Below are 57,671 nucleotides of genomic sequence, written 5' to 3'. Positions count from 1 at the left end.
TCGTGCCGAAGCGCTCGTACTTCGAGGAGATCCTGCCACGGGTGGACGCCGCCGAGATGTACGGCCGGTACTTCCCGCGCGCCAACGCCGCGCTCAAGGTGAACCACATCGACCAGGGCTGGTTCGAGGAGACTCAGTGGTACAAGTTCGCGCGGGTCTCGCGCGAACAGGCGGGCAAGGCGGGCCTGGGCACCACCTTCGTCCCCAACGTCTACGACTTCGGCCACATGCGGCGTGAGGCGGCCGGCGAAGCGCCCAAGTCCGCGCTGGCCGGCGAGGTCATCTACGGCAACAACCACGGCAAGCAGAGCCTGGACAAGACCTACTTGGCAGCCGCCCTCGGCACCGGCAAGGTCACCATCGAGACGCTGCACCAGGTCAAGGCGGTCCGGCAGCAGCAGGACGGCAGCTATGTGCTGTCCGTGCACCGGATCGACACCAACGGCAAGGTCATCGCCCGGAAGGAGATCGGCTGCCGCCACCTGTTCCTCGGTGCGGGCAGCCTCGGCTCCACCGAACTGCTGGTGCGCGCCCGCGACACCGGCACGCTGCCCGACCTGAACGCCGAGGTCGGCGCGGGCTGGGGCCCCAACGGCAACATCATGACCGGCCGGGCCAACCATGTCTGGAACCCCACCGGGGCCCACCAGTCGTCGATCCCCGCCCTGGGCATCGACGACTGGGACAACCCCGCCGCTCCGGTCTTCGCGGAGATCGCGCCGATGCCGGCCGGACTGGAGACCTGGGTCAGTCTCTACCTGGCGATCACCAAGAACCCGGAGCGCGGCACCTTCGTCTACGACCAGGCCACCGACCGGGCCGCCCTGCGCTGGACCCGGGACCAGAACGCCCCCGCGGTCGCCGCCGCGAAGTCGCTCTTCGACCGCGTCAACAAGGCCAACACGACGATGTACCGCTACGACCTGTTCGGGCCGGAGCCGAAGGCCTTCTCCGACGACTTCAGCTACCACCCGCTCGGCGGCTGTGTGCTGGGCAAGGCCACCGACCTCTACGGCCGTGTGGCCGGCTACCGGAACCTCTACGTCACCGACGGCGCGCTCATCCCGGGTTCCATCGGCGTCAACCCCTTCGTCACCATCACGGCGCTGGCCGAACGCAACGTCGAGCGGATCATCGCGGAGGACGTCAAGGCCGCGCGCTAGAAACCCCGTACACCCCACCGCCCCCACCCGCAATGACGGACTCTAATGATTTTCCGGCGGGTGGCATGAGATCAAAGGGGGAGCGGCCAGTCGTTCCGCACGGGGCGAGTGCCCGGCCCCCGCCTGTCATCGCTGAAAGGGAATCCATGGACTCCGCCCGACGGCCGATCCTCTTCGTCAGTCTTCCGGAGAGCGGACTGCTCAACCCGCTGCTCGTCCTCGCCGAGGAACTCTCCCGCAAGAATGTGCCGGACCTCTGGTTCGCCACCGACGAGCCGCGGCGCGACGACGTGAAGAGGATCTCGGTGGGGTCCGCGGTGGAGTTCGCCTCGCTGGGGGAGGTCGTCTCCGAGCTGTCGGCGGTGACGTGGAACGACGAGGTCTATCGGGAGATCACCCAGTCGTCGCGGTTCAAGGCGCATCGCGCGGTGATCAGGCAGTCGTTCGTGCCCGCCGCGCAGAAGAAGAAATTCGAGGAACTCGCGGCCATCGTCGACGAGGTCCGGCCGGCGCTGATGGTCATCGACTGCATCAGCGGGTTCGCGATCGAGCTGGCCATTTCGCGGAAGATTCCGTTCGTGCTGAGCGTGCCGTTCGCGCCGAGCAATGTGCTGACGGCGTTCACGCCGTTCGGCAAGCGGTACGTGCCGTGGGACTTTCCCGTGCCGCACACCGGACTGCCGCGTCGCATGACACCGGTGCAGCAGCTCCGTAACCAATGGTTCAAGTGGCGGACCCTGGCGCTGTTCCTCTCGCCGAAGATGAGCAAGGTGGTGGCGGAGGACACCCGGCGGCGCAAGGCGCTCGGGCTGGGGCCGATGAGCCAGATGGCGCGGATCGAGCAGGCCGAACTGGTGCTGTGCAATTCGATCGCCGAGCTGGACTATCCCGTCGAGCTGCCGGAGCGGATGCGGCTGGTCGGCGCGATGGTGCCGCCACTGCCGGAGGCACCGGACGACGAGGAACTCTCGTCCTGGCTGGATGCCCAGACGTCGGTGGTGTACGCGGGATTCGGGACGATCACCCGGCTCACGCGGGAACAGGTCGCGTCGATGGTGGAGGTGGCCCGGCGGCTCGAAGGACGGCACCAGGTGCTGTGGAAACTGCCTTCGGAGCAACAGCATCTGCTGCCGCCCGCGGAGACGCTGCCGGGCAATCTGCGGATCGAGAGCTGGGTTCCTTCCCAGCTCGATGTGCTCGCGCACCCGAAGGTGAAGGTGTTCTTCACGCACGCCGGCGGCAATGGCTACAACGAGGGCGTGTATTTCGGCAAGCCGCTGGTGGTGCGGCCGCTGTGGGTGGACTGCTACGACCAGGCCGTACGCGGCCGGGATTTCGGCATCAGCCTGACGCTCGACCGGCCGCGGGCCATGGACGTCGACGACGTGCTCGACAAGCTGACCCGGGTGCTGGAAACCCCCTCCTTCCGGGAGAACGCGGAGCGGCTCAGCGCGCTGCAGCGGACGGCGGGCGGCCGGGCGGCCGCCGCCGATCTGATTCTCGGCCTGCCGGCCCTGGCGGAAACACCGGCACACACCGGCGCGTGACACGCGGACGGGGCATGTGGACATGCGGACGTACCCGGTATGTGGGCGCGTACGCGGCATGCGGACGGACCAGGCGTGTGAACGTGCGAGGTGGATGCAGCGATGAGACGTGTGTACGTATGAGGAGGATGACGTAACCGATGGCGTTCACTTATCCCGTGTCCCGGCCCGCGCTGGGCGGAAAAGAGCTGGAATACCTGACCGCTACGGTCGAGGACGGCTGGATATCGTCGCAGGGCCCGATGGTCCAGCGATTCGAGCGGGCCTTCGCGGACTACAACGGGGTCGCGCACGGTGTGGCCTGTTCGTCCGGGACGGCCGCGCTGACGCTCGCGCTGAGGGCGCTGGGAATCGGGCCGGGGGACGAGGTGATCGTCCCCGAATTCACGATGGTGGCGTCCGCGTGGGCGGTCACGTACACGGGCGCGACGCCGGTGTTCGTCGACTGCGGGGACGACCTCAACATCGACGTCTCCCGTATCGAAGAGAAAATCACGGCCCGGACGAAAGCCGTCATGCCCGTGCACATCTACGGGCGGCGCTGCGACATGGACGCGATCATGGATATGGCGTTCCAGTACAACCTGAAGGTCGTCGAGGACAGTGCCGAGGCCCATGGCGTCCGGCCGGTGGGGGACATCGCCTGCTATTCGCTGTTCGCCAACAAAATCATCACGGCGGGCGAGGGCGGCATCTGCCTGACCGACGACCACAAACTGGCCGGGCAGATCGCGCATCTGCGGGCCATGGCCTTCACCAAGGACCACAGCTTCCTGCACAAGAAGGTGGCGTACAACTACCGTATGACGGCCATGCAGGCCGCCGTCGCGCTCGCGCAGGCCGAGCGGCTCGACGAGATCCTCGAAGTGCGCCGCGGGATAGAGAAGCGCTACGACGAGGGACTGGCCGACATTCCCGGTATCACGCTGATGCCGCCGCGGGACGTGCTGTGGATGTACGACCTCCGGACCGAGCGCCGGGCGGAACTCCAGGCCTTCCTGGCCGGGCATTCCATCGAGACCCGGCTGTTCTTCAAGCCGATGAGCCGGCAGCCCATGTATTTCCACCCCGACTGGCCCTCGCTCAAGGCCACCGCGTTCGCCGAGGACGGGCTGTACCTGCCCACGCACACCGACCTGACCGCCGCCGACCAGGACTTCATTGTCGGCAAGATCCGCGCTTTCCACGGCGTCGGCTGACCGTTCCCGTCCGAGAGAGGAATCGTGCCCATGACGCAGTCGGACCCGATGGTGGTCGACTTCCCCGTGCGCAAACCCGGCGTGCCCTTCCCGCCGCCCGACTATGCCGACTACCGCGATCACGAGGGCCTGGTCCTGTCCCGTCTGCCCAACGGCGCCCGGGCGTGGCTGGTCACCCGGCACGAGGACGTACGCACCGTACTGACCGACCCGAGAATCAGCTCCAACCCGGCGCACAAGGGATTTCCCAACGTCGGCACGGTGGGCGTGCCCACGCAGGAACAGATACCGGGCTGGTTCGTGGGCCTCGATTCCCCCGAACACGACCGGTTCCGCAAGGCCCTGATACCCGAATTCACCGTCCGCCGCATCCGGGGACTGCGCCCGGCGATCGAGCGCACGGTGGAGGAGCGCCTCGACGCCATGCTCGCCGCGGGCAACACCGCCGATCTCGTCGCCGACTACGCGCTGCCCGTCCCTTCCCTGGTGATCTCGACGCTGCTCGGCGTCCCGCCCTCGGACCGCGACTTCTTCGAGTCCCGGACCCGCACCCTGGTCTCGCTGCGCGCCTCGACCGACGAGCAGCGCGAGACCGCCGTCAAGGAGCTGCTGCGTTACATCAAGCGGCTGGTCGACATCAAGGCGAAGTGGCCCGGTGACGACCTCATCAGCAGGCTGCTGGCCGCCGGCACGATCGCTCCGCACGAGCTGTCCGGTGTGCTGATGCTCCTGCTCATCGCCGGGCACGAGACGACGGCCAACAACATCTCGCTCGGCGTGGTCACGCTGCTGATGAACCCGCAGTGGATCGGTGACGACCGGGCCGTGGAGGAGACGCTGCGCTTCCATTCGGTCGCCGACATCGTGTCCCTGCGGGTGGCCGTCGAGGACGTGGAGATCGCCGGGCAGCTCATCAAGGCGGGCGAGGGCATCGTGCCCCTGGTCGCCGCGGCCAACCACGACACGAGCGCGTTCGAGTGTCCGCACATGTTCGACCCCGCCAGGAGCGCCCGTCACCACGTGGCCTTCGGCTACGGCATCCACCAGTGCCTGGGGCAGAACCTGGTGCGCGTCGAGATGGAGATCGCCTACCGCAAGCTCTTCGAGCGCATCCCCGACATACAGCTCGCCGTTCCCGTCGACGGCCTGAGCATCAAGTACGACGGCGTGCTCTACGGCCTGGAGCAACTGCCCGTCCGCTGGTAGGCGCCCTTCCGCAGGCGCAGCGCCCCGACCCGTCCGCCCGGCGTGCCACCGGCCGCCCGGCGGGCCCCGACCCACCGCAGGAGAGACATCGGCATGCGTATCACCATCGATCCGGACCGCTGCGTGGGCGCGGGCCAGTGCGTGCTGTCCGCGCCACAGGTCTTCGACCAGGACGAGGACGGAATCGTCACGCTGCTCGCCGAGCCCGGCACGGACGAGGAACCCAGGGCCCGGATCGCCGGAGCCCTGTGCCCGTCCCGGGCGATCACCGTGCACGAGGGCTGACGCCCCCCGGGCGATCCGCCGGCGGGTCCCCGCAACCGAAGAACGCGCTCGACATCCGGGAGTGATGGTGTCCGTCCACACCGATGACTACATGATCGACCCGCCCGCCGACGCGGCCGGTGCGCCGGGAGGCCGTACGCTCCCCGAGGTGTTCGCGTCCGCTGTCGCTTCCGCCCCCGACGCGGTGGCCCTCGTCGACGGCGACCGGAGGTGGACGTGGGCGCTGTGGCAGGCGGACGTCGACGCGCTGGCGCGTGGCCTGCAGGAGTCGGGGGTCGCTCCCGGCGACGTGGTCGCGGCGCGGCTTCCCAACTGCTGGGAGTTCGTGACCCTGCATCTGGCCGTCGCGGCCGTCGGGGCGGTCCTGATGCCCGTCCACCAGGACACCACGGACAGCGACGTCCGCGCGCTGCTGACCCGCGCCGAACCCGTCCTCCTGGTCCTGCCGGCAGCCGTCGGCGAGGATCCGGCGGCGGCCCGTTCGCTGCTGGAGGCCGTGCCGTCACTGCGCGGCGTGCTGCTGGCCGGGGCGCCGGAGGCGGAGCACCAGGAGCCCGGGATCGGGTCGCTGGACGGGCTGCTGACGGCCTGGGCGGGCAGCGGGCCCCGGCCGGCCGACGTCACCCCCGACATGCCGCTGGTCCTGATCCCCACGTCCGGGACGACCTCGGCGCGGCCCAAACTGTGTGTGCACAGCCACGACGGCCTGCTGGCGAACACCGCGGCCGTCACCGCCGACGCCGCCTTCGAGGGTACGGTCCTCACGGCCTGCCCGATGACCCACCTGTTCGGCCTCCAAGCCGTGCACGCGGCGCTGACCGCAGCCTGCGGGCAGGTCCTGCTCACCGGCTGGGACGTGGACCGCTTCCTGGAACTGGCGCGGGAACACGACCCCCGTACCGTCTTCGCCGTACCCGCCCAACTGCGGGATGTCGTCGGGCGGCTCGCCGGAACGGACGAGCCGGCGGGCTTCGCGCCGCACCAGGTGCGCACCGCGGGCGCCGCCATCGCGCCCGCGCTCGCCGCACGGGTACGCGCCGCCCTCGCCTGCGAACTGGTCGTGGTGTGGGGCATGTCCGAGATCGGCACCGGAACCCGCACCCGGCCCCACCACCCCGACGGCACCGCGGGGGAGCCGGTCGGCGGCGTGCGCGTACGGATCGTCGACGAGGACGGCGAGGTGCGCCCGGCGGGGGAAACCGGCGAACTCCAGTACCGGGGGCCGGCGATGTTCCGCGGCTACTTCCGCGAGCCGGAGCTGACGCGCGCGGCCCTCACCGAGGACGGCTGGCTGCGCACCGGCGATGTCGCGGCCATCGGCGCGGACGGCGTGGTGGCGCTGCACGGCCGGGCGGCCGAACAGATCAACACCGGGGGCCGGACGTTCTTCGCGGCGGAGGTCGAGGGGCTGCTCGCGGGCCTGGCCAACCTGGGCCCGCTGGCCGTGGCCGGCGCACCGGACGACCGGCTCGGGGAGTACCCGTGCCTGGTCGTCACCGACCACGCGGACCGCACGATCGGCCTGACCGAGGTGACCGCGTTCCTGCGCCGGCTGGGGCTCGCCGACCACAAGATCCCCCTTGAACTGGTGACCGTGCCCGAGCTTCCGCTCTCGCCCGCCGGCAAGCCCGACCGCCGGGCACTCAAGCGGCTGCTCGCAGGCACGGAAGCGGTGCCGGTCGCGGCCCGTCTCGGCGCGGTCCCGCCGTACACGGCCGAGGACGCCCTGGAACTCGTCCGCGACTGCGTCGGCCAGATCCTCGGGGACGCCGGCCCGACCGTCCCCTTCACCCCTGACACCGACTTCCGCCGGCTGGGGCTCGACTCCATCCAGGCGGTGCGGCTGCGGAATCTGCTGCGCGAGGAGACCGGGCTGCCGCTCCCGGCCACCCTGGCCTTCGACTTCCCCACTCCGGTGGCCGTCGCGCGCGTACTGGCCGAGCAGGACGACCCGGTTCGGGAGGAACGCCGGGAGTTCCCGGCGGACGGTGCCGACCCGGTGGCCATCGTCGGCATGGCCTGCCGGCTGCCGGGCGGAGCCGCCTCCCCGGGCGCCCTGTGGGACCTGCTCACCGACGGGACCGACGCGATGTCCGGCTTCCCGGACGACCGCGGCTGGGACCTGGACCGGCTCTTCGACGAGGACCCCGACCGGCCCGGTACCTCCTACGCGCGCGAAGGCGGCTTCCTGCACGACGCGGGCGACTTCGACGCCGGCTTCTTCGGCCTGTCCGACCAGGAAGCGACGGCGACCGACCCCCAGCAGCGCCTGCTGCTGGAGGCGGCGTGGGAGACCTTCGAACGGGCGGGCATCGACCCGACGTCCCTGAAGGGAACCCGTACGGGCGTGTTCACGGGCGCGATGGACCGCGGCTACGCCGCCAATGCCTCCGCCGCGCCCACCGCGTGGGAGAGCATGCTGATCACCGGGACCTCCGGCAGCGCCGTCTCGGGGCGCGTCGCGTACACCTACGGGCTCGAAGGACCCGCGCTGACGGTCGACACCGCCTCCTCGTCCTCCCTCGTCGCCCTGCACCTGGCCTGCCGGTCCCTGCGGTCGGGCGAGACCGACCTGGCGCTGGCCGGCGGCGTCACCGTCATGGCGACCCCGGCGCCCTTCGCACACTTCTCCCGGCTGCGCGCCCTGTCCGCCGACTCCCGCGCCAAGGCCTACGCGGACGCCGCGAACGGCTCCGCGTGGTCGGAGGGCGCGGGACTGCTGCTGCTGGAGCGGCTGAGCGACGCCCGGCGCAACGGACACCGCGTCCTGGCCCTCGTACGGGGCTCCGCCGTGAACCAGGACGGCGCCTCCAACGGGCTCACCGCGCCGAGCGGACCCGCCCAGCAGCGCGTCATCCGCCAGGCCCTGGCCGACGCCGGACTGACACCACAGGACGTGGACGCCGTGGAAGGGCACGGCACCGGCACCCCGCTCGGCGACCCCGTCGAGGCCCAGGCCCTGATGGCCACGTACGGCCAGGAGCGGCCCGAAGGGCGGCCGCTGTGGCTGGGATCGGTGAAGTCGAACATCGGCCACACGCAGGCCGCGGCCGGAGTCGTCGGCGTCATCAAGACGGTGCTCGCGCTGCACCACGGCACGCTGCCCAGAACCCTGCACGTGGACGCTCCCTCGGCCGAGGTGGACTGGTCCGCCGGATCGGTACGGCTGCTCACCGAGGCCCGGCCCTGGCCACGGGAAGACGGGCGCACACGCCGGGCAGGGGTCTCTTCCTTCGGACTCACCGGCACCAACGCCCACGTCATCCTTGAGGAGGCACCGGACGGTGCGGCGGAAGGAGCACCGGCCGGGAACCCGGAAGACGCGCGGCGCGCGACCGGGACGGCTCGGGCCCCGGAGCCGTCCGACGACACGGCCGCGCCCTGGGTGCTGTCCGCCCGGAGCCGGGCGGCGCTGCGCGCACAGGCACGGCGCCTGGCCGAGCACGTCGCCGCCGATCCCGCCCTGCGGGCCCCGGACATCGCCCACGCCCTGGCCACCACCCGCGCGCTGCACCAGCACCGGGTCGTCATCAGCGCCCCCGGCCGTGCTCAACTCGCTTCAGCCGCCGAGGAGTTCGGGCGTGGCGAGCGAGCCGCCGCCGTCACCTCGCACGACTGCGCACCGGGCGGCGTGGCCTTCGTCTTCTCCGGCCAGGGCAGCCAGCGCAACGGCATGGGACGCGAGGCAGCCGAGGCGTTCCCCGCCTTCGGGCGGGCGCTGCGCGAGGTGTGCGCCGCGCTGGACCCCCTGCTGCCGCGCCCGCTGACCTCGGTGATGTGGGCGGCCCCCGACTCCGAGGAGGCGGCTCTCCTCGACGACACCACCTACACGCAACCCGCGCTGTTCGCCGTCCAGGTCGCCCTGTACCGGCTGTTCGAGACCTGGGGTGTGCTCCCCGGCCACCTGGTGGCGCACTCGGTCGGCGAGATCTCCGCCGCCCATGTCACGGGCGTGCTCGGCCTTGAGGACGCGTGCACCCTGGTGACGGCCCGCAGCAGGCTGATGGGCGCGCTGCCGCCCGGCGGCGCGATGATGGCGGTGCGCATCACGGAGACGGAAGTGACCCCGTACCTGGCGGACCTGCCGGACACGGTGTCGATCGCGGCCGTCAACAGCCCGCATTCCCTGGTGCTCTCGGGCGCCGAGGCCCCGCTGGTCGCGCTCACGGACCGGCTCGCCGCCGCCGGCCACAAGACGCGGCGGCTCATGGTGAGCATCGCGTCCCACTCGCCGCTGATGGACCCCTTGCTGGAAGAGTTCCGCGAGGTCGCCCGTACGCTGTCCTACGCCACGCCCGCCATTCCCCTCGTCTCCACCGTCACCGGCCGCTTGTTGACCGGCGAGGAGGCGCGCGACCCGGAGCACTGGGTACGCCACATCCGGCAGTCCGTACGCTTCAGGGACGCGATCGACCGGCTGCGGGACGAGCGCGTCACCGGGTTCCTGGAACTGGGCGCCGAACCGGTGCTCACGCCGATGATCGACGAGTGCCTGGAGCCGGCCGGCCCGGAATACGGGGCCGCCGTGCTGCCGAGCCTGCGCACCGGCACCTCGGAGCGGCACGCCCTGCTCACCGCGGCCGCCCGGCTGCACGCCCACGGCGCGTCCGTCGACTGGGACGCGGTGCTCCCCGGGGCCCGGCCCGTCGCCCTGCCGACGTACGCCTTTCAGCGGCGGCGGTTCTGGCTGCCGTCGGTGGTCGACGGGGTGCCTGTGAGTGCCACGGGCGCCGCGGGCGAGGCCGGTGCCACGGGCGTGCCGGCGGCCGAGGCGGAGTCGCCAGGACTGGTCACCCGCCTGTCCGGCCTCGACGACGCCGAACAGGACACGTACGTCCGGAACCTGATCCTCGCCGAGACCGCGGCCGTGCTCGGCGGCCAGGACCAGCTCGACGAGGAGGGCAACCGCACGTTCAAGGAGATGGGCGTCAACTCGGTGAACGCCGTCGAACTGCGCAACCGCCTCATCGCCGCCACGGACCTGCGGCTTCCCTCCACACTCGTGTACGACCACCCCACACCGAACGCCGTGGTCCGCCTCGTACGCGAACGACTCGCCCGGCAGGCCACCTCCGCACGCGACACGGACTCGGTCGTGGCCGAGCTGGAAGCCCTGCTCACCGCCGGCGCGGACGTCTCGGAGCAGACGATGGCACGGCTGAAGGCCCTGACGACAGGACGGAACGGCGGCACGGACGCCGGTCCCGGCCCGGACCCCGACGGCTCCGTGGACCTGGCGTCGGCCAGTGACGAGGAGCTGTTCCGGTTGATGGACGCGGGGAGCTGAGCGACTGCGGAACGGTGATGGGTGGGGCCGGGTGCCGGCGGGTGCGGGGGAGGCTGTGGGCATGGCGCGGGGCTGATGCGGGGGAGGGCTGGAGGGCGGCCGCATCCGTCCACCGGGCCAGGGCACGACGTCGGCGGAGGCCTCTGGTGCCCGGACCGGCGGAAGCTTTGAGAACATCGGGGTCAGCCTTGGACAACCAGTCGCCCTACCGAGGACCTGAGATGGACGAAGCACCCCGCCCCGCCGTGTCGGCACTGACGTCGATGAGGGCGACGCGGTGGTTCACCACCACACCGGTCGCCGAGGAGCAACTGCGGCAGGTGTTGGAGGCGGGGCGCTGGACCGGCTCGGCCCGTAACCGGCAGCCCTGGCGGTTCGTGGTGGTCCGCAGCCGCGCGGTCCGTCAGCAGCTCGCGACCCTGGGCGCCTACGCCGGGCACCTCGCCACCGCGCCCGTGGTGATCGCACTGGGCGTCGAGGAGCACGCCGGGGGAGAGGACGCCCAGTTCGACGCGGGCCGTGCGGCACAGAACATGATGCTCGCCGCCCACCTCCAGGGCCTGGGCAACTGCCCGGCCTCCTTCTTCCCCGCCGAGAACGCCGACCGGGCGGGCCTCCTGTGCGGCCTGACGCCGCCCTGGAGGGTACGGACCGCGATCTCCATCGGACACCCGGCCCCGACACCGGCCGGCACCTCCGCGATTCCGGCAGGGCGCCTGCCCCTGACCGACCTCGTCACCGAAATCCCCGACCAGCACCATTGAACCCGCGCCGCCGACAGGCGGGGGGACGGCCCCGGACGGAGCCGTCCCCCCGCTGCCGGTCAGGCGTCGGTGTCGGTCACACGCCGGCGTCGGACGGCGGGTCGATGATCTTCCAGGTCTGCGAGAGGGACGGCGGCGCGTCGTACATGCGGGTCGGTACGACGTACACATTGTTCTGGGCAGCGTGCCCCAGCAATCCCAGCGCGTAGTCCGCGTACGCCTTCGAAACGATCGCGTAACTGTCCTCGTGGCCGGGGAAGTCCAGCACCTTGCGGAACTCCCACTTCTGCCGGATGCCCTTGTCGGGAGTCTCCAGCACGGGAAGCCCACCGGCCCGCGCGGCCGATGCCGCCAGACACCGGCTGTTCTCGTAGCTCTTGATCAGGTGGGTGCCGTCACCGACGGGCTCGATGTACCAGAGGTGCCCAAGCTGTCCCTTGTTGGTCAGCAGCGGGTCGAGATTCCAGGTCTGGACGCCCTGGCCGAGGGCGTCGTGGTAGTTGTCCGTCTCCAGATACGTACCGGTGATCTCGTGGATCAGCATGAACGGGCCGTTGGCCCCCTGTGCCGAGATGTCGGGCATAACCTCTCGCTTTCTTCGTTCAGGCGGATGCGAAGAGTTCCGAGGGGGTGAGGCTTCGCGCGCATGACCGGAGGACCCGGGGTCCCCGTGAGCGGGACCCTAGTCGGGCGGGACGGCCGGGCTGAGACACGTTCCCGCCAATCCGCCCGCGGAAGGAAAGCGTGGCCGCCGCATGCCGGTGTTTCCGCGAGTTCTGGTGGTGACCCTGTTTGTGTTTGCCATGACCGGATCGCCGGGGCCCCGTCGGCGATCTCGGCCGAAGCGCCCCGATGCTGCCGACTCCGCGCACCGACAGGACCGCGCCGTACCCCTTGCGATGTCGCCTGGGGCCACTGGCGCCTGGTGGTACCCCTTGGTGCCGCTCGGTGTCGTCCGGCGCGCCATCTTCTGTCGTCGAAGGCGGGTGAGCGTGCCTGGCGCCACGCTGGCGCAGGCCGCCCCTTCCCCGTCCCCGCAGCTCAGAGCGTCCATCTTGCGGTCATCTAGTGCAGGGTGCCGCTCGGACTTGCATGCGGCGTCATTGTGGTGCCACCATGGCGTCATGGACCTCACCCCGTATGTCGACACCCTCCGCCGCGAACTCGCGGTGGCCGCCGAAGCCGGCGGGGAGGATGCCCGCGAGCTGGCCGACCGGCTCACCGCTCCTCTGGAGTCGGCGACCCGGCTGACCCTGCTCGGTGTGCTCTCCGCCGCGATGGACGAGATCACCCGCGAGCTGGCCCCCGGCTCGGTCGACGTACGGCTGCGCGGACTCGACCCCGACTTCGTGGTGACACCGCCGCCCGCTGACGGCGGCCCCGCCGAAGCGGTCGCCGCGCCCGTCGAACCGCTCAGGGCGCCGGCGCCCGCCGACAGCGACGAGGGCGGCACCGCCCGCGTCAACCTGCGCCTGCCGGCCCACCTCAAGGCGCGCGCCGAGGAGGCCGCGGGCCGCGAGGGGCTGTCGGTCAACGCATGGCTGGTACGGGCCGTGTCGGCCGCGGTCGACGGCGGCGCGCGGCCCCGTACGACGGATCAGACCCACACCGTCGGAAACAGCTTCACGGGCTGGGTGCGCTGACCGCGCCGCGCCCGCCCCACCTCACCCACACCACGTCCCACCAGCGGGGACGACCTGAAGCCCCAAGAGGACGGGACAGCCATGCCTTCGTTCGACACTCCCGAACCGATCTCGGCCACGGCGCACGTGGAGGCCGGCTCCGTCCGGTTCACCGCGGGCGACCGCACCGACACCGTCGTCGAGGTGCGACCCCGCGACCCGAAGCGGGACGCGGACGTACGGGCAGCCGACCAGACCGAAGTCAGGTACGGGAGCGGCGACCTGACCATCAGGACACCCAAGTCCCATCTGTTCGGCCGCACCGGCATCGTCGACGTGACGGTCGAACTGCCCACGAACTCACGCGTCGACATGACCGGCGCCTGGACCCAGGTGCTCGGCGAGGGACGGCTCGGCGAAGTCCGCGTGAAGACCTCGTCCGGCGACGTCCGCCTCGACACGACCGGCCCGCTGAAGCTGACCGCCTCCCACGGCTCGATCACCGTGGACCGGGTCGAGGGCACGGCCGAGATCACCACCAGCTCCGGCAGCCTGCGCCTCGGCCTCCTCGACGGCCCCGCCGTCCTGAAGAACTCGCACGGCACCACCACCGTCGGCGCCGCGACCGGCACCCTGCGGGTGAGCGGCGCCCACGGCGACATCGACATCGCACGCGCCGAAAGCTCGGTCGTCGCCACCACCGCCCACGGCACCCTGCGCGTCGCCGACGTCGTCCGCGGCACCGTGCAGTTGGAGACCTCCTACGGCGCCATCGAGGTCGGCATCCGCGAGGGCACCGCCGCCTGGCTCGACGTCAGCTCCGGCTCCGGACAGGTACGCAACACGCTCACCACCTCCGAGACGCCGCAGAAGACCGAGGACACCGTCGAGGTCCGCGCCCGTACCCGCAACGGCAACATCGACGTACTCCGCGCCCGCCCCTGAACACCGGCCCTCGCCCAGGCGAGGGCAGCGCTGACCGGAGGGCGACAAACCGACCGCGCGCCGGGAGGGCGGCCGTTCCGGCACCTTGAGACCGAGCTGTCGGGGACCCGCGGGTACCGGTTCGAGGTGATGGCCTGGCCGTCCGTACCTGTCGGGGGCTTGTCGGGCCAACGTCGGCGGTTCGTCGGTGTTTCGTCGGCGGTGCCCCGGCGGTCGGTCTGCGGCACATCGGCGGCGTGTCGGTGGCGAATCAGTGCGGCCTGGCACCTTCGCACTGATCTGCCGGGTGCCGCCCGGTGGGCGTAGGTCCGGCAGGAGCCGCCATGCCCACCCCTGTCACGATCGTCGGCGCCGGCCTCGGCGGCCCGACACTCGCCGCCCGGCTCCCCGCACGTCCACGGCATCCCGGCGACCGCCTACGCGGCGGAGCCCGCACCGATCGGCCCTCCACCGGCAGCTCCCAGCCGCCCGCGTGGCCGCACCTCATCGCCGAAGAGGCGGCCGAGCGATGGGCGCGTGGTGCGCAGTCCGTACGCGTGGTCCGCGGCGAGCGGTCCGTAGCCTCACCGTAGTGACTTGTCGAGGTCGGAACCCCCGCTCAACCGCAGCGTGACGTGGACCGCCACTCCCGCGATGGCGCCGAAGGTGAGGGCAGCCGGGACGCCGGCACCGAGCTCCGAGAACAGGTGCACAGGCCCCCATATGGTGAGCGTGCCGTCCATCGCCGTGTGCAGCACATGACCCGCCATCAGCCCCAGCACGGTCGCACAGACCGCGCCTGTCGTCATCGCCGGCACCGTGGCCCGGGTGAGCAGCCCGGGCAGCAGCCGCAGCGCCCACCACACCACAGCCAACGTGAGCACGTCGGCGGCCCGGTAAAGCAGCCAGTCGCCGAGCGGCGTGGTCCCCGGCCCCGTCCAGCCACCGAGCAGCAGCCACTGGCGCAACAGGTCGCCGGGCTCGGACAGCAGCCCCGCACCGCCGAACGAGGTCTGCATCCAGGCCGCCACCGATTCGTACGAAAGGACCACCAGCGAGAGTGCTATCACCGCGGTCCCCGTACTCGCGGCCAGGCGGGCGGCGCGCGGCGGCACGCTGCGCCGGGGCAGCGGGGCTGCGCCCTTCGCGGTGACACGCGCCACGAGCACCGTGAGCGCAGCGGTCAACAGCGCCGCGAACACCACGACCGGCCCGCTGGAGGCGGCCACACCCGCCAGTTGCGGCAGGAACCGGTAGCTGCCGTGGCCCCCGGAGGCGATCAGCCACGGCGCGGAGACCGTCACGGCCAGCGTTCCGGCCACCGGGCCCCAGGCCCACAGCGCGAGCAGTGTGGCCGGCGTACGGCCCTGCGTCGGCGGCAGCCTGCGGATCAGGAGCAGCGCGCCGGCCAGGAAGAACACGAAGACCGCCGCGAACCTGATCTGCATCGCGGTGCGGTACAGGTCGGCGTACCGGGTGCCTGTGCCCAAGTCCGCGTCCCCGCCCGTGCCGGGCTCGCCGGAGGGCAGTCCCGCCGAGGGATCGTACGACCAGGGCACGAGCCAGCGCCGGAGTTCGGTCACGGACCGAGCGTCCAACACGCCCGTGGTGCCGGGCAGTCGCAGTGCCTGCGCGCTCGCCCCCGCCCACCACAGCAGCAGCGTGATCAGCAGCCCTGCGACCAGTGCCGGTATCGCCGCACGCCGATATGTCATGTGCCTTCCCCCACTTTGCCCTGCATTTGTCGATTGTTCTGGATCATCCGGAGAGTACGGGGTGATGATCGCACGCGGTATGTGTCCGGCCGGCGCCGGTTCCCTGTGCCACGTGAACCCTGCCTGCTCGTTCGGATCCCCTCCCGGCCGCCCGGGGCAGACCGGGTGCGGCTGCCTCGCCCCGTGCTCCGCGGTGTCTGCGGCCTCAGAGCATGAGCAGCAGCCGCGTGTGCGGTATCAGCTTCCGGTTCACGCTGGTGCTCTGCACGAAGATCGTGAAGTCGTCGTTGCGGTCCGGATTGACGCGGACTTCCGCGTCCGGCAGGCCCAGCAGGGCCCGGGCCTGCGGACCCGTGTACACCCGGTCCGTCTTCTTCTCCAGCACCGCGATCTGCTTGCGTGCCTGGATCTTCTCCGACTTGCTCAACTGGTAGAACGCACAACCGGTACGGTAGGTGTGGCCGCACTCGACGACCCGGTCCCGTATCGCCGCTGCGCGGGCCACCGGAACGAGCTGATACTCCGAGGGATGCACCGGCTTGAGGCCGGCTGCCTCGATGGTGTCCTTGTTGACCGTCTCCGCACCCGTGGAGAACACCGCCCGCGAGCCCCGGATGCCCTGGGCCCGGCCCACCATGAAGTTCTCGGTGGCCTGCTGGATGACCTGCCCGGCCTCCTCCAGACCCCGGGTGCTCGTGGCGTCCCAGATGGCGATGTTGTCCTTCGGGAAACCGCACTGCACGGCCTCGCGCTTGCCCATCTGGTCCGGCACCAGCACGGCCAGGGTCCAGTTGTCGGCCTGCGTCGCGATCAACGTGGCCACGGCCTGCACCAGTTCCCCCGGATTCCGGCTGGGGGCGTCCGGGCAGCGATGACTGGCGTTCTCCTGCCCGTCGGTCAGCACGAACGTCAGGAAGCTGTGGTCGCCGTACAGTTGAGCGGTCTGTGCCAGCTCTCGCTGTGATTTCAGCGTGGCCGCCAGCAGAGCCGTCATCCCGCCGACTCGGTAAAGCTGCTCCAGGGACGGCATCCGCAGCACGTCCTTGTCGTAGATGACGCACTCCACCGTGTCCGCGAAGGCGTACACCGTCACGCGGGTCTCCTGGCCCAGCTCCTTCGACCGGCGGGCCAGATAGGCGATCTGCTGATCAGCGACCTCGACGACCTTGCGACTCAGGTGCGACATGGACGAACTGGCATCCAACACCAGGGCAACGTGATTGATGTAGTTCTGGGTTCCGGACATGATTGCTCCCCCTCTTCCGCTCTTCCTGCTCGGTGCTCTCACCTTCTCACCCACCACTGACAATCGATCTTGAACGCCAGGCGCCTCGACCGCTGGGTCGAGGCAGGGAGCAGGCGTCCCGTGAGGGAGCCGCTCGAAATCGAGTTGTCCGTCCGCCGCGGGCGTGATGAGGATGATCGAAATAGCTCCGCACCCTTGTGAGGCCCCATGCACGTCACCATCCCCACCACCGCAGGCCGGATCCGCGGACGGCGGAACGGCGAGGTCACGGCGTTCATGGGCGTTCCCTACGCGGCACCGCCGTTCGGCCCGCGGCGCCTGCGGCCCCCCGAGCCACCGCAGCCGTGGACCGAGGTACGCGACGCCTTCCTCCCCGGCCCCAGCGCGCCCCAGCCCGGTTACCTGCCCGCGATGGCCGGTCTGCTGGAAGAAGCCGCGAACCCGGGCGAGGACTGCCTGAACCTCAACGTGTGGACACCGGCCCCGGGCCGCGGCGCCGGACGGCTTCCGGTCATGGTCTGGATCCACGGAGGCGCGTTCCGCAACGGAGCCGGCACCCTGCCCTCCTACGACGGCGCGCGGCTCGCCGCCGACGGCGTCGTGTGCGTCACCCTCAACTACCGGCTCGGCGCGGAGGGCTTCCTCCTGCTGCCCGACGGCACGGCCAACCTCGGCCTCCTGGACCAGATCGCCGCACTGGAATGGGTCCGCGACAACATCGCCGAATTCGGCGGCGACCCGGACAACGTCACCGTCTTTGGCCAGTCCGCCGGCGCCATCAGCATCACCGCGCTCATGACCATGCCGCGAGCCCGAGGACTGTTTCGCCGTGCGATCACGCAGAGCGGCGCCGGCCACCACAGCCACCCCGAAGACATCGGCCGGCGGATCACCGAGCGGCTGGCCGCCCTCGCCGGCGCGGAGCCGACCCGCGAGGGCCTGGCCGCCCTGCCGCCCGAGCGGCTCATCGCCGCCAACGACGCTCTGGGCCGGGAGATCGCGCAGGCGAGCGATCCAGGACCATGGGGCGAGTCGGCAGGCGGCGGAACGACCGTGCTGCCCGTCGTGGACGGGGCCACCCTGCCCCGGCGCCCGATCGACGCACTCGCCGACGGGGTGAGCCGGGACCTCGATCTGCTCACCGGCACGACCAGCGACGAGTTCCGTCTCTTCCTCATCCCGCTGGGGATCGGGCCGCGGATCACCGACGACGTACTCCACGGCTTCCTCGCCGGACTCGGCCTCGACCCCGCCGAGGCCCGCCGTGTGTACGCGGCCGCACACCCTGGCGCGACCCCCGGCGACCTGCTGTCCGCGGCCATGACCGACCACGCCTACCGGATTCCGGCCCTCCGCTTGGCCGAGGCCCGCGCCGCCCACGGAGCGGAAACCTTCCTGTACGAGTTCGCGCGCCGCTCGCCCGCCCTCGACGGTGTCCTCGGCGCCTGCCACATGGGGGAGATCGGCTTCGTGTTCGGCAACCTTCCCGGCCCGCTCACCGGCCCCGACGCCCCACAGGAGCCCTCCGAACAACTCTCCGAACAGGCAATCACCGAACGGGAGCTCTCCGATCGCATGCGTGAGGCATGGATCTCCTTCGCCCGGACCGGCCACCCCACCGGCGCCGGCACCTCCGGTGGCGCGCTGCCGCACTGGCCCGCCTATGGGAGCCGGCGGTCCGTCATGCGCCTGGGCGACGCCGCACCCGTCGTGCTGGAGGATCCCGCGGCGGACGAACGGCGGCTCTGGGAGGGCTTGCGAAACGGCGCGACCGGCAGCCCCTGACCGATCTCCGACAGGCACGCCGACGGCCCAGTATCAGGATCATCGGCACAGGTGTTGCGGCCGGTCACCCGAAGGCACGCCGTTGCCGCGCACAGCCCTGCCGGCGTGCTCAGTGTCCTCAGAGCCAGTCGCGCCGTGCCGCCTGGACCCCCGCCTGGAAACGGGTGGTGGCGCCCAGTCTGTCCAGGAGGGCGGAGACGCGGCGTACGACGGTGCGGCGGCCCACACCCAGGTGTCTGGCGATCGCGTCGTCCGTGGCGCCGCTGGCCATGAGAGTGAGGATCTGGCGGTCCCGGGCGTCGATCTGCGTACCGATGCCCGCCGCCGACACCGGAACGGCGAGTTTCCACAGTGACTCGAAGACGTTGGACAACGCCTGGAACAGGCTGGACGGACGTATCAGGAGGGAGACGACCCCGCTGTGGTCGTCGGCGGCGAGGGTGACCACCGCCAGATCGCTGTCGCCGATGGCCAGCTTCATGGGCGGATCGTCCAGGGTCCGCGCCTGTTCCCCGGCCTCGATCATGCGGGCCATGTTGGGCCACGCGATGGGGTCGTCGAACGCGGAGCCGTGGTAGATGGCGCGGTAGGCGACCCCGGCGGCCATGCGTTCGCGCTGCAACGCTTCCTGCGCGAGGTAGTGCTCGGACGTGCCGGAGTACGGGGGCACGTCGATGACCCGGATCTGGTGGTGCGCCGACTGCTGGAGCTGCCGGCTGACCGCCAGGACGCGTGCGGGGTCCTCGACGACTTCCAGCGCGCCGTAGTGACCGGCGTCCCTCCTGGCGAAGCGGTAGAGCCGTTCCAGCTCCGTACCGGTCCGGCGCAGCGCCGTTCGCACGGCGTCGTCGCGCCGCAACAGCGCCTCGACGACCTGCGTGGGCGGCGCGGCTTCCCAAGCGGCCTCCGCGGCCCCGGGGGCCGTCGGCACGACGATGTCCTCGGCGGCGAGTTCCTTCAGCACTGCCTGTACGGCGGCCTCACTCAGTCCGACCCGGGCCGCCAACCGCCCGGCGGACTCGTGCGGGTGACCGACCAGGGAGCGATAGACCCGTCCGCGGTCGGAGTCCGGGTCCAACACGTCGTGCACGACTTCCCCCTCGCCGTACCGGAGCCGGTCTGTCCGGGCCTCCGGAGCCTACTGCGCGGTCAGCGCACTCGCGCCAGTGGCCCAACTGCGCCACCCGTACCGTATGGCGTCACACGCAGTGATGCGATGTGATTCCGTGACCGGCTGAACACGGTCCATGAACCCATGGCCCCAAGGCATCCAGCCCACCCTGAGGACAACTGATGAGATCAGCTCTGCCCGCCCGGTTCCTGCGTGCGAGAGCGGCAGCCGTCGCCCTGGTGGCCACGCTCCTTCTGCTGGGCACACCGTCCGCGCACGCCGAGGCCTCGGGACCGCGTCCGCCGGAGATGACCGACGGCTTCGGCCTGACCCAAATCGGCAGCACCACCGGATCCGCCACCAATTTCGTGGTCACCGTGACCACGCCCGAGGTCGACGGCGAGCACCGCATCCGGATCCTGCTGCCCACCGACTACGCCGACCACCCCGAAAAGCGTTACCCGGTGCTGTACTTCCTGCACGGCGCGTCCGACGACCCCGGCAACCCGAACGTGGCCTACCCCGCCCTCACCGCGGCACAGTCGATGATCACAGTCATTCCGGACGGGGGCCGCAGGGGCTGGTACACCAACTGGCTCGACCAGGGGACCGTCGCCGGCGCGCAGAACTGGGAGAACTTCCACATCTCTCAGGTGATCCCGTTCATCGACGCCAATCTCCGCACCAACGCCACCAAGAAGGCGCGGGCCGTCGCCGGCCTCTCGATGGGCGGCTTCGGCTCCCTGCACTACGCCCAGAGGCACCCCGACCTGTTCAGTCAGGTCGCCACGCTTTCCGGCGCCAACGAGCTGTCGATGCGTCACGCCGTCATGCGCGCCGCCGTCGTCGCCACGCTCACCAACATCGGGGCCCCGCTCTGTGGCAGTTCCAACCCCACGTGCAGCCTCGACTTCGGGCCTCCGGTGTCCAGCGACGCGATCTTCGGCACGCCGTACCCGATCTTGGGCGCCGACTGGCGCTGGAACGAGGCGGACCCGGTCTCGCACATGGACGTCCTGGCCCGGGCCGGCATGGGCGTCACGATCTACACCGGGAACGGGAAAGGCAACTCCACCGAGCCGGAATTCTGGGTCCAGTCGGCGTCCCAGCACGCCAAGGAACGCCTGGACGGACTCGGGTACCCCTCGCACTACGTGGACTACGGTGACGGGTCCGGCTGGGGCGACAAGTGCGACGGCGGCCACACCAGCGGCTGTTGGGCACAGGACCTCGTGGACTTCGTCCCGCGCCTTGAGGCGGCATTCGCCTCCGCCTGACCTCTCGCTTCCTGACACCCAGGATTCCCGACAGACAGGGTTTCGCTCATGATCAGACGACTGTGCCTTCTGCTGCTGAGCCTCACGGTCATCTGGACCGTGGGAGTCGGCACCGCCCGGGCCGAGGCGGCCAAGCGCGTCCACAACGGGATGCAGATCCTCTTCAGCCCGTCGATGCCGTTCGCCTTCTGCACGATCGGCGCGGTGGGCAACGACAAGTACGGGCACCGGATCGCCATTTCGGCCGGGCACTGCCTCAGCGACCCCGACGGCAGCTACGCGGACCGCGAGATCCACGACAACGTCGCGCCCGTCTACGACCGGGCGGACACCGGATTCGGTCCGATCGGGCACGTGCGCTACTTCAAGGACCCCGAGGGCTCGCAGACGGGGCACATGACCAAGGACTACATGATCATCGAGCTGGTCCCGCAGGTGACGCTCTCCTCGCAGGGGCCCTACCTGAAGCAGACCGGCGAGGTGACGGTCCCCGGCGGCACCGCCAGCCCGAACGCCCCGCACCCCGCGCTCGACACCGAGCGGCTGCTCGCCACCGGTGACAACGAACTCATCGTGTCGGGCCAGACGGGTGTGTGGTACGGAACCATCATGGACAACACCGGCGGCATCTACCGGTCGGCAGCCGCGAACCTGACGGGTGACTCGGGCGGGCCGGCCATCCGGCACGTACCGGGCACCGAGCTTCCCTCCCAGGAGAACGGCTTCCAGGCATCGGGTCCCTGGGCCGGAATCACCAAGGCGATCACTTTGTCCTTGCCGCCGTTCGAGTACACCAGCTCGGCCAACATCCTCGCCGACCTGCGCACCCGGGACACCGCCGTCCCCGCCGGCGTCTTCGGCGCGGGCTTCCAGGTGACCACCAACCCGTGAGACCGGCCGCCGGCGCGGACGCACACCACCACAACGGGAAGCAGCCGACGTTGGCCGTCCCGCCGGAACCGTCTCCACGGACCACCCCCGAGGAGGGGAAAGCATTGCTCATCGGAATGCCGTCAAGACGTGCGATCACCACCGTACTCGGCCTGCTCGCGCTGGTGGCCGCGCTGCTCACCGCGGCGCCCCCGGCACGAGCCGATGTCCCCGCGTTCGAGCTGAGCCCGCTGGTCCCGGCCGGCGCCGACCACCAGCAGCGGCTCCGGGCCGAGGTGGAGTACTGGACCCTGGGGAAGATGGCCGACGCCGGCCTCAACAACGAGGACCGGGACGCGACCCCGCCCCCCGGAGGCTGGGACGACCTCAGCAAGCCGTGGCCGCGCAAGCACGGGCTGGTCTCGCGCACCGCCGGCAAGATCTTCATGGAGTACACGGACGTGGAGACCGGCGCCGTCTCGACGTCCTCCTGCTCCGGCAACGTGGTGAACAGCGCCAACCGCAGCGTCGTACTGACCGCCGCCCACTGCCTGCGCATCCACACCCCGCTCAATGTGGGCTTCGGGAACGTCGTCGCCACCAACATGGTCTTCGTACCGGGGTTCAACGGAGCGAACCTGCCCCGCGACCCCTCCAGCACCAAGCTTCCCGGCAAGGACATCGCCCCGTACGGGGTATGGGGAGTGACCCGCCAGTGGATCACCAACACCTGGAGCCAGAGCGCCGACTGGCTGCTGGGACGTGACATGGCCGCGGTCCTGGTGGCCAACCCCGACGACCCGCGTCCGATCGGCGAGGTCACCGGAGGCCAGGAGGTCGGCTTCAGCCAGCCGCAGAACCAGACCAACCACGTCTTCGGCTACCCGACCATCAACGAACGCAACCACTACCGTCCCGGCAACGTGCCCGCCGCACTCCAGCGGACCTTCGACGGCCGCAGCCTCATGGTCACCCAGGGCACCACCCGGAACGACCCCGTCTACTACAACGACGTGATGGCCGGCGCCCAGTCACCCGGTTGCAGCGGCGGCGCCCTGCTGCAGAACTTCGACCCCACCACCGGCGCGGGCCTCCAGGTCGGGGTCTTCTCCCGCTACGACGACCCCGCCCAGATCATCGGCATCCTCGGCTGGGTACAGGGCCCCAACATGAGTTCCACCCACTTCGGCGCCGAGGAACAGGCCGTCTACAACGCCGCCCAGACGGCGAGCCTGGCGTAGGTCTTTCGGCGCCTTGTCCGTAGCGGAGCTACTAGTAGCGCTTCGTTACGGTGAGTGACCCCGGTTGGTTGTGGGCAGCTTCCCAGGGTGAAGCTGGGGGAAGTGGAACGGCCCCGGGGTGAGTTGGCGGATTTCGTCGCCGATGTCTTCGGGTCGCTGCCGCGGTGGGATCAGCGGCGGTGGGGCGAGTGTCGAGGGGCGAACCGCCAGGTCACGGTCAGCGTCCATGCCGCCACCGACAGCGCGTCAGCCCAGGAGGCGGGCGGCGGCCGCACCCGGTGGGACGGCGTACTGCCCACGTCGTCCCTCCTGGTGGAGTGGCCCGACGGCCGGTCGGCTCCGACGGACCACTGGATATCGAACCTGCCCGCCACGATCCCGGCCGCCGCCCCGGTGCGGTGGGCGAAGATGCGCCCTCCAGGGCCCGCTGAGGGGCTGGACCGGCGCCTGCACCACCTGCGGCCGCCCCTCATCACACGCAGAACCAGCCCCAGAATCCAACGAAGCACTATCAAGGCGTGTCCGATGAGTCGTCTGTCTGGTCCACAGGCGGAGCGTTCACATGCCTCCGAACGTGCGCGCTGGACGCGTTGGCCGGAGGTCAGCCGCCGGCCCTGAGGGTATCCAGGTGCCGTTGCAGTACCTGCCAGAGCAGCTTCGGCGGATAGCGGTCGGGCAGCAGTGTTGCCTGAAGGGTGAGTCCGTCGAGGAGGGCGGCCAGTCGCGTGCTTTCGAGTTCGATGTCCATGTCGCCCGGTAGCCCGCCGGCGCACCGCGCTTCGTGCAGCACGCGCGAGATCAGGATGTGCAGGTTGGCCTGCATCTCGGCGGCGCAGGGCTGCAGTTCGGGGCGGGTGTGTGCGGCGGTGGTGAAGGCGAGCCAGAGTGCGGACTCCCGGCGGCGGGCCTCGTCCAAGGGGAGGAGCTCGGCCAGGAGCTCTTGTGTTGCGGCCCGGCGGTCGGTGTGGCCGTCCGGAGCCAGGAGCCGTTCGGCGTGGGTTCGGATGCGGTCGCCGATGCGCTGACCCAGCTCCCTCATCGTGAAGGTCATCAACTCGTCGTGGTCGGCGAAGTAGTGGCGGACCGAGCCGACGGCGAGTCCGGCTTCGTCGGCAACGTTGCGCAGCGACGCATGCTCCAGCCCATGCCGGGCGGCGACGTCCAGGACTGCCTGCGCTACCACTTTGCGGCGGGCCGCAGGATCGACGATCTTTGGCATGTTGCCTTTATAGCACGGGTGGGCTAATATTTATTTAGCTCAGACGCGCTATATAGATGGGTGGTACCTGCGTGAACCCCTGGCTGCTCACCGCGATCATCGCGGCGGTCGTGATCGCGGTTGTGATCAAACGTATGATCGGCGAACCGGTCGAGGCACGGGGGCTCTTCGCGGCCCCGGCGGTCCTGACCGGGATCGGCCTCCTGTCCCTCATCAAGAAGACGGACCTGACCGCCACCGACATCACCTGGGTCATCACGGGTGCCGTCCTCGGTGCTGCACTCGGCGCACTCCGCGGCACCACTGTTCAGCTCGTCGAGAAAAAGGGCGCCCTGTGGCAGCGGTACACCGGCCGTACCTTCCTCGCCGTGCTCGGTACTCTGGCAGTCTCGGCAGGCTTCAACATCCTGGCAGTGAAGATGGGCATGCACGAGGATGCACGCCCCCTCCAGCTCGCTATCGGCGTGAGCTTCCTCGGCGAGGCCCTCGTGATCGGCCGCCGCGGCATGTCTTCGGGGATCCCCTTCGCCCCGGCGCGAACGCGCTGACCCGTGGTCATGTCCCGTGCCCGCACAACTCGGAGCCGCTCGGCTGGCACCTTCCGCCAGACCACGAGCGGAGCCAGAGGCGAAGAGCAGCGACGGTCGCCGTGCCAACGATCGGAGTGCTGACCTGGTCACACGACCCATCGGACGCGGCCTAGGACATCTCGGCAACGCAGCGAGCGTGCGTGCCGGGGGCCCCTGGCGGTGGCTGGGGGAGGCGGCCGTCTTCAGCGCCGATGGTTGCGCCCTGGCCACCAGCCGCGCCGACAACGCCGTACGGAAGTGGCCCCGTTGCGGAGAAGCGCCCGCGTGTGGCTCCCCCGGCCGGGCGCCGGTCACCGTACCTCGTCGAAGGCCATTCCGCGGAGCTGGGCGCGGGAGCCCACCCCGAGTTTGGGGAACGCCTTGTAGAGGTGGTAGCCCACCGTGCGGGGGCTCAGGAAGAGGCGCGCGCCGATTTCGCCGTTGCTCAGCCCTTGTGCCGCGAGGTGCACGACCTGGTGTTCGCGCACGGTGAGGGAGGGGTCGTCGTCGGCCCTGGCGGGCGTGGCGGCCTGGGCGGACCGGTCGCCCGCCGCCGCCAGCTCCATACGGGCCAGCCGGGCCCACGGCAGGGCGCCGATCCTGCGCAGTTGGGTCTCGGCCAGCCGTAGCTGACTGCGGGCGGACTTTATCCGGCGCTCGCGGCGCAACCACTCGCCGTACAGCAACAGGGTCCGGCCCGTTTCGAAGGGGGAGATGTCGTCCTCGTCCAGGGCGGCGGTGAACAATTTCTCGGCACGGTCGCCCTGGGCGAGCAGGGCTTGACAGCGCAGCCGGGCCGCGAGCAGGTGCGGGTGGAGCCCGCCGATACGCCGCAGTGCCTCCTCGGCGCGGTGGGGTTCGCCGGCCCGGACGCTGGCCTCCACGTAGTCGGGGAGGACGAGGCGGCGCAGCATGAAGTGGCCGGCCGCGCCGTCCGCCGCGCAGACCTCGCCCAGCACCTGTGCGGCATGCGCGGGCCGGCGTTCGGCCAGGCTGTTCAGGCCCAGCGCCCAGTGGCCGAGCGTCACCGCGCTGGCGATGCGGCGTGGTACGGCGACATCCAGGGACTCCCGCGCCAGGAGCAGGCAGCGGGCGCTGTCGCCCTGGGCCGCGGCCATCCAGGCGAGCATGGCGCGCAGGTGGCTCGCGGCGCCGAGCTGTCCGGTTTCCAGGGCCAGGGAGAGGGCTTCGTCGGCATGGGCGGTGGCCTCCGACCACGGGCCGGTGACCGCCTGGAGGGCGACCAACGGCGCCAGGGACATGGGCAGTGTGCCGATCGCGCCGTTGCGGCGCAGGGTGTCCACGGCCCGCTGGAGGTTGTCGCGCAGGGGCCGGGTGACGTTCAGAAGGTGGGGCAGGAACGTCGGTGGCCACACCCAGGGGTGGGGGTCGTCGCGGCAGATCCAGGCGTCGGGGATGCGCGCGCCGCGCATGTCGGCGTCGGCGGGGCTCGTGGGGGCCGCGGTGCGGTCGGCAGCGAAGCCGCTCAGATACCGCAGGTGTCGGGCGAACGCGTCGGGGGACTCACCTTGCGATATGCCGGGACGGCCGCCGTCGGCCGTGGCCAGCCGTTCCAGCATTCCGGCTATGTGCGTCAGACGTCCGGGATCGTCGGCGACCCACGCGGAGCGGGCGGCCATGGCCAGGGACTCCTGGGCCAGGTGCGGGTCGGAATCGCCCACCAGTTCGGCGCCTTCCAGGAGCGTCGCGCAAGCCACGGACGGGTCGCTGGAGGCGTGGGTGATGGCGCCGCGCACCCGCATCAGCCGGGCCCGTAGAGCCGGCCGGTCCACCAGCGGCTCCGCCTCCTTGAGGAGCGCCTCGGCCTGGACGGTCTCGGCCGCGGTCCAGGCGCAGTCGGCGGCGTCGATGAGCAGTTGGGCCCGTAAGGAGGACGAGGGTGCGAGGGCGGCGGCGCGGCGCAGGGCCTTGGTGGCGGTGGCGACGCCCCCGGTGCGCCGGACCCGGGCGGCCATCTCCGCCAGCAGCCGGCAGACCTGCTGGTCCGGGCCCACCGCCGCCGCGGCCCGGTGCCACACGTGACGGTCGTCGCTCACGTCGAGGGCCTCGGCCAGGGCGATGTGTGCGGCGCGGCGCAGGCTCAGCGGCGCGCCCTGGTAGAAGGCGGAGCGGACCAGGGGATGTCTGAAGCGCAGGCGCTGCTGGTCGAGGGTGAGCAGGCCCGCGCTCTCCGCGGCCGCCAGTTCGTCCATGGCCCGGTCGGTGTCGTCGGCGGCGCGCAGGATGACGGCCAGTTCGCCCTCACCCTCGGCGGCGGCCAGCAGACAGGCGTTGCCCGGCCGGGCGAGCAGGTCGCCGACCCGGTGCCGGTAGAGCCGTTGCAGCCGTTCGGTGAGCGGCAGTTCCTCGGGCAGCGCGGCCGCGCCGTCCAACTGGGCGCGGCTGAGGGCGAGGGGGAGTTCGGTCAGGGCCAGCGGATTGCCACCGGCCTCGCGCAGCAGCCGGTCGCGGGTGGCGGGGGCGGCCTGCGGCAGGTGCCGGGCCACCAAGGTCTCGGCGTCGGCCGGGGCCAGCGGGTCGACGTGCAGCTCGGGCAGACCCGGGGCGGTGAAGGGCCGCGAGTTGTCGCGTACGGCGAAGACGATGCCGACGGCTTCCGCGCCAAGCCGCCGGGCGACGAACAACAGGGCGTCCGCCGACGGGGCGTCGAGCCATTGGGCGTCGTCGACCAGGAGCAGCAGCGGAGTGGTGCGGGACGCCTCCGACAGGAGGGTGAGGGCGGCGAGCGCCACCAGGAACCGGTCGGCGGGGGTGCTCTGAAGGCCGAAGGCCGAGCGCAGGGCGTCGCTCTGGGGTGGCGGAAGCTGGTCCATGGAGGTGAGTAAGGGCAGGAGTAACTGATGCAAAGCGGCGAAGGGCAGTTCGGCCTCGCTCTCGACGCCGACCGCGCTGAACACCGTCACGTCCGGTGTCACTTCGTGCGTCATCTGCTGGAGCAGCGCGCTCTTGCCGATACCGGCCGCGCCTCGCAGGACGAGGGAGCCGCTCCGCCCCTCGCCCAATGCGGCAGCGATCCGCGCCAGTTCGCGTTGTTCCTGCTCCCGCCCGACGAGCATGCCGGAACGCCTTTCTTCGTGACCGTCCCCGTCGACTGATGCATTGACTGATCACCGGGGATTTATGCCGTCTCGTTGCGTAATTCTCGCCCGCTATGTCGCCCGGAAAGACTCGTAGCCCGACAGATGCCCGGTCGTCCGCCCCCGGCGGAAGGTAGCTGCCGAGGCCGATCGACGGATGCTTTGCACTGAGCACCGACACGGCCGCACAGGACCGTTCTCACGAGGAATGCACGCCTGGCGTGGGTGGAGATATGTCGGTATCTGAAGTGGATTCGAGTCACGCTCAACACGAGGCGGAGACACCGCACTCCGGGCCACCGGGCCCGTTCGAGGTGGTGGACGGGCGGCTGGAGCCCGCCGCCGTCCGGGCGGCGGTGCGTACGGTGATCGCCGGCCAGACCTGGCCCCGGGAACCGGCCCGGCTGGAGGACGAAGGGCCCGATGGGTGCACCGTGCGCGTCGAGGGCACCGCGCTGACGATCCGCAGTGCCCCCCTGCCCCAGCGGCCGCCCGGCACGCTCGACCCCGTCCCGTCCGGGGCCGGCGAGCGCCGCGTGCTGGTGACGGCGTCCGGGCCGATGCCGCCCCGTGCGCAGACGGTGTTCGCCGCGCTGGTGGAGGAGCTCGGCCGGCGGGCCCGCTGCTACACCGACGCCGAGATCGGTTCCATCGTCGACGCGATGCCGCTGCTCAGCCGCTACGACGCTGCCGAACCGGCCCTCGCCGACTGGGCCCTGGTCTTCCGCGACCACTACGTGGAGAACAGTGTCGGCTTCCTGCTCGCCATGGAAAGATCCGGACTCGACGCCGAGTGGATCTACGCCCTGTCCAAAGGCGACCGCACCCTGCACCGCGACCGGGTGCACGCGTGGTTCGTACAGCGCGGCTACGCCAGCGATGTGCTGGACAACTCGGTGATCAACGGTACGGCGGACGAGTCGGCCCGTGCCGAGGCGCTGGCGGTCGACGCCCGCGTGGAGGACTTCATCCGCCGGGCACACGCCGCCGGCCGAAGGGTCCTCGTCATCGACGACGGCGGCCTGCTCGCCCAGGGCCGGGGCAGCGACAACGACCTCGTCGAGCGGGTGGACGCGGCCATCGAACTCACCGTCAGCGGCCTCAAGCGCATCCGGAACGCGCCGGGGCGGCTGGCCATCCCGGTGCTGAACATGGCCCGCTCGCGCCTGAAGTCGCACCTGGGCTACAACGAGATCGCCGACTCCTGCATCCGTCGGCTGCGGGCCATCGTCCCCGGCGAGAAGTTCATCGGGCGGCACGTCCTGCTCCTCGGCTACGGCACGCTCGGCAAGCGCGCGGCGCATGCCCTGCGCGGGCTCGGCTGCCGCGTCCACATCGTCGACACCGACATCCTCGCGCTCATCACCGCCGCGGAAGACGGATTCGAGACGCACCGGACCATCGCCGAGGCGCTCACCCTGCACCGCCCCTTCCTCGTCGTGGGCAGCAGCGGCGGCACCGCCGTCACCGAGCAGGACATCCCACTGCTGCCCGACGGCACGTTCCTGGCCGGCTTCGCCACCAAGGACTTCAGTGTGCTCAGCGAGGGCCGGTGCGGCGCCACGGCGACACCCGTACCGCACGTCGGGGTGCGCCACCGCCTGCCGCACGGCGCGACGGTCACCCTGCTCGGCGACGGCCGCTCACTCAACCTCTTCGAGTACGAGGGCATCGCCAACCGGGGGTACGACGCGTACCGGGCCGGCACCCTGCTCGCGGCGAAGAGGCTCTGCCGGGACGTGGAGTCCCTCCCACCCGGGGTCCACCTCGGTGTCGTCGACGAACTCATCGACGAGGCGGGGCTCTTCGCCGCGTACTACGACTGCTACCTGCGCGACGGACAGCCCGACGGCACCCGCCCGTACGGCACCGCCGCCACGCCCGCGGGAGACGCATATGCCCAGTAGGACCCATGTGTGCGTCATCGGCCACGGCGTGGCGGGCCGGCTGTACCACCGACTGCTCACCGGGCTGGGCGTACGCGTCTCCGTCGTCGACCCGCTCGCCACCGCGCTGCCCCCCGCCACTCCCGTCTTCGCCCGGATCGAGGACGTACCGCACGACCCGCCGGTCGACGTCTGGGCGGTGTGCACGCCGACCGCCGCGCACCTGGAAACGGTCGCCACCGTGCTCGACCGGGACCCACGCGCCCGGCTGCTGGTGGAGAAGCCGGTGTGCCGCTCCTGGGAGGCCCCCGAACTGTCCGCCCTGCTCGCCAAGTACGACGAGGGCCGGATGGTGGTGATGAACCAGTACGCGCACGCCACCGCACCGGGCGTGCTCAAGGCCGCCTTGAAGGAGTGGGCGCCCGGCCACCCCATCGACGCCGTCCGGATCGCCTTCGGCAAGGACCGGCGGGCGGACATCGCGGCGGGCCGCTTCGTCGACCGTGACTACGGCGTGTTCGGCTACGAATGGCTGCACATGCTCGCCCTGCTGGGCACGGTCCTGCCGCGCGACGTCCAGCACCGCTACCTGACCGCCGACCCGGAACCGCGGGACCTGCGGGTCGCCCACGACCCGGAGCTGACCAGCGTCGCGGCCCACGATCTGTCCCGCCCGGACGGCGGCCCCGCCGTGGAGCTGTACTCGACGATCGCCGGCCCCCGGGCGGCACCCGGCTGGACGGTGCCCGCGTGGTGCCCCCGTCCGCTGCCGGGCGCGGAGAGCAGGCAGCGGCTGGTACGGGTCGACGCCGGACCGGTGCGCTTCGCCCTCGAACTGGCCCCGGTCAGCCTGCCCAGCGGCACACCCCTGCCCCGCAACATGCACCGGCTGACCATGCGGCGGCCCGAGGGCGACCGCGAGTGGCTCATCCACGACTCGCCCATGGAGAACGCCTTGCGCTGGGCGCTGTCCGCGCTGTTCGCCCCGGGGGCGCGCCCCGAGGCGGACCTGCGCGGCATCGGCCGGATCAGCCGGCTCGCCGCCCTGGCCCGTACCCGTGAGCGGCAGCCCGCCGGCGCGCCGTCATCCGCCGTGTCCCGGACCCGACTGTGGAAGTGAAGCCCCCATGAGCAGCGTCTGCCTCGTCATCCCCAGCAACCCCTTCGACCAGTACTTCATCCAACTGCCCCTGGACGCGGTGACCGCGGCCGGTCAGTTGAGGGCCGCGGGCCACTCCGTCACCATCTGGGACCAGCGCCTCCAGGACGCACCGGCCGGCGGCGACGCGTACGACGTGCTGGTCGTGTTCACGGCCATCGCGGACCGGGCCCAGTGCTACCCCCTCGACCTGGACCCGGTACGGGCGGCCGTGGAGCGGGCCGTCACGCGCTTCCCCTCGGCCCGCACCATCGCGGTCGGTCCGCACGGCACCCACCTGCCCGAATCGACGCGTGCCGACCTCGCTGTCGATCACATAGCCATCGGCGAGACCGACTCGGCGACCGTCGGCGCGGTCGCCGACGTACTGGCGGGCGTCGAAGCGCCGGTGCTGTGCGACCGAAGCGCCCCCCACAACCTGCTGGACTCCCCGGACCCCCGTCCCCGGCCGTACCCCAACATCCCCCTCGACGCCTTCGCCTTCCCCGCCTTCGACCTGGTGCCCACCGCCGACTACACCGCCGAGGTCATCTCCGGCGGGCTGCCGCTCCCCGGCCCGTGCGGCATGGTCCTGGCCGCCCGCGGCTGCACGTACGGCTGCACCTTCTGCCATCTGCCGTTCGGCACCCGCATGCGCAACCAGCCGCTGGACCGGGTGGCGGCGGAGCTCGACGCCCAGCAGGCCGCGGGGCTGGAGTTCGTCTTCTTCCTCGACTACGTCTTCGGCATCAACCGCACCTTCTACGGCGAGTTGTGCGAGCGGCTGCACGGCCGCGGCCTGGGCTGGGTGGGCCAGACCCGCGCGGAGATCGTACTCAAGAGCGATGTGTCCCAGTGGGCACGGGCGGGCTGTCAGGGCATGTGGCTGGGGGCCGAGTCTCCCGCCATCGCCGGCACCGGCGTGCACAAGCGGGTCAGCGAGGAGCAGATCAGCCAGGCGGTGATCAAGCTGCGCGACGCCGGCATCGTGCCCTTCGCGTTCGTCCTCATGGGGCTGCCGGACGACGAGGCATGCGTCTCGGGCCGGCTGGTCGACTGGGCCGCCGGACTGCCCGCCTGGTTCGGCATCAACCAGCTCTACCTGCGGCCGGGCACCACGCTCTACGACCAGCTCGCGCCCGCCCACAACGGCGGCCGGAAGCCCACCACCTGGCGCGAGGTGCAGGAGGTCACCCGGCACTACCGCGCCACCTACCCGACCGACCTGGACGCCCAGCAGGCAAGGCTGACCGAGCTGCCGAACTACCTGGGCAACGCCATCGTCCCGGCGGCGGGGTGAGCGCCGTGCTGCGCTTCGGCATCATCGGATGCGGTGTGCTCGGGTCCTTCCTGGGGCGACTGCTGACCCATGAACAGGAGGGTCTGCCGGACGAGGCCCGGCTGACGGCGGTGGCCGGCCGCGATCCACGGCACACCAAGGACGCGGCCGACGCCCTGGGCTGCGACCCGCTGACCGTCACCGACCTGCTCGCCCGCCCGGACATCGACGCCGTAGCGGTGTGCACTCCGAGCGGCACCCACGCCGAGCTGGGTGTCCAGGCGCTGCGCGCGGGCAAGCACGTACTGGTCGAAAAGCCCATCGACGTCACCCCCGCCGCCGCCGGCCGGCTGCTCCGTGCCGCACGAGAGAGTGGGCTGACCCTCGGCGTCGTCTCCCAGCACCGCTTCGACCCCGCCGTCCGTATCGTCAAGGCGGCCGTCGACGAGGGGCGGCTAGGGCGCCTGACCTCCCTCGTCGTCGAACTGCCCTGGTGGCGCGAGCAGGCGTACTACGCCTCCGGCTCCTGGCGCGGAACCCGGGAGCTGGACGGCGGCGGCGCGCTGATCAACCAGGCCGTGCACCTGGTCGACCTGGCCCAGTGGCTGGCCGGGCCGGTCACCGAGGTCGCCGCGCACACCGGGCTGCTGGCACACCAGGGCATCGACGTCGAGGACGTGGCGACCGCGAGCCTGCGCTTCACCAGCGGCGCCCAGGGCGTACTGCTGGCCACCACGGCCGCGTACCCGGGCCGCACCGCACGCCTGGCGGTGCACGGCGACCGCGGCAGTGCGGTGATCGACAACGACGAGCTGGTCTACTTCCACGCGGCACGTGCCGGCGAACGGGCGGCGGCCTACGGCGCGTTCGGGGCGGGCAACCAGGTCGCCGACATCCTTCCACGGCAGCGGACCGAGCCGGTGCGCGACCGGGGCGGGCTGCCGTACCAGCCGCACCGCGACCAGATCGCCGACTTCTGCGCCGCCGTACGCGACGGCCGTCCGCCGCTGGCCGACGGGCCCGGTGCGTGCCGGGCACTGGAGGCGGTGACCGCGATCTACGCCTCGGCCCGCGCCGGCACCGCGGTCCGCACCCACCATGCCGCTCCCACCGGCCCCGCCGCCGGGACCAACGCCCCCGAAAGGACATCGCCGTGACCGAGACCGCGCCGCCGCAACCCGTGACGGACACCGCGCAGGACCGCAAGACCGCGCTCGCCGGGCTCTTCGACCGCAGCGCGCCGACCTACGAACGGGTGGGGGTCAGCCACTTCGCCGAGCTGGGCCGGCGCCTCGTCGGACACGCCGACATCCTCCCCGGCGACCGGCTGCTGGACGTCGGGTGCGGCACCGGCGCCGTGCTCGTCCCGGCGGCCGAGGCGACCGGCTTCACCGGCAGCGCGATCGGCGTCGACCTGTCCTGCGGCATGGTGGACCGCTCTCGTGAGGCGCTGCGCGCGGCAGGCCTGACGCACGCCCACGCGGTGGTCGCCGATGCCGAGACGATCGACTGGGACGCCGGCGAACACGCGGTGCCACCGCCCGCGAACGGGTCGCTCGACGCCGTGTTCGCCGGCATATCCATGTTCTTCTTCCCGCACCCGCGCCAGGCCGCGGCCCGCTACCGGGAACTGCTGTCCCCCCGGGGCCGGCTCGCCATCTCCTGGTGGGGGCGGCCGGACCCCCGCTGGGACCCGGTCTTCGCCGCCAGCGCGCCCTACGGGCGCGGAGGCTCCTCGCACGCCCTGCCCGAGGACAGCCCCTTCCGTTCCGTCGAGGCGCTGCACGCCATGCTCGAAGAGGCCGGGTTCGCCGCCGTGGAGACGGTCGAGCAGCAGTACGTGACCCGGTTCCGAGGCACGCACCAGTGGTGGGACTGGGTGTGGTCCACCGCCGGGCGGATGTTCTGGGAACAGGTACCGGCCTCGTCGATGGAGCACGCCAAGGCGGCGGTCGACGCCGAACTCGACCGGCTGCGGGCGCCCGACGGGAGCCTGACCAACACCTCGGCGGTGCGCTTCACGATCGCGCGTACGCAGCCGTCGACGGCCACGGAGACGATGCCGTGACAAGGGCCGGTGAGGTGATCCAGACCGACGCCCCGACGGCCACCGCCCCTGCCCCCTGCCCGCTCTTCTCCCCGCGATGGCTTCGGCACGCCGCCGAACTCACGGCAGCCGACGCACCGGACAAGGCGTCGGCGCTGAGCCTGGGACTGTGCCTCACCGACGCCCCCGCCGGCACCGCCGACCGCATTCTCGTCCGGGCCGATCTGTCCGCGGGACACGTGCGGTTCACCGACGAGGACTGGGAGGAGCGGCCCACGCTGGTGCTCACCCTGAGCGTCGCGGACGCCGCGGTCCTGTTGTTCGGGGACGGCAGACAGCGGGTGCGGCTGTTCGAACACGGTGGGCTGCGTCTGGAAGGCGTCTTCCTGTTCGTCTTCTTCCTGGACCGCATGCTCCAACAGGACCGGGCCGGCGCCCTGGTCCGGCTGCGGGCCGTGACCGCGGGTCTCGCTCCGGCCGCGGACCACGGCCCGCCCGCCGTACCCCGGCCCTCCGCGGGACCCGGCCGCCGCCCCTACCCGCACCCCGACACCGCTGACGCGGACCCGGACACGGAGGCGAGAGGGCAGGCCGAACAGGTCCTGCCGCGCACCATGTCCGTACTGCGCGACGAGATCGGCCGAAGCACGCCCGGCGCGCAGTTCGCCGTCCTGCACCACGATTCCGGAACCAGGCTGTCCGTGGCCCTCGGCGACTGCCGGCCCGGCGTACCGTTCACCCGCGACGCCCTGCCGATCTGGTACTGCTGCTCCAAGCCGGTCGGCGCCGTGGCCGTCGGCCGGCTGTGGGAGCGGGGCCTGCTCGACCCGATGCGGCCCGTCGCCGGGTACCTGCCGTGGTTCACCGGGGACGGCAGGGAGACCGTCACCCTGTACCAACTGCTCACCCACACCTCGGCCGTACCCATGGGGCTCGACCCCCTGCACGGCACCATGGCCGCACCCGTGGCGCTCCGCCGCGAGCAGCTCCGCACCATGACGGTGCCCCGCGACGTCCGCCCGGGCGCGAAGATCGCGTACGGACCGTGGTGGGCGTGGTTCCTGCTCGCCGAGGTGATCCGGGCGGTCGACGGACGCGACTACGAGCAGTTCCTCGCCGAGGAGGTCCTGGCACCCTGCGGCATGCGCGACACCCGAGTGGTCCTCACGCCCCAGGAATACCGGCGGACGGCGGACCGGCTGCCGCTGATCCACATCGCCGGGGGCGGCGCCCCCATCCAGCCCACCCACTGGTACGCCACCGAAGCGTCCTGCACCCGGCCCATTCCCGGACTCAACCTGCGCGGCCCGATGTCCGACCTCGCGCTGTTCTTCGAGGCGCTGATGGACGGCGGCCAGGGCCGGGTGGACCGCGTACTGCGGCCCCAGACCGTCATGGCGCTCACCGCGCGCCACCGGGTGGGTCTGGTGGACCCGTTCGGCAACGCCGACTGGGGACTGGGCTTCCGCAACGAGTCGCATCACCTGGGCGACATCTGTACGGCCTTCAGCCGCCACGCCTCGCTGCGCGCGTTCGGCCACTACGGACTGTGGACCTCGGCGGCCTTCGCGGACCCCGACGCCGGGCTCGTCGTGGCGCTGCACCTCAACGGCAAGACCTGGCAGGAGGAGCACCAGAAACGCATGATCGCGATCGGCGACGCCCTGTACGAAGACCTGGGCCTGGCATGATCCGACGCCTTCGCTCCTGCTCACCCCCACCCGCCGGCCGGCGGGTCCCATCCCTTACGTCCTGTGAACGGAGTCCCGCATGACCAAGCCTCCGGCGTCCGACTCGCCGCACGCCATCCTCGATCTCGCGGTCGCCTTCTGGAAGTCGAAGGCCCTGCTGAGCGCCGTGGAGCTCAAGGTCTTCGAAACCCTGGCCCGGCAGCCGGCGACCGGTGAGGAGCTGCGCGCCCGCCTCGGCATCACCGGCCGCGGCGGCGCCGACTTCCTCGACGCCCTGGTATCGATGGGCCTGCTGGTGCGCCAGGACGGCATCTACCGCAACTCCCCGCTGGCCGACCGTCACCTCGACCCCGGCAAACCCGCCACCGACATCTCGGGGTACCTGGAGTTCCTCAACGCGGGCTTCCCCTGCTGGGCCGGCCTCACCGAAGCCCTGCGCACCGGCGGACGGCTCGACTTCTCCCGCGCCCTCGCCGCATCCGGCGGCTCCGGCGACGCGGCACCGACCGACGCCGAACTGGTCGCCGCCGACGCCGACAGCGACACCTTCGGGGCGGCGTTCGCCGCTCCGGACCAGGTGACCGGCTTCCTGCGGGCGATGACCGGATACAGCATGGGCGCCAACCACGCGTTGGCCGAGACGTACGACTGGCGGAACGTGCGCTCCGTGGTGGACGTGGGCTGTGCCGAGGGCGCCCTGCTGGCCCAGATCCTCACCCGCCACGAGCACATGGAAGGCATCGGCTTCGACCTGCCCGCGGTCGAACCGGGTTTCACGGTCCACACCAAGCAGTTGGGCATCGACGACCGGGCGCGGTTCGAGGGCGGGGACTTCTTCACCGGGCCGCTGCCGACGGCCGAGGTCCTCGTCATGGGCCACGTCCTGCACGACTGGGACCTGGACACGAAGAAGATGCTCATCCACAAGGCGTACGACGCACTGCCCCAGGGCGGTTCCCTGCTCATCTACGAGTCCCTCATCGACGACGACCGCAGGGACCGCACCACCGGACTGCTCATCAGCCTCAACGTCTCGCTGGTCTCCGCCGGGGGACTGGGGTACACCGGCGCCGACTGCCGGGCGTGGCTGGAAGAGGCCGGTTTCCGGGACACCTCCGTCCGTCACCTCGACGGTCCGGAGTATCTCGTCGCCGGTACCAAGTAGCCCGCACCGAGCAGCAGGGGCCGACGGGCGCCGGGCGGACGGCCCGGCGCCGCGCCCGGCGCCGTCCCTCCGTCCATGGGGAGCGAGTGAGCACGATGAAACACCCGGACCAGCCCGGCGGGGCCGCACCGAACGGACGCTGCGCCGCCCTTTCGCCCACGGCGCCCGCCGGCCACCGCAACCTCGCCCGAGCCGCCCAGGGTGGGCCACTTCCCGCTTTCCTGCCCACCGCGGACAGCGTCGCGGACGTCGTCCCCGTCGTCGCTCCCACGGGCGACCACATCTGGCTGGTCACCGGCTTCGACCTGGGCCGCAAGGTCCTCACCGACGACCGGTTCAGCCGCGCCGCGGCCACCGCGCCCACCGCCCCGGCCATCCACCCGCTCCGCCCCGACCCGGCAGCCCTCACCAGCCTCGACCCGCCGCAGCACACCCGCCTGCGCAGGCTGGTGAACCGGTCCTTCACCCCGCAGGCCATCGCCCGCATGGAGGACGGCATCCGCCACACGGCCCGTCGGCTCCTCGCCGGCCGTACCCGTATCGACCTCGTCGCGCAGTACGCGATGCCCCTGTCCGCCGCCACCATCTGCCGCGTACTCGGCGTCCCCGAGGCCGAACACGCGCACTTCGCCGAACTGGCGGACCGCGCCCTGGGCATCACCACCGGAACTTTCGAGGAGCGGGGCCCGGCCCGTGACGTGCTGCGCGACTACATCGGGAAACTGATCACCGAAGCCGGACACCGGCCCGGCGGGCACATGCTGGGCTCGCTGACCAGCGCGCACGACGAGAGCGGAGCGCTGAGCCACGAGGAGCTGACGGCGCTGGTCGAGCTGCTCCTCAACGCGGGCTACGAGACCTCCATCGGCCAACTGGGCCTGGCCGTCGTCGCCCTGCTCGACCACCCCGAGCAGTGGCGCCTCCTGGCGACGGCGGCGTGCCCGGAGCGCGCGTCGTCCGCAGCCGTGGAGGAACTGCTGCGCTACGCCCCCGTCGTACCGATGAGCTTCACCCGCGTCGCGCGGCAGGACCTGGCCCTCGGCACGGTCCGGATACGGGCCGGGGAGGCCGTCGTGGTGTCCCTGCTGCACGCCGGCTTCGACCCGCGTACGCACCTGAACGCCCCACGGCTGGACGTCACCCGCTCGCCCGCCCGCCACCTGACCTTCGGCCACGGCGCCCACATCTGCCTGGGCGCCCAACTGGCGCGCACACAGTTGCGCGTGGCCTTGGAGGAACTGGCCGCGGCGGCTCCCGGCCTCGCCCCGTCCGCCCCCTTGTCCTCCCTCCGCTGGCGACGGCCCGAAGCTGTCGTCCGCGGCCCGGTCGCTCTGCCGGTGACCCTTTCCGGCAGCACTTGTGCAACGGACGCGAGGTGACCGGGCCCGCAGCACTCCGCACGCCCTTTCCGTGGGGCAGGCCGAGGGCGGTCACAGGGCAACCCGGTTCCGGAGACGGGTGCTGAGGACAGCAAGGAACCAGTCAGCGCAGCAGCAGATCGACCACGCCCGTCAGGCCCTCCTCGCCGCTGCCCTCGGCCAGGCGGCGGCGCATCAGCTCGAAGCAGGGGCGTACATGGCGCTGAGCAGGGCCACGTCGTGCAGGGCCGCGAAGCCCGCGTCCTCGCCGACGTAAGTGGTGCCGGCCCGGACGCCCAGCGTCCCCCGGTGCTGTTCGAACAGCACCCGCGAGCCGCTGTAGAAGACGTACCCGCCAGTTTCCGGAGCGCCGACCATCGGCGGGACAGCCATGATGCCGCCGTCCGGGTAACGGGCGCCGCGCTCGCGGGCCCACTCGGCGCGGGTACGGGCCTGCGCGGGGGCGCTGGTGGTCAGGTTGACCAGGTCTGTGCCGGCCAGGTCGATGTCGGCCGGCGCCTCGCCGACCGAGGCGTCGTCCAACAGACAGACGACGACCAAGGTGTTCGCTGCGACCGCCTCGGCGGCACTGTCCGCGCCCCTGACACCTCGGCGGCGAGCGCCGAGGCGCGGGCCGGGGTGCGGTTCCAAACAGTGACCGGGTGGCCGGCGGCACGCCAGGTGCGGGCCAGGTGGTACGGACAGGAAGTGGCCAGCGCCCGTTCGTACAGCGGCGCCGTGCGTGCCGACACCTCCTCCAGCGCGATCAGGCCGACGCCCGAGGCGGCAAGGCTGCTGGCGGTCCCCTCGGGGTCGCGGTTCCCCTCGTGGACGTGGTGGGTCACTACGGTCACGTCCTCGCCGTGGCCGCGTTTGTCCACGGTCGTGGCGCCGAACGGGGAGCACCAGACAATGCCGGGGAGCAGCGCGGCGACCCCGGCGATCCAGGAAGCGTCCTCACCCTGTCGTCTCGTGCCGCTGACTCCGTGCCGGCGGTCATAGGTCCAGCAGAGGCTGCGCCGAGCCCGTGGGAGGAGCAAGTGATTGCCGCTGTCCCGGACAGCGGTGAACTCGTCCGGCCTGGTCAGCGCATTGTTCTGGACCTGTCCGGGACAGGTCCAGAACAACGGACAGTGGGCGAGACCGCTCGCCGTGCCCGGCGTTGACGCGCGAAGCGGCCCGCACGCAAGATCTCGTCGACGACCCGCCTGCGTGCGCCGTCTCACCCGACGAGCGCCGGGGCCGAAGAGACCGCTCCGGCCGCCACCGGCACCCGCCCGCTGGGCCCTGTGAGCGGGGAGATTGCCGAGTACGGGTGGGAAGATTCCCGAGTACGGGCGGGAACGGAAGCCCCGAACGCCCCACTGGATTCGTCGTCCACGAGGGCGGTGGCGGTGGAAACCGCCGACCGGGACCCGGCGTCGGTTCAGCGGGTACATGAGACAGCCGGAATCGCTTGCCCTGACGCAGGTAACTGATGGAAATGCTCTCAGTCGGCCCCTTGGCGGGCGGCGACCAGCGCGTCGACGGCGGCAGTGGAAGGGGATGTCGACGGCTCCGGCCCGGGACGCGCCGAAGCAGTTGCCGGCACCGCGATGTGCCAGTCGTTGTACGTGCCGGGAACCGGGACGACTCGCCAGTTCTGTTGGGGAGGCGGAGTGGCGGTACCGCGGAGTACGAGGGCGTCAGGGGTGCGGTGTGGATGCTGGGCAGCAGGGTGACAGTGGGCCGTGTAAGCGATGGGGATCACGGAACTGTTGCCGCCGATAACGCAGTTGGAGCCGATGCCCGCCGTGCGCAACGCCGCCGTGATGCGGGTCCAGTCCTGGCGGGCGGCGGTCTGGATGGTGGCGTGGCCGTTCAGGATGGCAAGTTGCACGGCCAGGTGAGCGCAGAGCGCGATGGCCAGCGCGGCGACGCCGAGACGGCTGTGCGTCCGGGCCGCCCGCCACAGCGCGTGCAGCGCCACCGCCGCAGGGAGCATCAGCAGGGCATATGAGGTGAGCAGAAACCGGGGCGCCGCGTAGTCGATCAAGAAGACGTAGGTGAGTGCCGAGGACGTCGCGACCGCTGTCGCCAGCCAGAGCGCGGCTCGCTGCCCGGGCAGTGAGCGGTGGGCGACCATCAGGCCCGCGCCGACCAGGAGCGGCAGCGCGCACCACCACAGGGATGCGGGCAGGGAGAAACTGTCGCCCGCGCAGGGGCGGCACAGCAGTGGGCCGTCCAGTGACGTGGCCACGGCCGCCAGGTTGACCTGCGGATGCATCCCGCCTTGTTGGTCGGTGGCCAGGGCGAGCCGCGCGCCGATGCCGCCGAAGCGTACGACCGACTCGATCACCCAGGGGAGTGCCGCCGCTGCCACGCCCACGGCTATCGCTGCGGCTGGTGCGAGTGCGCGCCAGGGACGGTGCAGCAGGAGGGCGAGCAGGAGCGGGCCCACGATCCATACCGCGTCGTTGGGGCGCATCAGGGTGGCCGTAGCCAGAGCGAGGGCAAGGCCGTACAACAGCCGTTTTCTGCGCTCGCCGCCTGCACAACGGGTGAAGCAGCCCACCGCCGCTGTGGCGCCCATCGCCGTGTAGTGGTTGGGCATGGCCGACGGGGCGTAGAAGAGCGCGAACCAGAGGCTGCCGTACGCTCCGGCAGCCAGCGGCACCACGGCCGGGCGGGTGGCGAACCCCCGCAGCCACGGCCGGAATCCGCCATACAGCGCGGCCCCCGCCAGCAGACTCAGCCAGACCCGTAGCAGCACCACGGAGTCTGACCACGCGGCCACCGGGGCGATCAGGGCGGGAACACCACGGGTGCGCGGCGCTTCGAACGGTACGTCGAGGCCGTGGGCGTACGGCGCGAAGCGGCTCGCATAGACGATCTCGTCCCAGCCGAGCGGCAGTGTCGGGTGGAGAAGGATCAGGGGGACGAAGACGAAGGCGGCGCACACGGCGAGCAGAGTGCGATGCGCACGCCTGTGGAGCCGCGAGGGACCGGAGTGCTCTGGGGAGTCCGGCAGGTGACCGTCGGTTGCGGCACTGGGGTGTTTGGCCATCATGACATGTGAGTTCTGGTCGAGAGGCGGCGCGGTGCTGTGCGGGCGAGCAGGGTGCCGGTGGCCCGGTACAGGGCCGTTGAGCCCGGTGCCGGATCGTTTCTGCGGCGCCTGGGCACGTCTGCGGGGCGCGCGTCGTGGCGGGCGCGCAGGGTGGTGGGCAGGCGGTCGTAGTTGCGAGTGGCTCTTGTGGGGGCGGAGGCCGGGGCGACGCGTTCGCGGGAGGCTGCTCCCATCCGGGTACGCAGGTGCCGGTCGCCCATGAGCCGCAGCAGGGCGCCGCTGTCGGCGCGGATGTCGGCGCGGATGTCGTCGCGTGGGTTCAGGCGGCCGTCGTTGCCGGCGCGCGGGATCTCGTGCGGGACCTCACGCCGGCTGTGCGGGCCGTGCGACCTGCCGGTGCTGATCACCGGCAGGTCGCAGCGCATCGCCTCCACGAGGGTCATGCCGAAGGCCTCCAGCGCCGAGGTGACCGCCGATATGGAGCCCGTGGCGCGCTCCGGGGCCAGCGGGGTCGCGGCCCCCATGAGCCGCCCCCGGCCGCGCAGGCCGCGACGTCCGATTCTGGTGGCGAGACGGCCCTGCTCCGGCCCCTCACCGTAGATGCGCTGGGACCGGTCGGGATGCTGTGCGCCGGCCCGGGCGAAGGCGTCGACGACGAACGTGTTGTAGCGCTTGACCCGGGTCAGGCGCCCGGCCGGGACGACGGTCTTGGCGGCGCCGTCGGTCGGCTGCGCCGTGGCGGGCCCGCTGTTGGGGGTGGCTCCGACCATGCCGTGCGGGAGGCGCAGGCCGGGGCGGCGGGCCCGGGCGTCGGCCCGGGGCTTCGTCACCAGCGCGTCGAGGTGCGGATACCGACGCCGCATCCGGCGGCGCAGACGGTGCGGGTGGCCGGCGTGCCTGAGGCGCTCCTGGCCGATGTGCGGGGCTCCGGGAGGCCCGAAGCGGGCGAGCAGGACGTTGGGCCCGGTGCGGGCGTTGATCACGGCCTCCGCGCCGGTTGTAGCCGGCCAGTCGATGAGCCGCTGTTCGGCGACGCGGTGGTACCGGTCGGTGAGGCCCTCGCCCGCGGGGAAATGGACTACGGGCGGCGCGGCGCCTGGGCTCGCCATGTCCGTCAGGTCCGCCGCGGACCTGCGGCGGTCCACCGGGGCGGTCAGGGGCGCTCCCGGTGGCGGCTCCAACAGCGGTTCCAGCGGCCGTTCCGCCTGGTGCCGGACGAGGGACACGAGGCGTACGTGATGCAGCTCGGCGACCGGCGCGGCGAGGTTGATGGTCGTACGGATGGTGCCGCCGACGGCGTAGGCGTTGCGCAGCAAGAACGCGATGCGCATGACAACGCAATCTCCTGTACTTCTCCGTGGGACCTCCTGCAATTCCCCATGAGGCGCGTTCCGGCGAAGGGAAAGCAGACGATTTCGGAGGTTGGGCTTGAAACGATCGGCGACAGTGGTCCTGGAACAGCTCACAAGGGAATGCTAAAGGCGATCATCTGCCGCAGCTTCGGCGGAAAGTCGACCTTGCAGTGACGAAAGTATGAGCCGTGGCGATGCGGATATCCTTGGGTAGGAATGGACGCGCAAGCACGCTCGCCGACGCCTTGAGCTGGATGGGGGTCCGAACACTGCGTATGCTTCACTGCCGTGATATGGAAGGAAACCGCCCAGCCCGTCGCGGCAGAAACACCGACGCGACGGCCGTCGCAGGAGCCGCGGCCCTTTCGGTGCCCGCGAGCTACGCCAATCAGGCGGCCGCGGGGTACGCAAAGGGTGTATGGCTGCATCCGGGCCTCACGTCATTCGTTCCGCCGACGGCGGCCACCCAGGTGCTTCCACCGCGGTCGGGCCGTACCGTTCGGGCAGGCCCGACCACGGCACCCCGGTACGGGCGCGGTACAGCACCCCGTTGACCACCGTGCGGTGATCCGCCCACTGCCCGCCCGGCTGGCCGGGCCGACCGTTGGCCGACAGCAACGGCCCGACCCTCCGCGTTGACCAGATCGTGTGCCCGGGTTGCGCTTCCGTTGTCTCTCGCACCAAGTCGAGAATCGCCGCGTGCCCGATGAACGGGCCTTGCTCGACTTCACCGGCGCCTGACCGTCCAGGTGGCCTCCTCGGCCAGGACGCCCTGCAACGCCACCAGATCTCCGTGATCCAGGGCGGGGGCGTAGCGCGTCAGCGTCTGCTGGGCGGCGAGCTGCTCTGCAGGGTCGAGATTCATTTCCCCGCCGGCGTTGTGTTGAGGTGGCTGCTTCCCTCACAGAAAGCCGCAGTCGTCGTCATGTCAAACCTCGTTCGTGCTCGGTTGGAGAGAGATCGGACGTGCACAGCGACAGCGGCCACCTTGGCACGGAGCGATGTCGATGGCGCCGATTGTTTGCGTTGGACGATGGCAACAGATACTCAGAGTCTGTGTCTGAACTCCAAGGGCGTAGAGGGGTGGATCTCGCGGTCGTGCAGGAACGGGGCCGGTCTGCGCTGGTGCGCCGGCGCCGCACGCTCGGCTCGCGTGCGCTGGGGTTGGGTGCCTCACCATCACCACTTCGCGCGGTTTGACTGGATGCCGCATCGGGCGTCATAGCGGGATGGGCAGAACTGCCTAGTCAGATGCACATGACCGTCGCCGACCCGATCGTCGTCTTCGGCGGGCCCCGGCACGATCCGCACGCAGAAAGGAGCTGCCGAATGCGATCGAATATCCGTCCGGTGGGTGCCCTCGCCGCGGTGTTCCTCACCGCTGCGGCCTCGCTCGGCGTCACCGCCCCAACAGCCCGAGCCGAGGCAGCCGCACCTACAGCCTGCTTCAAGGCCACCACATGGCTCAATGTCCGTACCCGTCCGGCCAATGCCGCCCCCATCGTGGAGAGGCTCCAGCCGGGCCAGAAGGTGCAGGCGTCCCTCAAGGTCACCACCGGTTTCCGCATGCTGTGGAACAACGCGAACCGGTGGGCCGGAGCGGCATACCTCGTAAAGTGCTGACGCATCTGCGGTGGCAGCTCGGAAGCCGACACTGACCAGACGAGCAGCGGGGCCGGACAGGATCGCCCCGCCCGGCCCCGCTGCTCTTCGTAGGCTGAGTGTGACGGCCGGAAAGCTGGTCAGGCGGCCTGCGGCATCACGTGGCCGTGAGCCACGTCGCGGCGTTCGGCGGGCCGGTTCGTGCGGCGGGTCAGGCGCCGGGGCATCGGCGTGATGGCGGCCCACGTGATCAGCGCTTCGCTCATCTCGGGCAGGCGTTCGTGGGCACGGCAGTGGCGGCGGGCCCGCATGATCCACGAGCAGGACCGTTCCACGGCCCAGCGGCGCGGGAGCACGACGAAACCCCTGGTCCGGGGCGGACGCCGCACCGTCTTGACGGTGAGGTCGGTCGGGGCCACACGTCGAACCAGCACGGCCAGGTTGGGCCCCGTACGGCCAGGCCGGGCGTACGTACGGCCAGGTCGGGTCCCTGTACGGCTCCCGCGCCCAGCCGCGACCATCACTCCGAACTGACCCCCGCCCTCACCTCAAAGGGATGTGCTTGACCCGCCATGTGCCGGGCCGTCACGCTTCGAGTGCGTCAGCACTTCCGGGGAGGGCAGAAGGGGCCTGCATGGAGTTGAGCGTCAGTTGGCTGGCTGTCCTGGTGGCGACTGCGGTCGGGATGGCCATCGCCGGCGTCTGGTACGGGAAGGCTTTCGTCGGCGTCTGGAGAGGGCTGACGGGCGTGACGGTGGAAGATTCCAGGAGAGTCGGCAAGTCTCCGTTCGTGGTCCTTCTGGCATCGATTCTCGTCACGGCGCTGGTGCTCGCCGGCAGTATCTCCGTTGCGACGGGCTTCTTCGCGAGCGACTCCCTATGGATCGACCTGGCCGTCGGCTCGGTGCTCTGGCTGGGGTTCTCGCTGACGACTTTGGCGCAGCACAACGCATTCGAGCAGAAGCCACGGCAGCTCACTGTGATCAACAGTGCCTATCAGTTGGTGTTGGTCTTGGGCATGGCCCTCGCCGTGGGGTTGCTGCAGTAGCGCTGCATCCAGCGCAGAGGCGCAGAGGCGTCGAAGTGGGGGCCGGAGGTGAGGTCCTGATCCGCGGACTGCCCGCCGACGACGAAAGTTCACCACGCGAGGCGTGGTCCCGGAGGACGGTGCGGGAAGCCGATGCGGCCACGAGCACCCGTTCACCCCGTGTCCCGGGCCGGGGCGTCGCCCGACTCAACCCCAGCCCGGCGTCTCCACGGCCGCCGGGCGTGCCGCCGCTGCCCGAACTGCTGCACACCTGCTGTCCGCGCCCGTTGCTGACCACCGGCCTCTGCACGACGGCTGGCTGCCTCCGTCGGCTCAGCGGGGCTCGCCGAACCAGCGCTCGAGCGCCGGTTCCGGGTCGTCCGCGCCGGCCCAGCACACGTAGCCGTCCGGCCGGATGAGCATCGGCTCGGTGCCGGCGCCCTGGCCCGCCCGGTCCACCCGGTCCGACCAGGCGTCGGCGACCTCGGCGAACGTGTCGGCCGGGTCCAGCAGGATGCCGTGCCCGGACCGCAGCAGTTCGTGCACCCGGGCCGGGCCGAGGTCCAGGTCCGGTGCGGGTCGGCCGACGAGTGAGTGGGTTTCGGTGCCCGGCATCGGGTAACGGATGGCCATCCCGGACATCAGGTCGGCGAGATGGTGCTGGACGTCGGGCAGTTGGGCCATGGCCGTGAAGATCTCCCGGGCGGCCAGCACCTCCGGATCGCGGGTGCCGGCCCAGTCCATCAGCAGGCTCTGCGCCCGGACGTTGCGCAGTACGGCGGCCCCGACCGGGTGCCGTTCCGCGTGATAGGTGTCGAGCAGGGCCTTCGGTGCCCAGCCGTGCACGGCGGCGCCGAGCTTCCAGCCGAGGTTGAGCGCGTCCTGCATTCCGGTGTTCATGCCCTGCGCGCCGAGCGGGAGGTGGACATGGGCGGCATCGCCCGCAAGGAACACCCGCCCGTGCCGGTACTGCTCGGCCTGCCGTGAGGCGTTGGTGATACGGCGGGCGTAGCGCAGTTCGAGCAGGTGCATCCGTGTTCCGAACACGGTGCTCAGGCCGCGGCGGATTTCGTCCTCGGTGACCGGGACGTCCCTCGGCAGTGACTGGCCCGGCCCGCCGAGGACCAGCCGGCGCAGCCGCCGGCCCTGCGCATCGGTGCCGAGCGGGAACAGTGCCGCCCAGTGCCCGTCCTCGTTCCAGGTGTGCGACGTGGACGGATCGACGCCGCTCAGCCGCACGTCGGCGGCGGTGACTGTCAACGTTCCGGGCTGGCCGGGGAACGCGGCCCCCAGCAGTGACCGTACGGTGCTGTGGGCTCCGTCGGCGGCGACAAGGTAACGGGAGCGGAGGGTGGTGCCGTCGGCGAAGGCCGCGGTGACCCCGTTGTCGTCCTGGGCCAGGCCGACCAGTTCATGGCCTCTGCGGGCGTGGAGGCCGTGCGCGGCGAGGTGCTGCTCGAAGAATCCCTCGATCACCACCTGCGGCACGGACCGCCATGGCAGGCGGTGCCGGGTGCGCTGGAGCGGCAGGGGGATACCGGCGAAGTGGCCGGTGGTGACGGGGTGATCTCCGGTGGCCAGCAGCGGCTCCAGCAGCCCTCGCTGGTCGAGTGCCTCCAGCGTGCGGGACTGCACGCCGCCTGCCTTGGACAGGTCGCTGCGCTGCGCCAGCCTGTCGGCCAGCACGGTCGGCACTCCTGCCGTCAGCAGCTCGTTGGCCAGCGTCATTCCGGTCGGGCCGGCGCCGACGATGAGCACATCGGTGTCCATGGACTCTCCTGTGGCTGTGTCGATCAGGACGGAAGCAACGCTCCGCCTGCCGAGCCACCCGAGCCAGAAACCGACTCGATTGCGTTGGTATCTGACACCACTTAACCTCGGCTCGGTGGAATCCGACTACGACGAGCTGGATCGTCGGCTCGTGCACGCCCTGCAGATCGACGGCCGGGCCCCGTTCAGCACCCTCGCCGAGGTCCTCGGCGTGTCGGACCGCACCATCGCCCGCCGGTACGCCCGGTTGCGGTCGGCCGGGGCGGTACGGGTGCTGGGCGGGGTCGACCCCGCCGCGCTGGGCGCCACCCTGTGGTTCCTGCGGGTGCGTTGTGCGCCCGCCGCATCGCTCCCGGTCGCCGAGGCGCTGGCCAGACGCCCCGACACGTCCTGGGTGAGCCTCACCTCCGGCGGCACCGAGATCACCTGCGTGGCCCGTACCGAGAGCGAGGCGGACAGTGAGGCACTGCTGCTGGCCAAACTCCCCCGCACCCCGCGCGTGGAGGCAGTGACCGCGCACTGTGTGCTGCACGCCTTCTACGGCGACCCGGACAATCTGGTCGGAAAGCTCGGATCGCTGGACGCGGAGGCGATCGGGCGACTGCGCCCGCCTCCGATGCCGCACCGCCCGGGACCGGTGCGGCTCGACGACGGTGACCGCAAGCTCCTCGCCCTGCTCGCCGCCGACGGCCGGGCCGGGTTCGAGCAGTTGGCCGCGGCGACCGGCTGGTCAGCGACGACGGTCCGGCGCCGGATGACGGAGCTGCGCGAACACGGCCTGCTCCACCTCGACATCGACGTCGACTGGCGCATGTTCGGCGTGAGCGCCCGAACCCTGCTCTGGCTCTCGGTCGCCCCCGCACACCTGGAGGAGGCCGGTCGGACGCTGGCCGGGCACCCGGAGGTCGCGTTCGCCGCCGCCACGACCGGACCGGCCAACCTGTACGCGAGCGTGGTGTGCACGAACCAACGGGAGCTGTACCGGTACCTGACCACCCGGGTCGCCGCACTCCCAGCCATCACCCACCTCGAAACGGCCCCAGTGATCAGGACCGTCAAGCAGGCAGCGAACCAGACCTAGCGACCGACCAGCCCCCTTCCGCCTGCTGTTTCAACCGCGTACAGCACACTGCTCGTCACCAGACCAGCGCGCTACCCGGCACCGGCAGCCCGGGGAGCACGGGGCGTCGTGGCCCGCACCCCCGGACCAGGGGATTTACTCCGATACCCGAGCGATGGACGGTGGAGCGGACCTACGGCTGGCTCATGCTCCATCGCCGCCTGGCCCGCGACTACGAGACCCTGCCCGCCCGCTCCGAAGCCATGATCCACCTGGTTATGGCCGACCTGCTGGCCCGCCGCCTGACCGGCGGGACCGCCGTGCCTGGCGCGATCCGGCCAAACACAACGAACCTGGCATCCAGGGTTGAAGCAGCAGGAGAAAATGACTTCTGAGGCTGCGTTTCGCCGTCCGCGCCCGCGGGTTCCGAACGGTGGAGCGGGGGCGGCGGCGCCCCCGCCTTACTCACCGGGCGGGGCGGAGGACATCGGCGTACGGGGGCGGACGCCGATGCTTGTTTCAGAAGCGGGATCCCAGAGCGACCGCCAGGCCGAGGGCCGGCAGACGGCTGGTGCCGTCGCCGAGTTCGATGTCGCTGCCGTGGCGGTATACACGGCCGTCGATCTGGACGGGAGTGATTGTCCGGCCGGCGAGGTAGTCGGCCAGCATGCGTGAAAGAGCGCTCCAGCTGGTTTCGAGCTCGGCGCCAAAACGGCCGAGGGTGGTCTGCCAGGCGTTGCCGTCCCAGTCGTGCCCGTTGCGGATCGTGTTCCCGATGCGGTTCTGGATCCACACGAACCGGGCTGCCTCGGAAACCGCCGCGACGACCTGGGTGAGTGCCCGCCCGGCTGCCAGGGCCGGCGGGGTGTTCTGCCGGGGCGGGGCGGCGGGCAGGTGGACGAGGTGGTCGATGTCGCTGCGAAGCGACGTGAAGGAGTCGTTCATCCGCCATGTTTCGTTGGAGAAGTCGTTGTAGTTCTGCCCGAACGGGAGCGACTGGAAGTCCCTCGACGCGAGCTGGTTGTTGCGGAACACGGCGTTGTAGGCAGCCCGTATCGGCTCTGGGTCCTGGTCGCGGAAGACGTACCTGCCTTGGGGCGTGAAGTAACCCATCACGTACAGGTTGCGCGGGTTGATGATCACGGAGAGACGGTGCTGGTTGGCTTCCGAGCGGTCGATCAGCGCGACCTCGACGAAGGCGTCCGTTCGGCTGGTGGTGGCGCTGTGCGGAAAGTTGGGGCGTATCGCGTGGCTGACGGTGCGCCGCAATTCGACGAGCATGTTGTCGTAGGCGTTGCCGGCCGCGTGACTGCTGGTGTTGCGCAGGTTGGTGATGTCCCAGTCGATGCGGGTCCAACGGCTCACGGGGTCGGCGTGGGCCTTCGGGGACAGCCCTTGCGTCACGCCGACGGCGGCCATCAGCGCCAAGGTGAGGATCAGGACACGGCTCATGAGCCGGCGGGCGGGCAGGGAAAGTCTCATGCGGGAAGGTACTCCTGGGGAAAACGAGCGGTCGGTTGTGCGGCACGGATCTCCTGCGAGAACTCCGTGCACAGGGGAACGGACCGGGGCGGGGTGGGGCCGGCCCTCCGTCCGAAGCACCATCAGTCAACCGGAGGGAAGCGAGGCGTACCAGGAAGTTTCACCGGCAGAAGTACGGTTCTGCCGTAGTTCTGCCGGTCCACGCGAACCAGGCATGCGGCCCGTGCGGGCAGGGCTGCAGTCGGTGGGCGGCTTGCTGGTCGCCGCCTCGGCGGTGCCCGTCGGACAAGCCACGGAATCGGCGGGGCGCGCTGACGCCGCCGGGCCGGTGCCCAACGTCACGGTGGAGACGACAGCCGCGGTGGCCAGGCAGGCCCCGGACACCCAGACGCGGCGTCGGGCCCGTGCGGAGCGGGATCCGTGGATGCCGGGGTGGTGAAGCGGTCGCGGCGGGCCTCCCATGCGTTCGTCGGTGTGCGCGGGGTCAGGCAAGAGGTGGGTGTCGCGGCGCGGACACAGCGCGTTTGCGGCACCGGCCGGCCCGCTCTCGGCGGTATTCGCCGCGGTTTCGCCGGCGGACACGTGGTGCGTGCAGTGACGGAGCGGGGCGGCCGGGTGGGGCCGGCCCCGCGTTCGTGTGCCCTTGAGCCGACCTGACGGAACCTGCACGCCACCGGGAATTCCACCTGCAAAAGTAGGTTGCTGACATACTTTTGCGGGTGGGGGTGCGCATCCGGTGGGCCGTGGCGTTGTGGGGGCATTGAGCATGGGTACCGGTACACCGGCTGACGGTGACTTCGGCGCGCTCCTGCACAGTCTGCGCCAGGGCGCCGGACTCACCCAGGAGGAGCTGGCGCAGGCGGCGGGGATCAGTGTGCGGGCCCTGTCGTACATGGAGCGCGGACGCTCGCGCGGGCCGCAGCGCCGGACTGTGTCCGCCCTGGCCGCGGCCCTGCGCCTGAGCCCGCAGGACGCGAGGGAACTGGAGCGCCTGGCGAGCCTGGGGCGGCCCCGCCGGGCCCCCGCCAAGGAGGTACTGCCGCCTGCCGCCGTAGTGGATACCGTGGCGCCCGCGGGTGCGCCCGATCTGCTGCCGCGGGCGCCGCGCGGCTTTCACGGGCGGGCGGCGGAGCTGGCCGCTGTGTCCCGGGCCGCCGTGGGTGAGGCGCCCGTCTGTCTGGTCATCGGGCCCGCCGGGGTGGGCAAGACGGCGCTCGTGCTGTACTGGGCCCACCACGGCCGTTCCAGGTTCCCCGACGGGCGGCTTTTCGCCGACCTGCGCGGCTTCGGCGACCAGGGCGAGCCCTCTCTCACGGAGGTGCTGCGCGAGTTCCTGCTGGCGCTCGGTGTGGCGCACAGCCGGATACCGGAGTCGGTCAACGGCGCGGCCGCGCTGTTCCGGTCGCTGGCCGCCGACCGCCAACTCCTCGTGGTGCTCGACAACGCGCGGGACTCCGAGCAGGTCAGACCGCTTCTGCCCGGCGGGCGCCGCTGCGTCACCGTCGTCACCAGCAGACACCGGCTGCCGGGGCTGATCGTCACCGACACCGCCCGGCCTGTCGCCGTGGACGTGCTCGGGCCGAGGGACGGCACGATGCTCCTCGCCGAGGTCCTCGGCACCGAACGGGTATGCGCGGAGCCGGCGGCTGCGCGACGGCTGGCCGAGCTGTGCGGCGGGCTGCCCCTGGCGCTGCGGGTGGCGGCCGCCCGGCTGGCGCAACGGCCCACCTGGCCGCTGGGTGCGGTGGCCGCCGAGCTGTCCGACGAGACGCGTCGGCTGAGCCTGCTGGAGGTGGAGGACACCGGCGTGCGGGCGGCGCTGCGGGTGACACTGCACCAGCTCCCTGGGCCTGTTTCCCGCCTGTTCGCCCATCTCGGCCGCCACCCTGGCACGCACGTCGACCGGTATGCCGCGGCGGCCCTGGCGGGCATGGACCCGGCAGCCGCCGAGACCTGTCTGGAGCGGCTGGCCGTTGCCCACCTCGTCACGGAGACGGCGCCTGGTCGTTGGACGATGCACGATCTGGTGCGGCTCTATGCACGGAGCCTGGACGCCGGGCCTGATGCGCTCAAGCGCGTGCTCGACCACTACATCGCCACGGGTCTCGCGGCGGTGGCCGCGGCCGAGCCCGGCAACGAGGAGTGCTTCCCGCTGCCGACGGACTGCCTGCCGCCGGCCGCCGTGCGCACGTTCGGCGACCGGTCCGCCGCCGTGGCCTGGTACGTGGCCGAGCGGGACGACCTCACCCTGGCGGTGGCCGCGGCGCACGCCGCCGCACTGCACGGGCGGACCTGGCGGATCGTCTTGACGCTGTGGCCGCTGATCGTGTGGCGCGTGCGCGACGGCTGGGCCCCGCTTCTTGAGACCGCACTCGAAGCGGCCCGGGCCGACGCCGACCAGCACGGCGAGTCGCGGGTGCTCAACGTGCTCGGCTGGATCCTGATCGAGGAGGGGCGCATCCCGCAGGCGCTCACCCACCTGGAGGCCGCCCGCGCACTGGCCTCCCGGGCAGGTGACGCGGTGGCCGAGGCGAACGCCCTGATCGTTGTGGCGATGGCGCAAGCGGCGCTCGACAGCCTGGACGAGGCCGCGCAGGGATGCGAGCGGGCGGTGGAGCTGGCGCGCCAGGCCGGCGACCGGACCATCGAGAAACTGGCCATGCAGCACCTCGCCCGCCACTGGGCCGACGCCGGCAAATGGCGCCAGGCCCTCGACACCGCGACCCAGGCCCAGGCCCTGGCCCTCCACGACCGGCCGGGCACGACCGACATCCCTCACATCCTGCTGCTCATGGTGAAGGGAGAGGCGCTGCTGGGGCTCGGCAACGAAACCGAGGGCATCAGGCAACTCGACCTGGCGGCCCGGGAAGCGGAGTCCTCCGGCTATGACGACGGTGCGGTACGGGCGCTCGGCGCTCTGCTGCGCGTATCAGCCGACGCGGCTTTCCAGGCACGATACGACGCGGCACTCGCGCGTCTGTCCACCCGGACGTGAACCGTCAACTCGCCGCCTGCCGCCCGCGGCCGGCGGCGCGCGGGGCGCTGGGGCTCACGTTGCCGTCGCTGCGGATGGCAGTGTCGGTGGACTGCCACGGGCTCGGCGATTTTGCCGGCTGCAACGCGTTGACCGCGCCTGCTCCAGCCCGGATCCAGCACGGGCCCGGCGTAGAGCACGGAGCGAGCGTGGCGGTCATCGAGACGCAGCCCGGTCGGCTCGGGCGCGAGCCTTCGTGCATCTCCTGCGGCACCGGGCCCTCTTCCCCGTACGTATCGAAAGGACCCGGCTGACCAGCGTGCACTTCGAAGACCGGGTACCGCCCTGTCACCGGTGGAAAGCGGGAATCACTTGCTGCTCTCCACAAGCTCCGGACTGCCTGGTGCCCGGTGTCGGCTTCGAACTCACCGGCCCCGACCCGCCAGGGCACCGACAGGGACGAGCACGCGGGCACCCCGGGGGCCAGATCCGGGCCGCTCCTGGTGTTCGGTGCTGCTGTCGGCATGGACCAGGCGGGTCATGACGAGTGTGTACTTCCAGGTGCCGCCGTCGTAGACGTACAGGGAGGGCTGGTCACAGGGGCGTGCACGCGGCGCCTTGACCAGGCCGGCCACGGCGGCCGACGGTTCGCAGCCCGAGGCGGCGTCGAATGGTCTCTGCTCTACATCGAGAACATTGCCAGCGGTCTGTCCGAGAGCAGGTCGTAGCGGGGCGACGGTGTCGGCTACGCCTGACATGCCGCGCCCGGGCCCCGGCTGCGCAGGAAAACCTTGGTCACCCGACGACCGGGTTGGCAGGCTCGGCCGCCACTCGAAAGGAGCTGCGCCCTGACCGAGCAGCCGGAAGCGGAACGCGTCGAGTGCACCGGCTGCTTCGCCCTGCCAGTCTCTGACAACACCCGCATCGCGTACCTGAAAGCCGGCGACAGAATCAGCGTAACGCTGGGGGGTGTTGGTGTATCGCGGGCTTGCTGGTCTGGTGTGTTGTGGGTTTGTTGAGAGAGGCCGGGTGCACGGTTCCGGCGGGCCGTTTGGGGTGTGGGCTGGGGTTGTGTCGTGTGCGCTGAGTGGGGCCGGGCTCGTTGTGGGTTTTGCCAGCGTGTAAGGCTCGGTTGGTGGTTGTGCTGGTCAGCGCTTTTTGTCTGTTCGGCGGGTGGGGGTTAGCGGCTGCGGGTGGGGCGTCTGTGTTGTTCGGCGAGGTGGTCGAGCTGTACCGCTTCGAGGTGGTTTTGGTGACGCGTTCGGTGCTGTCGTGGATGGCGGTGATGGCGGTGATGGCGGCTTGGCGGATGAGTCGGGTGAGGGACCCGATGCGGTCGGCGGTGCGCTGGTGGAGGTAGGGGGTGTGGCGGGGGAGGGTGCCGGGCTTGTGCCGGGTCAGGTCGAGGGCGTTCTCGATGTCGGTGATGACGTCGCGGAACGGTTGGCGGGTGCCGTGGCGGGTGGGGAGGGGCCGCAGTCGACGAGCGTGGCGCGTCCGGCGAGCTGGGCGCCGCGTGCCCCGCTGAACAGGGGGGGTGTCGGTGACGTTGATGCCGGCGTACACGAACGTGGCGGGCAGCCGTTCGGTGAGGTCTTTGATCAGGTCGGCGGTCTGGGCGCCGGTGGTGGTGCGGGGGTTGAGGCGGTGGATTTCGTCGATGAGGACGAGTCGGACGCCCGCGGCGGTGGAGGTGTGGCAGACGGCGTCGGTGATCTGGGTCTGGGTCATGCGGGCGGCCACGGGGAGGCCGAGGTAGCGGGCGAATTCGGTGATGAGGGTTTTCGCGGTGGCGCCGGGCGGGACCAGGACGTACGCCACGGGTGCCGCGGCGTGGGCTGACCCGGGAGGTGCGGGGTTCTTGCGGGTGTGGGCGAGGTGGCAGGCGCGCCCGACGTTGAGCAGGGCGGTGGTTTTGCCGGCTGCGGCGGGTCCGGTGACGATCAGGGAGGGGCGTGCGGTGGTCTGCTGGTGGCAGCCGAGGATCATCGGGGTGCGGACCTGGGTGGCGAGCTGGCTGATGGCGGGGGTGCGGATGGTGACGAACGCGGAGGGGTAGGCGAGGCGTTCGTCGGTGCTGCGGGGCGGGTCGTCGGGCCGGGACGGGGCGGGTGGGGCGGTGGTGGCGAAGGGGTGCCAGCCCTGCCAGGTGGTCAGGGGCCAGGACGGCTCGGCCGTGCCGTTGCTGCCCGCGTCGGCGGGTGCGCTGCTCGGTTCCTGTGCTGTGGGGCGGGGGCGGGTGTTCACCACTTGGCGGCTTCCTCATGTGCGTCGTAGAGCCCGCATCCTGTGGCCGCGGCGGGGTGGGTGTCATCGTCGGGGAGGCCGTCGAGTTCGTCGATGCTGTCGTCCTCGTCGTGCTGCGCCGGCGGGGCCGGTGTCGTGGGGGTGCCGGGCGGCGGGGACCGGCGTTGTGGTGGCGCGGGCGAGGAGGGCTTGTTCGGTGTGGTGGCGTGGCCGCTGTGGATGCGGCGCATGAGCTGGTCGAGGGCGTCGCTGAGCTTGGCACGCAGTCCGTGCAGGCATGCCGTTGTGAAGAGTTTCTGTGGGTCGTCTTCGGGGGTGAGGCCGGCCTCGGCGCGGCCTTGGCCCCACTGGAGCCTGAACGCCTGCACTCGCCTCGCATGCGCGCCGGTTGGCCGTACGCTCCTCGCCCCACCGCCCCTCAGTCGACGCCCCGCACCCGCATGCTGGCCCTCACCTCTTCGTAAACCCGGCGGGCGTACCCCTCGCACCCGGAGCAGTAGCTGCTCACGTCCAGCACGATGGTGCCCTCCGGCGCCATCACCGCGATCTTGTGGACCCGGATGTCCGGTACGCCACCCGGATCGAGCCGGTAGCGCATTTCTTCGGCCGGCCGCCCGGCGGCTGTCGTGGCCTTCATGCGCCCACCGCGCATGTACTCGCCGTAGTTGGCCAGGTACGTCCCCTCGTGCAAGCTCAGCGATGTGCGGGGATCGTCGCTCCTCTTCCGGTCGGCATCGACCGTCAGCGTTACCTCTCGCTTTCCTTCCTTCAAAGTGAGTGCGCAAAGGGCGTCGAAGCCGAGCCGGGACGGGCGGGTGTGAGGCGGCGTCGCCTTCCACATTCCGCGCACTTCGATCGTGACCGGCATCTGGCACACCGAACGGGACCCGCCCAGCGTGACCACGGAAACGGGCTCCCACCGCGCCGAGCCCACGGCCGCCCCCGCCAGCAGCACCACGCCGAACCCCCAGCACACGGCCCGCCGCAAGCGGTACCGCACCGAGCCCCCCGTCCTCACGTCCCTACGCCCCCTCACGTCCCATGCCCCCCATTCTGCAGGTCCCTCCCCGTCGGCCCCTCCTGCCCCCTTCCTTCCCGCTGACCCCCGGACGTCCGCTGCGCGGACCTTCGAGGGCTTCCGTGACGGCGGGTCCGCCGTACTGCGCTTCCTGGGGCGTGGGAAGGCCGTCCGTGTTGTCGGTGGGTGCTGGGAGTCTGGTGGTTATGGGCTGGGACAGGGGTGAGGAGCTGCTGCGCGGCCGGGTCTATGGCACGGACTTCGACGACCCGCGCCCGGGCCCGCGGCCGGGCCGTACGTACGCGGAGCTGGTGGGCGGCCCGCTGGACGGCCTGCTGCTCGACATCACCGGCTGGACGCCGGACGAGATCGCTACGGGCGTCGCGCTGATGACGGAGGTCGGGCGGTTCGGCGCCGGCGGCCGGGCGCTGTACGAGCCCAGCCAGGGAGATGCGGGCCGGTGGGACTGGGACGGCGACGTTCCCTGGGAACCGGGTTGCCGCTGGGAGGAGGGCAGCGGCTGCGGCGCGGCTCCGTCCGACGCGTCGTGGCGCTGCGCGGTGCAGCGCGGTACATGTACATGTACCGGTATGGGCTTACGGCGGGTTCGGTGGGCCGTGGTGGTGGCGCGAGCACGGCAGATCGCGAACGGCTGCGGGCCGGGCAACTGCACGCTGCGCCAGTTGCACTACCGTCTGGTCGCCGAGGGCGTGATCGCGCATTCGCCGCCGATGTACCGCCGGCTGTCGGCGCGGTGCGCCGAGGCCGGGCGCCGGGGTGACCTCCCGGGCCTGGTCGACACCCTGCGCGAGGTTCATGTCCCGCCCGCCTGGCCGGACGCGGGCGCCTTCTTGGAGGAGATGGTCGACCGGTTCGGCCTGGACCGTACGCAAGGCCAGCCGTGCGCGCTCTACCTCGCGGCCGAGGTCTGCTGAGCCCTTGCTGATGCCGGGCTATGACGAGGACGAAGAGAGCGGTTCGGAGGCGTAGGCGGGCTGGGCGGGTGGCGTCACGGCATCTGGCTGCCGCCCGGCCCGGGCCCGCCGTCCTCTTCTTGCCCGGGGAACGAAGCGTGCTGACCTTGTCCTGGCGATGAAGCCGGAGGTGCCACCACGTGCGCGGTCTGCCGGCTGGAGGCGGTGCTGCGTACGTTGTCTCCGCCCGCGGACGCGGACGCGCCCTGAGAAGTGGGCAGTGTGGTGCGTACCTGCACGGATGCGGGCGTATCCGGCGTGGTGGCCTTCCCGGTCAGGGTGGGGGATGAGTGATGGGGTCCGCTGGTGAGGGGAGGTGTTTTTCAGCTCCGCTGTATCCGCGTGGTGGTCGGGGCGGCCGGGCCGTCGCGCTATGGGGTGCTGAGGACCGCGCGGGCGTTTACCAGCCAGCGTGTGAATCCCG

The 57,671-nt window shown here is 71.3% G+C and carries 41 protein-coding genes and 6 pseudogenes (1 of these 47 running past the window's edge); 30 read left to right on the top strand and 17 right to left on the bottom strand.

The genetic code is table 11. The annotated features are described in order from the left end of the window. The 7 genes from ACH4EB_RS34840 to ACH4EB_RS34810 form a co-directional block, all read left to right on the top strand. On the top strand, window positions 1-1,163 hold the 3' portion of the coding sequence (locus ACH4EB_RS34840) for a GMC oxidoreductase (RefSeq protein WP_398352334.1). 490 nt of this gene lie to the left of the window's left edge; the window shows 1,163 of its 1,653 coding nt (coding positions 491-1,653); the start codon falls outside the window, past its left edge; it ends in the stop codon at window positions 1,161-1,163. A 146-nt stretch (window positions 1,164-1,309) separates the two neighbouring features. Beyond that, window positions 1,310-2,710, top strand: coding sequence for a glycosyltransferase (locus ACH4EB_RS34835; RefSeq protein ID WP_398352332.1), 1,401 nt, complete (start codon window positions 1,310-1,312; stop codon window positions 2,708-2,710). A gap of 140 nt (window positions 2,711-2,850) precedes the next feature. Then, entirely contained in the window at window positions 2,851-3,909 is a 1,059-nt protein-coding gene (locus ACH4EB_RS34830) for a DegT/DnrJ/EryC1/StrS family aminotransferase (RefSeq protein ID WP_398352330.1), read from the top strand. Window positions 3,910-3,939: 30 nt separating this feature from the next. After that, window positions 3,940-5,115 (top strand): cytochrome P450, encoded by a 1,176-nt coding sequence (locus tag ACH4EB_RS34825; RefSeq protein ID WP_398352328.1) that lies wholly within the window; start codon window positions 3,940-3,942, stop codon window positions 5,113-5,115. Window positions 5,116-5,208: 93 nt separating this feature from the next. Next, the gene (locus ACH4EB_RS34820; protein WP_398352326.1) at window positions 5,209-5,400 is read left to right on the top strand and encodes a ferredoxin; all 192 of its coding nucleotides are present in this window, start codon (window positions 5,209-5,211) and stop codon (window positions 5,398-5,400) included. A 64-nt stretch (window positions 5,401-5,464) separates the two neighbouring features. Continuing rightward, entirely contained in the window at window positions 5,465-10,687 is a 5,223-nt protein-coding gene (locus ACH4EB_RS34815) for a beta-ketoacyl synthase N-terminal-like domain-containing protein (protein ID WP_398352324.1), read from the top strand. Between the two features lie 221 nt (window positions 10,688-10,908). Then, on the top strand, window positions 10,909-11,451 hold the full coding sequence (locus tag ACH4EB_RS34810; RefSeq protein ID WP_398352323.1) for a nitroreductase family protein: 543 nt from the start codon (window positions 10,909-10,911) through the stop codon (window positions 11,449-11,451). A 76-nt stretch (window positions 11,452-11,527) separates the two neighbouring features. On the opposite strand, the gene ACH4EB_RS34805 is transcribed toward ACH4EB_RS34810, so the two are convergent. Beyond that, window positions 11,528-12,034 carry an RICIN domain-containing protein gene (locus tag ACH4EB_RS34805; protein WP_398352322.1) on the bottom strand — a complete coding sequence of 169 codons (507 nt, stop codon included), beginning with the start codon at window positions 12,032-12,034 and terminating at the stop codon, window positions 11,528-11,530. Window positions 12,035-12,575: 541 nt separating this feature from the next. On the opposite strand from ACH4EB_RS34805, the gene ACH4EB_RS34800 reads away from it, so the two are divergent. The 3 genes from ACH4EB_RS34800 to ACH4EB_RS34790 all read left to right on the top strand — a co-directional run bounded on the left by ACH4EB_RS34800 (window position 12,576) and on the right by ACH4EB_RS34790 (window position 14,590). After that, complete coding sequence (locus ACH4EB_RS34800; protein ID WP_398352320.1) at window positions 12,576-13,094, top strand: hypothetical protein; 519 nt, start codon at window positions 12,576-12,578, stop codon at window positions 13,092-13,094. A gap of 81 nt (window positions 13,095-13,175) precedes the next feature. Beyond that, a complete protein-coding gene (locus ACH4EB_RS34795; RefSeq protein ID WP_398352319.1) occupies window positions 13,176-14,018 on the top strand; it encodes a DUF4097 family beta strand repeat-containing protein in 843 nt (280 codons plus the stop codon). A 323-nt stretch (window positions 14,019-14,341) separates the two neighbouring features. Continuing rightward, complete coding sequence (locus tag ACH4EB_RS34790) at window positions 14,342-14,590, top strand: hypothetical protein (protein ID WP_398352318.1); 249 nt, start codon at window positions 14,342-14,344, stop codon at window positions 14,588-14,590. On the opposite strand, the gene ACH4EB_RS34785 is transcribed toward ACH4EB_RS34790, so the two are convergent. Together ACH4EB_RS34785 and ACH4EB_RS34780 are read right to left on the bottom strand one after the other, a co-directional pair. Further along, window positions 14,582-15,712: a hypothetical protein gene (locus ACH4EB_RS34785; protein ID WP_398352317.1), complete on the bottom strand. Its 1,131-nt coding sequence runs from the start codon at window positions 15,710-15,712 to the stop codon at window positions 14,582-14,584. The two genes, ACH4EB_RS34790 and ACH4EB_RS34785, sit on opposite strands and share 9 nt — an antisense overlap. 205 nt (window positions 15,713-15,917) lie before the next feature. Continuing rightward, window positions 15,918-16,958 carry a vWA domain-containing protein gene (locus ACH4EB_RS34780; protein ID WP_398352316.1) on the bottom strand — a complete coding sequence of 347 codons (1,041 nt, stop codon included), beginning with the start codon at window positions 16,956-16,958 and terminating at the stop codon, window positions 15,918-15,920. A gap of 207 nt (window positions 16,959-17,165) precedes the next feature. On the opposite strand from ACH4EB_RS34780, the gene ACH4EB_RS34775 reads away from it, so the two are divergent. Further along, window positions 17,166-18,743 carry a carboxylesterase/lipase family protein gene (locus tag ACH4EB_RS34775; protein WP_398352315.1) on the top strand — a complete coding sequence of 526 codons (1,578 nt, stop codon included), beginning with the start codon at window positions 17,166-17,168 and terminating at the stop codon, window positions 18,741-18,743. A gap of 118 nt (window positions 18,744-18,861) precedes the next feature. Here ACH4EB_RS34775 and ACH4EB_RS34770 read toward each other — a convergent pair whose 3' ends face one another. Continuing rightward, complete coding sequence (locus tag ACH4EB_RS34770; protein WP_398352314.1) at window positions 18,862-19,833, bottom strand: LuxR C-terminal-related transcriptional regulator; 972 nt, start codon at window positions 19,831-19,833, stop codon at window positions 18,862-18,864. A 203-nt stretch (window positions 19,834-20,036) separates the two neighbouring features. Between ACH4EB_RS34770 and ACH4EB_RS34765 the strand changes: the two genes are divergently transcribed. The 4 genes and pseudogenes from ACH4EB_RS34765 to ACH4EB_RS34750 all read left to right on the top strand — a co-directional run. Continuing rightward, entirely contained in the window at window positions 20,037-21,131 is a 1,095-nt protein-coding gene (locus ACH4EB_RS34765; RefSeq protein WP_398352312.1) for an alpha/beta hydrolase, read from the top strand. A gap of 48 nt (window positions 21,132-21,179) precedes the next feature. Next, a complete protein-coding gene (locus ACH4EB_RS34760) occupies window positions 21,180-22,022 on the top strand; it encodes a hypothetical protein (RefSeq protein ID WP_398352311.1) in 843 nt (280 codons plus the stop codon). A 116-nt stretch (window positions 22,023-22,138) separates the two neighbouring features. After that, window positions 22,139-23,242 carry a trypsin-like serine peptidase gene (locus tag ACH4EB_RS34755; RefSeq protein WP_398352309.1) on the top strand — a complete coding sequence of 368 codons (1,104 nt, stop codon included), beginning with the start codon at window positions 22,139-22,141 and terminating at the stop codon, window positions 23,240-23,242. 276 nt (window positions 23,243-23,518) lie between these two features. Further along, window positions 23,519-23,656, top strand: a pseudogene (locus ACH4EB_RS34750) (IS701 family transposase); the annotation flags it as partial. A 187-nt stretch (window positions 23,657-23,843) separates the two neighbouring features. Here ACH4EB_RS34750 and ACH4EB_RS34745 read toward each other — a convergent pair. Then, a complete protein-coding gene (locus tag ACH4EB_RS34745) occupies window positions 23,844-24,461 on the bottom strand; it encodes a TetR/AcrR family transcriptional regulator (protein ID WP_398352307.1) in 618 nt (205 codons plus the stop codon). Window positions 24,462-24,532: 71 nt separating this feature from the next. On the opposite strand from ACH4EB_RS34745, the gene ACH4EB_RS34740 reads away from it, so the two are divergent. After that, a complete protein-coding gene (locus tag ACH4EB_RS34740; protein WP_398352305.1) occupies window positions 24,533-25,009 on the top strand; it encodes a DUF1453 domain-containing protein in 477 nt (158 codons plus the stop codon). Between the two features lie 332 nt (window positions 25,010-25,341). On the opposite strand, the gene ACH4EB_RS34735 is transcribed toward ACH4EB_RS34740, so the two are convergent. Then, window positions 25,342-28,107 (bottom strand): AAA family ATPase, encoded by a 2,766-nt coding sequence (locus ACH4EB_RS34735; RefSeq protein WP_398352304.1) that lies wholly within the window; start codon window positions 28,105-28,107, stop codon window positions 25,342-25,344. A 269-nt stretch (window positions 28,108-28,376) separates the two neighbouring features. Between ACH4EB_RS34735 and ACH4EB_RS34730 the strand changes: the two genes are divergently transcribed. The 8 genes from ACH4EB_RS34730 to ACH4EB_RS34695 all read left to right on the top strand — a co-directional run bounded on the left by ACH4EB_RS34730 (window position 28,377) and on the right by ACH4EB_RS34695 (window position 38,713). Beyond that, window positions 28,377-30,035 carry a hypothetical protein gene (locus ACH4EB_RS34730; protein ID WP_398352303.1) on the top strand — a complete coding sequence of 553 codons (1,659 nt, stop codon included), beginning with the start codon at window positions 28,377-28,379 and terminating at the stop codon, window positions 30,033-30,035. Beyond that, window positions 30,025-31,134 carry a Gfo/Idh/MocA family oxidoreductase gene (locus ACH4EB_RS34725; protein WP_398352302.1) on the top strand — a complete coding sequence of 370 codons (1,110 nt, stop codon included), beginning with the start codon at window positions 30,025-30,027 and terminating at the stop codon, window positions 31,132-31,134. The genes ACH4EB_RS34730 and ACH4EB_RS34725 overlap by 11 nt, the downstream gene beginning before the upstream one ends. A gap of 7 nt (window positions 31,135-31,141) precedes the next feature. Continuing rightward, window positions 31,142-32,452, top strand: a complete 1,311-nt coding sequence (locus ACH4EB_RS34720) for a B12-binding domain-containing radical SAM protein (RefSeq protein ID WP_398352301.1) — start codon at window positions 31,142-31,144, stop codon at window positions 32,450-32,452. After that, the gene (locus tag ACH4EB_RS34715) at window positions 32,449-33,588 is read left to right on the top strand and encodes a Gfo/Idh/MocA family protein (protein WP_398352299.1); all 1,140 of its coding nucleotides are present in this window, start codon (window positions 32,449-32,451) and stop codon (window positions 33,586-33,588) included. The genes ACH4EB_RS34720 and ACH4EB_RS34715 overlap by 4 nt, the downstream gene beginning before the upstream one ends. Next, on the top strand, window positions 33,585-34,499 hold the full coding sequence (locus tag ACH4EB_RS34710) for a class I SAM-dependent methyltransferase (RefSeq protein WP_398352297.1): 915 nt from the start codon (window positions 33,585-33,587) through the stop codon (window positions 34,497-34,499). Before ACH4EB_RS34715 ends, ACH4EB_RS34710 begins: the two co-directional genes overlap by 4 nt. Beyond that, complete coding sequence (locus ACH4EB_RS34705; RefSeq protein ID WP_398352295.1) at window positions 34,496-36,169, top strand: serine hydrolase domain-containing protein; 1,674 nt, start codon at window positions 34,496-34,498, stop codon at window positions 36,167-36,169. Before ACH4EB_RS34710 ends, ACH4EB_RS34705 begins: the two co-directional genes overlap by 4 nt. Before the next feature lie 79 nt (window positions 36,170-36,248). Beyond that, window positions 36,249-37,334, top strand: a complete 1,086-nt coding sequence (locus ACH4EB_RS34700; protein WP_398352294.1) for a methyltransferase — start codon at window positions 36,249-36,251, stop codon at window positions 37,332-37,334. Between the two features lie 95 nt (window positions 37,335-37,429). After that, window positions 37,430-38,713 carry a cytochrome P450 gene (locus tag ACH4EB_RS34695; protein ID WP_398352337.1) on the top strand — a complete coding sequence of 428 codons (1,284 nt, stop codon included), beginning with the start codon at window positions 37,430-37,432 and terminating at the stop codon, window positions 38,711-38,713. A gap of 192 nt (window positions 38,714-38,905) precedes the next feature. On the opposite strand, the pseudogene ACH4EB_RS34690 reads toward ACH4EB_RS34695, so the two are convergent. From ACH4EB_RS34690 to ACH4EB_RS34670, 5 genes and pseudogenes are all read right to left on the bottom strand, one after another. Further along, a pseudogene (locus ACH4EB_RS34690) lies at window positions 38,906-39,444 on the bottom strand (NAD(P)-binding domain-containing protein); the annotation flags it as partial. A 737-nt stretch (window positions 39,445-40,181) separates the two neighbouring features. Continuing rightward, window positions 40,182-41,633 (bottom strand): hypothetical protein, encoded by a 1,452-nt coding sequence (locus ACH4EB_RS34685; protein ID WP_398352292.1) that lies wholly within the window; start codon window positions 41,631-41,633, stop codon window positions 40,182-40,184. Window positions 41,634-41,737: 104 nt separating this feature from the next. Continuing rightward, entirely contained in the window at window positions 41,738-43,072 is a 1,335-nt protein-coding gene (locus tag ACH4EB_RS34680) for a glycosyltransferase (RefSeq protein WP_398352290.1), read from the bottom strand. Window positions 43,073-43,582: 510 nt separating this feature from the next. Further along, window positions 43,583-43,738 (bottom strand): annotated as a pseudogene (locus ACH4EB_RS34675) (transposase); the annotation flags it as partial. A gap of 82 nt (window positions 43,739-43,820) precedes the next feature. Beyond that, window positions 43,821-43,958, bottom strand: a complete 138-nt coding sequence (locus ACH4EB_RS34670) for a hypothetical protein (RefSeq protein WP_398352288.1) — start codon at window positions 43,956-43,958, stop codon at window positions 43,821-43,823. Window positions 43,959-44,422: 464 nt separating this feature from the next. Between ACH4EB_RS34670 and ACH4EB_RS34665 the strand changes: the two genes are divergently transcribed. After that, window positions 44,423-44,716: a hypothetical protein gene (locus ACH4EB_RS34665; protein WP_398352287.1), complete on the top strand. Its 294-nt coding sequence runs from the start codon at window positions 44,423-44,425 to the stop codon at window positions 44,714-44,716. Between the two features lie 119 nt (window positions 44,717-44,835). Here ACH4EB_RS34665 and ACH4EB_RS34660 read toward each other — a convergent pair whose 3' ends face one another. Continuing rightward, entirely contained in the window at window positions 44,836-45,114 is a 279-nt protein-coding gene (locus ACH4EB_RS34660) for a hypothetical protein (RefSeq protein WP_398352285.1), read from the bottom strand. A 215-nt stretch (window positions 45,115-45,329) separates the two neighbouring features. Here ACH4EB_RS34660 and ACH4EB_RS34655 point away from each other — a divergent pair, with 215 nt between their 5' ends. Further along, window positions 45,330-45,743 carry a DUF1761 domain-containing protein gene (locus ACH4EB_RS34655; protein WP_398352284.1) on the top strand — a complete coding sequence of 138 codons (414 nt, stop codon included), beginning with the start codon at window positions 45,330-45,332 and terminating at the stop codon, window positions 45,741-45,743. Between the two features lie 312 nt (window positions 45,744-46,055). Here ACH4EB_RS34655 and ACH4EB_RS34650 read toward each other — a convergent pair whose 3' ends face one another. After that, window positions 46,056-47,492 (bottom strand): FAD-dependent monooxygenase, encoded by a 1,437-nt coding sequence (locus ACH4EB_RS34650; protein WP_398352283.1) that lies wholly within the window; start codon window positions 47,490-47,492, stop codon window positions 46,056-46,058. A 115-nt stretch (window positions 47,493-47,607) separates the two neighbouring features. Between ACH4EB_RS34650 and ACH4EB_RS34645 the strand changes: the two genes are divergently transcribed. Further along, complete coding sequence (locus ACH4EB_RS34645; protein ID WP_398352282.1) at window positions 47,608-48,573, top strand: Lrp/AsnC family transcriptional regulator; 966 nt, start codon at window positions 47,608-47,610, stop codon at window positions 48,571-48,573. A 116-nt stretch (window positions 48,574-48,689) separates the two neighbouring features. Beyond that, window positions 48,690-48,922 (top strand): annotated as a pseudogene (locus tag ACH4EB_RS34640) (transposase); the annotation flags it as partial. 149 nt (window positions 48,923-49,071) lie between these two features. Here the strand turns inward: ACH4EB_RS34640 and ACH4EB_RS34635 are convergent. After that, a complete protein-coding gene (locus ACH4EB_RS34635) occupies window positions 49,072-50,034 on the bottom strand; it encodes a ribosome-inactivating family protein (protein WP_398352281.1) in 963 nt (320 codons plus the stop codon). 766 nt (window positions 50,035-50,800) lie between these two features. On the opposite strand from ACH4EB_RS34635, the gene ACH4EB_RS34630 reads away from it, so the two are divergent. Then, on the top strand, window positions 50,801-53,029 hold the full coding sequence (locus tag ACH4EB_RS34630; RefSeq protein WP_398352280.1) for a helix-turn-helix domain-containing protein: 2,229 nt from the start codon (window positions 50,801-50,803) through the stop codon (window positions 53,027-53,029). 1,159 nt (window positions 53,030-54,188) lie between these two features. Here ACH4EB_RS34630 and ACH4EB_RS34625 read toward each other — a convergent pair. The 3 genes and pseudogenes from ACH4EB_RS34625 to ACH4EB_RS34615 form a co-directional block, all read right to left on the bottom strand. Further along, a pseudogene (locus tag ACH4EB_RS34625) lies at window positions 54,189-55,165 on the bottom strand (TniB family NTP-binding protein). 86 nt (window positions 55,166-55,251) lie between these two features. Further along, window positions 55,252-55,623, bottom strand: coding sequence for a hypothetical protein (locus ACH4EB_RS34620; RefSeq protein WP_398352279.1), 372 nt, complete (start codon window positions 55,621-55,623; stop codon window positions 55,252-55,254). A gap of 50 nt (window positions 55,624-55,673) precedes the next feature. After that, a complete protein-coding gene (locus tag ACH4EB_RS34615) occupies window positions 55,674-56,213 on the bottom strand; it encodes a lipoprotein (protein WP_398352277.1) in 540 nt (179 codons plus the stop codon). Window positions 56,214-56,479: 266 nt separating this feature from the next. Between ACH4EB_RS34615 and ACH4EB_RS34610 the strand changes: the two are divergent. Then, window positions 56,480-56,758, top strand: a pseudogene (locus ACH4EB_RS34610) (hypothetical protein); the annotation flags it as partial. Between the last annotated feature and the right edge of the window lie 913 nt (window positions 56,759-57,671).

Origin of the sequence: Streptomyces sp. NPDC018045, from assembly GCF_044327445.1 — a bacterium.
Lineage (GTDB): Bacteria > Actinomycetota > Actinomycetes > Streptomycetales > Streptomycetaceae > Streptomyces.
Note: the sequence above shows the minus strand (reverse complement) of the source record. Positions and strands in the feature narration are given on the sequence as shown.

Coding starts and splice junctions, on each gene's coding strand:
- ACH4EB_RS34780 (WP_398352316.1), bottom strand. CDS start 16,958: ATGTCCGGAACCCAGAACTACATCAATCACGTTGCCCTGGTGTTGGAT.
- ACH4EB_RS34785 (WP_398352317.1), bottom strand. CDS start 15,712: ATGACATATCGGCGTGCGGCGATACCGGCACTGGTCGCAGGGCTGCTG.
- ACH4EB_RS34835 (WP_398352332.1), top strand. CDS start 1,310: ATGGACTCCGCCCGACGGCCGATCCTCTTCGTCAGTCTTCCGGAGAGC.
- ACH4EB_RS34735 (WP_398352304.1), bottom strand. CDS start 28,107: ATGCTCGTCGGGCGGGAGCAGGAACAACGCGAACTGGCGCGGATCGCT.
- ACH4EB_RS34815 (WP_398352324.1), top strand. CDS start 5,465: ATGGTGTCCGTCCACACCGATGACTACATGATCGACCCGCCCGCCGAC.
- ACH4EB_RS34630 (WP_398352280.1), top strand. CDS start 50,801: ATGGGTACCGGTACACCGGCTGACGGTGACTTCGGCGCGCTCCTGCAC.
- ACH4EB_RS34655 (WP_398352284.1), top strand. CDS start 45,330: ATGGAGTTGAGCGTCAGTTGGCTGGCTGTCCTGGTGGCGACTGCGGTC.
- ACH4EB_RS34755 (WP_398352309.1), top strand. CDS start 22,139: ATGCCGTCAAGACGTGCGATCACCACCGTACTCGGCCTGCTCGCGCTG.
- ACH4EB_RS34635 (WP_398352281.1), bottom strand. CDS start 50,034: ATGAGACTTTCCCTGCCCGCCCGCCGGCTCATGAGCCGTGTCCTGATC.
- ACH4EB_RS34830 (WP_398352330.1), top strand. CDS start 2,851: ATGGCGTTCACTTATCCCGTGTCCCGGCCCGCGCTGGGCGGAAAAGAG.
- ACH4EB_RS34720 (WP_398352301.1), top strand. CDS start 31,142: ATGAGCAGCGTCTGCCTCGTCATCCCCAGCAACCCCTTCGACCAGTAC.
- ACH4EB_RS34775 (WP_398352315.1), top strand. CDS start 17,166: ATGCACGTCACCATCCCCACCACCGCAGGCCGGATCCGCGGACGGCGG.
- ACH4EB_RS34725 (WP_398352302.1), top strand. CDS start 30,025: ATGCCCAGTAGGACCCATGTGTGCGTCATCGGCCACGGCGTGGCGGGC.
- ACH4EB_RS34745 (WP_398352307.1), bottom strand. CDS start 24,461: ATGCCAAAGATCGTCGATCCTGCGGCCCGCCGCAAAGTGGTAGCGCAG.
- ACH4EB_RS34765 (WP_398352312.1), top strand. CDS start 20,037: ATGAGATCAGCTCTGCCCGCCCGGTTCCTGCGTGCGAGAGCGGCAGCC.
- ACH4EB_RS34700 (WP_398352294.1), top strand. CDS start 36,249: ATGACCAAGCCTCCGGCGTCCGACTCGCCGCACGCCATCCTCGATCTC.
- ACH4EB_RS34795 (WP_398352319.1), top strand. CDS start 13,176: ATGCCTTCGTTCGACACTCCCGAACCGATCTCGGCCACGGCGCACGTG.
- ACH4EB_RS34790 (WP_398352318.1), top strand. CDS start 14,342: ATGCCCACCCCTGTCACGATCGTCGGCGCCGGCCTCGGCGGCCCGACA.
- ACH4EB_RS34650 (WP_398352283.1), bottom strand. CDS start 47,492: ATGGACACCGATGTGCTCATCGTCGGCGCCGGCCCGACCGGAATGACG.
- ACH4EB_RS34820 (WP_398352326.1), top strand. CDS start 5,209: ATGCGTATCACCATCGATCCGGACCGCTGCGTGGGCGCGGGCCAGTGC.
- ACH4EB_RS34665 (WP_398352287.1), top strand. CDS start 44,423: ATGCGATCGAATATCCGTCCGGTGGGTGCCCTCGCCGCGGTGTTCCTC.
- ACH4EB_RS34805 (WP_398352322.1), bottom strand. CDS start 12,034: ATGCCCGACATCTCGGCACAGGGGGCCAACGGCCCGTTCATGCTGATC.
- ACH4EB_RS34760 (WP_398352311.1), top strand. CDS start 21,180: ATGATCAGACGACTGTGCCTTCTGCTGCTGAGCCTCACGGTCATCTGG.
- ACH4EB_RS34695 (WP_398352337.1), top strand. CDS start 37,430: ATGAAACACCCGGACCAGCCCGGCGGGGCCGCACCGAACGGACGCTGC.
- ACH4EB_RS34680 (WP_398352290.1), bottom strand. CDS start 43,072: ATGCGCATCGCGTTCTTGCTGCGCAACGCCTACGCCGTCGGCGGCACC.
- ACH4EB_RS34810 (WP_398352323.1), top strand. CDS start 10,909: ATGGACGAAGCACCCCGCCCCGCCGTGTCGGCACTGACGTCGATGAGG.
- ACH4EB_RS34825 (WP_398352328.1), top strand. CDS start 3,940: ATGACGCAGTCGGACCCGATGGTGGTCGACTTCCCCGTGCGCAAACCC.
- ACH4EB_RS34800 (WP_398352320.1), top strand. CDS start 12,576: ATGGACCTCACCCCGTATGTCGACACCCTCCGCCGCGAACTCGCGGTG.
- ACH4EB_RS34670 (WP_398352288.1), bottom strand. CDS start 43,958: ATGAATCTCGACCCTGCAGAGCAGCTCGCCGCCCAGCAGACGCTGACG.